This window comes from Kitasatospora sp. NPDC056531 (genome assembly GCF_042794375.1).
In the GTDB taxonomy this organism is placed as follows: domain Bacteria; phylum Actinomycetota; class Actinomycetes; order Streptomycetales; family Streptomycetaceae; genus Kitasatospora.
The window spans coordinates 359,909-414,086 of the sequence record NZ_JBHTTU010000001.1 but is presented as its reverse complement, the minus strand read 5'-3'; the positions used below and the strand labels follow the sequence as shown (position 1 = coordinate 414,086).

The following is a 54,178-nucleotide window of genomic DNA, read 5'->3' as shown; positions in this document are numbered from 1 at the left end:
AACGACCCTTTACCCGACAACCGGACCCCTGGTGCCTTTTGCGCCCGAGAAAAGGGCCCCCTCCCGGGTCTTTTCGTCGCCTCCTCCCCCCCTCCTGGCCCGCGGGGGCCCGCCGCGCCCCGGCGGGGCGGCAGCTCACCCAACGAGCTCTGCCCTTCTCTTCTTCGTTTGGAGTAGCAAGCCATGTCGCAACAGGACAAGCGGGTCGCCCTCGTCACCGGCGCCACCAGCGGGATCGGCCTCGCCGTCGCCCGCCTTCTGGCCACCCAGAACCACAAGGTGTTCATCGGTGCCCGTAACGCCGACAACGTCGCCGAGACCGTCAAGCAGCTCCAGGACGAGGGCCTGGAGGTCGACGGCACCACCCTGGACGTGCGCTCCTCGGACGACGCCCGTGCCTTCGTCCAGGCCGCTGTCGACCGCTTCGGCACCGTGGACGTGCTGGTCAACAACGCCGGCCGCTCGGGCGGCGGTGTGACCGCGGACATCGACGACGAGCTGTGGCACGACGTCATCGACACCAACCTCAACTCGGTCTTCCGGCTGACCCGCGAGGTGCTCACCACCGGCGGTCTGCGCGGCAAGGACCGCGGCCGCATCATCAACATCGCCTCCACCGCGGGCAAGCAGGGCGTCGTCCTCGGCGCCCCGTACTCGGCCTCCAAGCACGGCGTGGTCGGCTTCACCAAGGCCCTCGGCAACGAGCTGGCCCCGACCGGCATCACCGTCAACGCCGTGTGCCCCGGCTACGTCGAGACGCCGATGGCCCAGCGCGTGCGCCAGGGCTACGCCGCCGCCTACAACGCCTCCGAGGACGCCATCCTCGAGAAGTTCCAGTCCAAGATCCCGCTGGGCCGCTACTCGACGCCCGAGGAGGTCGCGGGCCTCGTCGGCTACCTGGCCTCGGACACGGCCGCCTCCATCACCTCGCAGGCCCTCAACGTCTGCGGCGGCCTCGGCAACTTCTGATCCGTCAGGCCCTCACCAACTCGCCCTCAGACAAAAGGAGTCACCAGCATGTCGCAGCCCGGCCTGCGCGAGGTGGAGCACGAGATCACGATCTCGGCCCCGGCCGCCGCCGTGTACCGGCTGATAGCCGAGGTGCAGAACTGGCCGCGGATCTTCCCGCCGACGATCTACGTCGACCACGTGGAGAAGTCCGAGACCGAGGAGCGCATCCGGATCTGGGCCACCGCCAACGGCGAGGCCAAGAACTGGACGTCGCGCCGCACCCTCGACCCCGAGCAACTGCGGATCACCTTCCGCCAGGAGGTCTCCGCGCCGCCGGTCGCCTCCATGGGTGGCACCTGGATCATCGAGCCGGTCTCCGAGAGCCTCTCGCGCGTGCGGCTGCTGCACGACTACCGGGCCATCGACGACGACCCCGCGTCCCTGAAGTGGATCGACGAGGCCGTCGACCGCAACTCGCGCTCGGAGCTCGCCGCCCTGAAGACCAACGTCGAGGCCGCGCACGCCGCCGAGGACCTGACGTTCTCCTTCGAGGACACCGTCCAGATCAACGGCTCGGCCAAGGACGTCTTCGACTTCGTCAACGAGGCCCAGCTGTGGCCCGAGCGCCTCGCGCACGTGGCCACCGTCCGCTTCGAGGAGCCCTCCCCGGGCCTGCAGGAGCTGGAGATGGACACCCGTGCCAAGGACGGCTCGGTGCACACCACCAAGTCGTACCGGGTGGCCTTCCCGCACCAGAAGATCGCGTACAAGCAGGTGACGCTGCCGGCGCTGATGACGCTGCACACCGGCTACTGGACGTTCTCCGAGAACGCCGACGGGGTCGCCGCCTCCTCGCAGCACACCGTCACCCTCAACACCGCCAACATCGCGAAGATCCTCGGCGAGGATGCGACGGTCGAGGACGCGAGGAACTACGTCCACACCGCGCTGAGCACCAACAGCCGCGCCACGCTCGGCTACGCCAAGGACCACGCCGAGAACCTCGCGAAGAACAAGGCGGCCTGACCATGGCCGGGGATCACACCGAGACCCAGGTGGTCGTGGTCGGCGCGGGCCCGGTCGGGCTGTTCCTCGCCGGTGAGCTCCGGCTCGCGGGCGCGGACGTGGTGGTCCTCGAACGGCTCACCGCGCCGACCACCGAGTCACGGGCGTCCACCCTGCACGCCCGCACCATGGAGCTCCTCGACAGCCGTGGCCTGCTCGCGCCGCTCGGTGAGACACCCGGCGACGTGCTGGGCCACTTCGGGGGTATCCCGCTCGATCTCACGCTTCCCGGCCCTTACCCGGGCCAGTGGAAGGTCCCGCAGACCCGCATCGAGGAACTCCTCGGCCAGTGGGCGAAGGACCTCGGCGCGGACATCAGGCGCGGTCACGAGGTGACCGGGCTGACCGTGACCGAGGACTACGCCGAGGCCGAAGTACGTACGACCGAAGGAACGACGGAGTTCTTCCGGGCCAAGTGCGTCGTCGGCTGTGACGGCGAGGACAGCGTCGTGCGCCGCCTGGGAGGCTTCGACTTCCCCGGCGCGGACGCGAGCCGCGAACTGCTGCGCGCCGATGTGGCGGGCATCGACATCCCCAACCGCCGCTTCCAGAGGCTTGAGGGGGGACTGGCCATCGCCGCCCGGCGTCCCGACGGAGTGACCCGGGTGATGGTGCACGAGTTCGGTGCCGCACCGCGCGGAGCGGAGCCGGAGTTCACGGATGTCGCCGACGCTTGGAAGCGCGTCACCGGGGAGGACATCAGCGGCGGCACCCCGCTGTGGGTGAACTCCTTCGGTGACGCCTCCCGGCAGGCGAAGAGCTACCGCGACTACCGGCTCTTCCTCGCCGGTGACGCGGCGCACCAGCAGATGCCGATCGGCGGGCAGGCCCTCAACCTGGGCCTGCAGGACGCCGCCAACCTCGGCTGGAAGCTGGCCGCGCAGGTGGCCGGGCGAGGCCCCGAGGGGCTCCTGGACAGCTACGACACGGAGCGGCGCGCGGTCGGCCAGGGGGTCCTGAGCAACATCAGGGCGCAGGCCCTGCTGCTGCTCGGCGCCGGCGAAGTCGACGCCACCCGCGAGGTGTTCGCCGAGCTGATCGACGAGAGCGAGAACGTACGGACCTACCTGGCCGGAATGATCTCCGGCCTCGACATCCGTTACGACGTGGGGCCGGGCGACCATCCGCTGCTCGGACGGCGCCTGCCGCACTGGCAACTGACCACCGACGAGGGCGAGTTCACCACTGCCGAGACGCTGCGCGGCGGGCAGGGCGTGCTGCTGCTCCTGCCCGGCGACGAAGCGCGCCGCACGGAGCTGGCCGACGCCGCCGCACCGTGGGCACCGTTGGTGCGCACGGTGCACGCGACCTCGCTGCCCGGCGCCGCCGCGCCGGGCAGCGGTGCCCTCCTGGTGCGCCCCGACGGCTACGTCGTCTGGGCCGACACCGCCGACACCCAGGACGCCGACCTGCCGCAAGCGCTGACCCGTTGGTTCGGGGAGCCTGCGGCCACGACCAGGACGACGACGCCGGCCACCGCGCCGGCCACGAAGTGGAGTACAGACATGGGCAGGCTCACGGGCAAGACGGCACTCGTCACGGGCTCCAGCCGCGGTATGGGCCGCGCGACGGCGATCCGCCTGGCGCGGGAGGGCGCACTCGTCGCCATCCACTACACCGCGAACAAGGAGGCGGCGGAAGAGGTCGTCGAGACCATTGAGAAGGACGGCGGACGCGCCTTCACCGTGCGCGCGAAGCTCGGCGTCCCGGGCGACGTGCACGAGCTCTTCCTCGCCCTGGAGAGCGGGCTGCGCGAGCGCACCGGCGCCACCGACCTGGACATCCTCGTCAACAACGCCGGTGTGATGGGCGGGGTCAAGCCCGAGGAGACCACCCCGGAGAAGTTCGACGAGCTCTTCGCGGTCAACGCCAAGGCCCCGTTCTTCCTCATCCAGCGGGCGCTGAAGAACATGCCTGACGGCGGCCGCATCATCAACATCACCTCCGGGCTCACCCGGTTCGCGAACCCGGACGAGGTCGCGTACGCGATGACCAAGGGCGCCGTCGACCAGCTGGCGCTGCACTTCGCGAAGTACCTCGGCCCGCGCAACATCACCATCAACTCGGTGGCACCGGGCATCACCCGCAACAGCAACCCCGTCTTCGACATCCCCGAGGCGGTGGAGGCGATGGCGCAGCTGTCCACCTTCAACCGAGTCGGCGAGCCCGAGGACGTCGCCGACGTCGTGGCCTTCCTCGCCACCGACGATGCCCGCTGGATCACCGGCTCGTTCGTCGACGCCACCGGCGGCACCCTGCTCGGCTGAGGCCGGGCCCTTGGACCGGTACGGCAGCGCCCGTACCGCCCCCGGGGCCGGCCGCGGTACCTCCCCCGTCCGCGGCCGGCCCGCCCCAAGGCCCCACGCTGTGGCACCCCATCACCCCTGCGGAACGGGATCATGACGCTTTCGACACCCACGCGCCCCGACCGGGCCGACGCACGCTGGACCATCGCCCTGTGGGGTCTGCTGTTCGTGCTCGCCGGCAACATGCTCATCGACGCCCTGGAGGTGTCCGTCGCGCTGGTCGCGCTGCCTTCCGTCGGCGACGACCTGGGCCTTGCGACGGTCGAACTGCAGTGGCTGGTCTCCGGATTCGCGTGCGGCTTCGGCGGGCTGCTGCTGTTCGGCGGCCGCCTCGTCGCGATCCGAGGCCGACGCCCGGTCTACCTCGCCGCGCTGCTGGTGTTCGCCGCCGCCTCGCTCGCGGGGGCGCTGTCGGACAACGCGGCACTGCTGGTGGCCACCCGCTTCGTCAAGGGCTTCTGCGCGGCGCTGACCGCGCCGACCGGACTCGCCATCATCGCGGCCACCTTCGCCGAAGGACCGGCCCGCAGGCGGGCGTTGTCGGTGTACTCGCTCTTCGGTGCCTGCGGGTTCTCGGCCGGGCTGCTGCTGTCCGGGGCGCTCACCGAGCTCAGCTGGCGCTGGACCTTCGCGTTCCCGGCGCCGGTCGCACTGGCGCTGTTCGCCGCCGCGCTCCGGCTGATCCCGCGCGACGTGCCCGACGACCGGGCCCCGCGCCGCTACGACGCGGCAGGCGCGGCCACCCTCACCGGCGCGACGCTGCTGCTGCTGGCCGCCCTCACCACGGGGGCGCAGCGCGGCTGGGGCGCCCCGCTCACCGTCGGCGCGTTCGTGCTCGCGGCGCTGCTCGCGGCCGTCTTCGTACGGATCGAACTCACCTCCCCCGAGCCGCTGTTGCGGCTCGACCTGCTGCGCCACGGGCCGCTGCTGCGCTCCGCGCTCGGCGCCGGTGCGCTCAACGGGTCGTATCTGGGCCTGCTCCTGGTCGCCACCCTCCAGCTGCAGCAGCGCGCGGGGTACAGCCCCTGGCTCACCGGCCTGGCGTTCCTGCCGGCCGCCGCACCGCTCGCCCTGACCGCGCTGTACTCCGGCCGGCTCGTCGCCCGCTTCGGCCCGCCCCGCCTGATCGCGGCGGGCGCCGCCGCGGCGCCGCTCGGCTACGCGCTCTACCCGCTCGGCGGATCCGAACTGTCCTACACAAGACAGGTGTTGCCCACGATGCTGCTTCTCGGAGCCGCGTTCGTGCTGGCCTTCACCGCCTTCCACGTACAGGCCACCAGTTGTGTGGCCTCCGCCGACCAGGCGGCGGCCGGCGGCCTCTACCAGACCTTCGTGCAGCTGGGGGCGGCCGTCATGACCGCCCTGTGCGGCGCGCTGTACCCCTCGGGGCAGCGGCCGGTCCTGTACCTGATCACGGCCGTGGGACTGCTCGGCCTGGTCGTCGCACTCCGTGGCCTCGTGCCCGGGCGGGCGGCGCACACCGCCGCCCGGTAACTCCCTGAAGAAGAAAAGAAAGGTGAAGAACATGTCGAACGATCCCCTGCGGCTCGCCGTCATCATCAGCAGTGTCCGTGAGGGCCGGTTCGGACCGGTCATCGGGGAGTGGTTCGCGGCCCAGGCGAAGGAGCGCGACGACCTGGACGTCGACGTCATCGACCTGATCGATCACGAGCTGCCGTACGCGCACTCGTTCAGCCCCTCCGATGACGCCGCCGAGATCCTCGCCAAGATCTCGCCCCGCCTGGAGGCGGCCGACGCGTACGTCGTGGTGACGCCGGAGTACAACCACAGCTTCCCGGCCTCGCTCAAGCACGTCATCGACTGGCACTACACCCAGTGGCGCGCCAAGCCGGTCGGCTTCGTCTCCTACGGCGGTCTGGCCGGCGGTCTGCGCGCCGTCGAGCAGCTGCGCCCGATCTTCGCCGAGCTGCACGCGGTGACCGTCCGCGACGCCGTCAGCTTCCACACCCCCTGGGCGAACTTCGGCGAGGACGGCAAGCCCAAGGACGAGGCCGGCCCGGCCGGCGCCGCCAAGGTGCTCCTCGACCAGCTCAAGTGGTGGGGCACGGTGCTGCGCGAGGGCCGCGCCAAGACCCCGTACCAGGCCTGACTCCCGGCTCCGGGGGGAGCGCGGTGCGCCGCGCTCCCCCCGGAGGAGCAGGGCATCCATCGGAGAGGGACATGACTGTGAACCGCGCGGCGCGCTCCGCCCGTACGTGCAGGGCCGTCACCGAGGCGGCGACGGTGCCGGCGCCGGACCGAGCCCGACTCGCCGCCGTCGACCACGCCGAGCGCACCCGCGTCCTCGACGCCTACGTACGCCGGGAGCTCGGCCGCGTCCTCGGCATCGCCCCGCACCGGGTGGACACCACCGGCCGGCCGATGCGCAGCCTGGGCGTCGGCTCCATCGCCGGGCTCGAACTCCAGCGCCGGATGGAGCACGCCCTCCAGGTGGAGCTCAACCTGCAGATGCTGCTGCTCGCCAACAGCGCGGCCGAACTGGTGGAGTGCCTGGCCGGACAGCTGGGCCCGCACACAGCGGCGGCCCGCCCTCACCGCACGACGGTCACGGCATGACCGATGCCCGGGTCACGATTCGCACCCTCGCGGACGAGCGGCCGCCGCACCGGGCCGACGAGGGGTTCACCCTCGGCGACGGCGAGCTCGACCTCTGGCTGATGCGCAGCCCGAGCCCCGAGACCGCGCACCTGCTCGACCGGTCCGTACTCGACGCCGCCGAGCACCGCCAAGCCGACTCCTTCATCCGTCCCGCCGACGGGCTGCTCTACGCGACGGTCCACGTCGCGCTGCGCAGGCTGCTCGGCCGCTATCTGCACACCGCGCCCCAGGACGTGCGCTTCACCCGCGAGTCGTGCCCCGGCTGCGGTGGAAGCCACGGCCGCCCCGCCCTGGACATGTCCCCGCTGCCCCTGCACTTCTCGCTGTCGCACAGCAGCGCGGTCGCCCTGATCGGGGTCGCCACCACACCGCTCGGCGTCGACGTGGAGCGGCTGCCCAGAGCGGAGACGATCGACGTGTGCACCGGGGCCCTGCACCCCCAGGAGCAGGCCGAACTGGCGGACCACGACGCAGAGTCCGAGCGGGCGGAGGCCTTCGGGCGGATCTGGGCCCGCAAGGAGGCCTACCTCAAGGGCATCGGCACCGGCCTGAGCCGGTCGCCGGCCAAGGACTACCTCGGGGGCCGGTTCGCCCGCCACCCGGCCGGCTGGACCGTGTTCGACGTGCCCTGCACCACCACCCACGCGGCCGCCGCCGCCGTGCGCGGCGCCGCCCCGCTGAGAGCCGGGGTCCGCTGGTTGGACGAGGGGTGGTTGCGCGCCGGCCCGCAAGGGGGCGTGCACACCACTCCGGACGAGCGCCGGGTCGTGACGAGCCTCGCCTGCTGAACGACGGCAACCCAACGTGCCATGACCCAAGGTGAGTTGGCACATGTCGCCGTCTGACCGACTGTTGACCAAGGAGAGTGGGAAGCACATGTCCGCGAGCGACCAGACGATACGTGCACGCGTCGAGGAGCTGACGGAACTCAAGGAGGCGGTGCGCGCCGGAGACGCCGCCGCCACCGAACGCCAGCACGCCAAGGGCAAGCTCACCGCGCACGAGCGCATCCAACTCCTGCTGGACAAGGGTTCGTTCAACGAGGTCGAGTCGCTGCGCCGGCACCGTGCCACCGGCTTCGGCCTGGAGCACAAGAAGCCGCACAGCGACGGCGTCGTCACCGGCTGGGGCACCGTGCACGGCCGCACCGTCTTCGTGTACGCCCATGACTTCCGGATCTTCGGCGGCGCGCTCGGCGAGGCGCACGCCCAGAAGATCCACAAGATCATGGACCTGGCGGAGGCGGCCGGCGCCCCGCTCGTCTCCCTCAACGACGGGGCGGGCGCCCGCATCCAGGAGGGTGTCACCGCGCTCGCCGGGTACGGCGGCATCTTCCTGCGCAACACCCGCGCCTCCGGCGTCATCCCGCAGATCTCGGTGATGCTCGGTCCGTGCGCGGGCGGCGCCGCGTACTCGCCGGCGCTCACCGACTTCGTCTTCATGGTCCGCGAGACCTCGCAGATGTTCATCACGGGCCCGGACGTCGTCAAGGCGGTCACCGGTGAGGAGATCACACAGAACGGCCTGGGCGGCGCCGACGTGCACGCCGGCACCTCGGGAGTGGCGCACTTCGCGTACGACGACGAGGAGCACTGCATCGAGGACGTGCGCTACCTGCTGTCACTGCTGCCCGCCAACAACCGCGAGCTCTCCCCCGTGGAGCACTCCGGCGACCCCGCCGACCGGCTCAACGAGTCGCTGCTCGACCTGGTCCCGGCCGAGCCCGGCCGGGCCTACGACATGCGCAAGGTCATCGAGGAAGTCGTCGACCACGGCGAGTACTTCGAGGTGCACCCGGCCTGGGCGCCCAACATCGTCTGCGCCTTCAGCCGCCTCGACGGCCACGTCGTCGGCATCGTCGCCAACCAGCCCGCCGCCATGGCCGGCGTCCTGGACATCGAGGCCTCCGAGAAGGGGGCGCGGTTCGTCCAGTTCTGCGACGCCTTCAACATCCCGCTCATCACGCTCGTCGACGTGCCGGGCTTCCTGCCCGGCGTCGACCAGGAGCACAACGGTGTCATCCGGCGTGGTGCCAAGCTCCTGTACGCGTACTGCAACGCCACCGTGCCGCGGATCTCGCTGGTGGTGCGCAAGGCCTACGGCGGCGCCTACATCGTCATGGACTCCCGCTCCATCGGCGCCGACCTCGCGCTCGCCTGGCCCACCAACGAGATCGCCGTGATGGGCGCCGAGGGCGCTGCCAACGTGGTCTTCCGCCGCGAGATCAATGCGGCCGACGACCCCGAGGCTGTGCGCAACGAGCGCATCCAGGAGTACAAGGACGAGCTCATGCACCCGTACTACGCGGCCGAGCGCGGCCTGATCGACGACGTGATCGATCCGCGCGAGACCCGCTCGGTGCTGATCCGCTCGCTGGAGATGCTGCGCGCCAAGCACACCGAACTGCCGTCGCGCAAGCACGGCAACCCGCCGCAGTGACCATCCCGACACCACCTACCGAGAGAAGGCGCGACGTGAACGCTCACTCCTCAGCCCCCGTGCCCGCCACGGATGTGCTTCGCATCGAGAAGGGAGCACCCACGGAAGAGGAACTGGCCGCTGTCGCCGTGGCCCTGCTCGCCGCGACGACCCGGCCGACGGACGACACCGAGACCCCCTCGCGGGCGCGCGCTCGGTGGCGGCGGATGGATCGCGCCTTCGGCCACCACACGCCCCGCAGCTGGCGCAGCGAGGCATGGCGCGTCAGCCGCAAGGCAGGGGAGGGTGCATGATGGCGAACCGGCTCAGGTCGGCGAAGGGCGGGCGAAGCCTGGTCAGGGCCAGTACGCGATCACCGAAGTGGTGTGAGGAAACAGCCATGACCGTGACCATTGACGACCTTCGGGCCGAGCTCACCGCGCTGCGCGGCCGGGTCGCGGAACTCACCGACCGGGCGGAGATCAGCGCACTGATCGACCGCTACGTCACCTTGCTCGACACCCAGGACGAGAACGGCTACGACGAGACCTGGCCGCCCACCGTCTTCACCGACGATGTGCTGCTGCACTTCCCCATCGGGACCCATGAGGGCATCGACGGGGTGGCGCGGTTCCACTACGAGGCCAAGGCCAGGTTCGACCGCACCCTGCACCTGAGCGCGAATCACGCGATCCGCCTCGACGGTGACCGCGGCACCGTGCGGTTCCACGTGGTGGCCACGCACGTGCACCGCCGCGAAGCCGGTGAACAGGGCGCCCCCGCGGCACTGTTCGACATCGGAGGCCACTACGGCGGTGTGGTGGTGCGCACCTCGCAGGGCTGGCGCTTCAAGGAGTGGAGTTTCAACCTCACGTGGGCCGACGGCCCCGGCCCCGACGGTACCCCGGTGCTGTGAGCCGCACGGCCCGCCGGCTGCGGCGCGCGCAGCACGGGAGGCGGTACGGGCAGCCCTCTCGTACCGCCTCCTGGGCGCACCGGTCAGCGCTTGCTGAAGAACGCCAGCAGCTCGGGCGGGAAGGCGCCCGCCGCCCCTGCCTGCGCGACGAAGGCATCGACGAGCTCGGTCAGCCGGGCCACGGACGCGGCGCCCAAGTGCTCGTACGGCGCGCGGTCGAGCCGGTCGGTCTCCGCCTCGAGATGCGACCGCAGCTGCTCGCCCTGTGCGGTCAACACTCCGCGCTCGTCCATCAGACCGCGCTCGCGCAGTCGGTCCTCGGCACCGCTCCAGTCGGCCTCGGTCCAGCCGCGCTTGGTCATGACGACCTCCTTGGGCATGCCGTCACTGCTCGCACAGTGGGAGACCAGGGCGTCGATCCCGTTGAGCTCGGCGTGCTGCAGCGCTGCTATGTGGGCGTCGCCGCGGTGTTCGCGCAGCAGGGTGGCGGCGTACCACAGGGCCAAGTGCGGCTTCTGCGGCACCGGTTGGTCGGCGTGGGCCGAGAACATCGGGCGCCCGGCACGCTGGCCGGCCTCGGTGGCGCGCAGCGCGAGCCGCGCGGCCTCGGCCATCTCGGGTGAGGCCAGCGTCGCCTCGCCCAGGTAACGGTGCAGCAGGGCGTCCACCGCGGCCAGTCGCACCTCCACGGCGGTGGCGGGCGGCACCAGGCTCCACACGTGCGGCACGTGCTCGGCCATCAACGGGTGCGCGAAGCCGTAGAAGGCGGCGGTGACCGTGCCGGTCGCCACCGGGCCGAGCGCGCCGGCACGACCCGCGAGGTAGACGGCCATGGAGTCGTCGACCCCGTACTCCGCCAGGCCCTTGGCGAGGTCCGGGGTGAAGTAAACGGTCGAGTGCAGTGAGTTGAGGGCTTCCTGGCAGCGGCGCCCGGCGAGCGGGGGCAGGGGAATCGGGGTCATGGCCCAGACGGTAACGGCGCACGGACCATGGCGAAAGGCTCATATGACAGAAATTCTCAAATATATGTCAGAACATGGATAAATAATGCTGAAATCACGCATTGGAGCGGAGAGTTGACGGACGATACGTGCACGAATCCGGGCAAGGAAGAGGAACAGTCATGACAGACGCGACCAGTGCCGCACCCGCGCGGCACGCCGGCGGCCGCCCACTGCTGGTGACACTGCTGCTTGCCAGCATGCTCACCACCATGGCCGGGGCGATCGTGGCACCGGCGCTGCCGGCGATGGAGAAGCACTTCGCCGGCGCCGCGCACGTCGGGCTGTTGGTGAGGATGGTGCTCACCGTACCCGGCCTGGCCATCGCCTTCGGCGCGCCGGTCGTGGGCGTGCTGATCGACCGGACCGGCCGCAAGCCGATCCTGGTCGCCTCCGTCGCCCTGTTCGCCGTGGCCGGCAGCTCCGGGCTGTACCTGGGCAACCTGTACGCCGTCCTCGTGGGCCGACTGCTGCTCGGCGTCGCGGTCGCCGGCATCATGACCGCGACCACGACCCTGGTGGCGGACCACTACCCCGGGCAACAGCGCTCGCGCATCCTCGGGCTGCAGGCCGGCTTCATGGGGTTCGGCGGTGTGGCGTTCCTGTCCCTGGGCGGTGTCCTGGCCGATCTCAGCTGGCGCGGCCCCTTCGCCATCTACCTCGTGGCCCTGCCGCTGACGATCCTGACCCTGTGGCTGATCCGTGAGCCGCACGCCACGGACGGCGCCGCCGCGGAAGCCGAGGCGGCCGACACCGCGGGCGGCTTCCCGAAGCTGGCGTTCGGCATCTACGCCCTGGTCTTCGCCTCGCAGCTCGTCTTCTACACCATTCCTTCCCAACTCCCCTTCTACCTGGACGATTTGGCTAACGTCGGGGCTGGCGGCAGCGGCCTGGCCATTGCGCTGATGAGCCTGTCCACCGCACTGGTCGGGCTGTCGTTCGGGCGCATCGGCAAGAACCGCAGCCATCGCACGATCGCCATCGCCACCTTCGTACTGCTGACGGTCGGGTACGCCGCGATCGGCGCCGCCACCGGTGTGCCGCTGGTGCTGGCCGGGCTGCTCGTGGCCGGCGCCGGCATCGGTCTGCTGATCCCCAACCTCAACACGTGGCTGGTGTCGCGCACTCCTGTCGCGATGCGTGGCCGGGTGCTGAGCGGGGTCACCTCGACCCTCTTCCTCGGGCAGTTCGTCTCGCCCCTGGTGAGCCAGCCGGTGAGCGGTGCCGTCGGCCTCGACGGCGTCTACCTGGCCGCATCGGGCCTCGCCGCCGTCCTGGCCCTGCTGATCCTGTTCACGGTGCGCGGCGGGGCGGCGCTCCCGGCGCCGCGACAGGAGCCCGTACGCGACCCGGCCGAGGTCCCCGCGGACGTCTGAGCGGATGGCCCGGGCCGTCACCGCGAGAGCTCGCGTCCCGCACTTCCCGCGCACCCCGACCCCTGAGAAAGGTCCCCCATGGTTTCCCCCGAGAGCCGGATCCGTCGCGTCGAGATCGTCCTCGACATCATCTGCGCGCACTCCTACATCGGCTACACGCGCTTCACCAAGGCCGCCCGCCGCTTCCGTGCCGAGGGCGGTCGCCTCGAGGTCACCTTCCTCCCCTTCCAGCTCGACCCGGACTCCACCGATGCGGGGGAGCCGCTGCTTCCCGTGCTCGAGCGCAAGTTCGGCCCCGACGCACTGGCGAGCACCGAGCGGGTGGCGAAGACGGCAGCAGCCGACGGCATCGACCTGCGCTTCGCCGATGTCGTGCACACCCGGACCTTCGGCGCCCACCGCCAGATCCTGCACGCGGCCCGGTCCGGGCGCGCGGAGGAGATGACGGAACGGCTGTTCCGCGCCTACTTCACCGACGGCGTCAGTGTGGCCGACCCGGAGGTCCTCGCTCGCCTCGGGCGGGAGGTGGGACTCGCCGCGCCGATGGCCGATGGCGAGGGAGAGGGAGAGGTGCGCACCCTGCTCGACCGCGTGCACCACCGCATGGGGGTGCGCTCGATCCCCCAGTTCCTCTTCGACGACGGCACCGTGCTGGGCGGGGCGCAGCCGGAGAGCGCCTACGACGTCGCCCTGCGCGCCGTCGCGCCACGCGAGCAGTGAGCGTCCGAGCCGAGCCAGGCCCCGGACGCCGCAGGGCCGCCCCGGCCGCCCTACCGCTGCACCAACTGGTGCGCCGCCGCGTCGTCTGGGGCATCAGTGCCACCACGGGCCTGCTGCGCCAGGCCCGTTGACCGCCGATCGCATCTCGTTCCACACCGTCCCAGGAGATCTGCTCCCATGACTGAGTCGCATGGTTCCAGTGCTTCACAGGTCCGCAGGATCGCCCTCGACGCGGCCGGCGTACCGATGTCGGCGCTGCTCGCCGAGGCACCCGGGTCGCCGCGAGCTGTGATCGTCGCCATTCACGGCGGTGGCATGAGCGCCGGCTACTTCGACAGCAGAGCCCGCCCCGGGCTCTCCCTCATGACGCTGGGAGCGGAGCTCGGCTACACCGTGCTGGCGGTCGATCGACCCGGATACGGCTCGTCCGCGGAGCATCTGCCCGACGGGCAGGGCGTCCTGGAACAGGCCGACACCCTGCACGCCGCCCTCGCCGACTTCGCCCGGGACCGGGACATCGGCGGAGGTTTCTTCTTCCTCGCGCATTCCAACGGCGGCAAACTCGCCCTGGCCGCGGGTGCGCGCACGGGAGAACACCCACTGATAGGGCTCGACATATCCGGCCTCGGCAGCCGACTGGCGGTCGGCCCGCACCAACTGCCCGGCTCCAACGGCCACGGTGAATGGCGCAGGCACTGGGGTGCGCTGCGCCTGTACCCGCCGGACGCCTTCAGGCTCGGTCGCTCCCTCGTCTCGCCGGTCCCGGCGCGGGAGGCGCAGGAGGGGCCGCTGTGGCCCGAGCTCTACCCCGGGTTCGCCGCGCTGGTCCAGGTACCCGTCCGGTTCACGTTCGCCGAGCAGGAACAGTGGTGGCACTTCGACGAGGAGGCCATCGCCGCCCTGCGCAGACCGCTCGCCGCACCACGGGTGGCCGTCGACCACCAGCCGGACGCCGGGCACAACATCAGCCTCGGCTGGGCGGCCCGCACCTACCATCTGCGGGCGCTGGCCTTCCTGGAGGAGTGCCTGCTGGCACACGACGCGGCGCCGCCCAGGCCGGTACGACGCAAGGTTGTCACCCGACTCGCCGCATCCGTCGACGCCTTCGACGAGGGCCCCGACCGGCAGGGCGGTCGCGCGGCCGGTCGCGCGGCACCCCGCCTCGCCTGACAGCGAGGATCGACCACGGCATCGCCCGGAGGTCTGACTCTTCGGCTGGCTGACGTCCATAGGAGTCTCCGCACACCACCCGGCTCCCCTGTTCCGCTGACCCCGAAGGAATCCCGCGTGACTTCCGACCTGATCGAGAGCGAAGACCTGACCACCTTCGAGTTCTTCGGCACCCAGCCCGCCGCCGCGGGCCCCGTCCCCACGCGCCCCGCCCTGCTCGCCGGTGAGGACCGGGACGCCCCGGACCACCACATCTTCCGCGGCACCGACTGACCGGCACCGGCCCCACCGCGGGAGGCGTCGCACGCGGACGCGTGCTCACGTGGTGCTTCCAGTGCCGGGGCTGCGACGTGAACTGCCGGGCCCTACCCGGCAAAGGCCGTTGCGTGGTCCCTGGCCCAGGCGGCGTAGGAGGTGGCCGGACGGGCCGTCAGGCGCTCCACCGTGGAGTCCACCCCCGCCTTGGCTCCCGCCAACTGGCGCTCGACACCGGCCAACAGCGCCTCGGCGATCGGCTCCGGGTACCGCCGTGACCACTGGGCCCACGCCTGCTCGGGACCGAGTTCCTCGAACCTGACAGGGCGCCGAAGGACCCGACCGAGCCGCTCTGCCTGCTCCACCGCGCTGATGGCCTCGGGACCGGTCAGCGCATAGGCCTTGCCCTCGTGACCGGGTTCGGTGAGGGCCTTCACCGCCACCCGCGCGATGTCGCGGGGGTCCACGCATGCGTTGCGCGTGGTGCCGTACAAAGCACGTACGACACCCTCGGTCCGGATGGTCGAGGCCCAGCCCAGGGTGTTGGACATGAAGGATCTCGGCCTGAGGAAGGTCCAGTCGAGCCCGGACGTACGGATGGTCTCCTCCGCCCCACGCTGCCAGCGGGTGATGAGATCGTCGGCGAGCGGATCCGTGACGGCCGCGGCGGAGAGCTTGACCAGGTGACGGACACCGGCGGTGCGAGCCGCCGTCACGAAGCGGGTGTCGTCCTGGCCGCCGATGTCGCTGGTGACCACGAACGCGGAACGGACCCCCCGCAATCCACGGCTCAAAGAGTTCTTGTCCCGGTAGTCGCCTGCGACGACTTCGTCGGTGCGGGTCACGGACGTGACGCGGCCGGGGTCCCGGGCGAGGATGCGCAACGGCAGACGGCCGGACAGCAGGCGGACGACCTCGCGTCCTATCGTTCCGGTGGCACCCGTGACGAGGATCATCGTCGCCTCCCCTCAGCCGATGTCGGCGCGAGCGTCGCGGAGCGTGGCCTGGAAGACCGAGCGGTCGCTCTGGTGCGCGGTCACTCTCACGGCCCGCTTCCCCGTCGCAGCGTCCGTGAACTCATGGGCCTGGATCGAGCAGGCCTCGTTCAACTCCACGTAGCTGAAGAAGGACGCGTCGGCGGCCCAGGGGATGAACGTACCCGGCTGAGAGACCGCGGTGGCCGCTTGCCGTGCCGCTTCCAGCAGGAGCATCCCCGGCGCGTGGTCCTTGGGACTCTGGAACAAGGTCTTGTGCCCGGTGTCGATCCGCAGCTGCCACGTCTGTTCCTGCGGCGTGGCCGACAGCAGGACGTCCTCGCTGCGGGCCCTGCCCACGAGAGCGGCCGCAACGGCCGGGGTCGTGGGCCGCACGGACGCGAGACCGGTACGGCCGCCCCGCAACCGCCGGTAGACGCCCGGGCTGACGACCTGGAAGTCGATGCCGCCGCCGGCCACGGTGATCCCCGCAAGCTGGATCTCGATCTCGGCCTCGAACAGTCGCGTGTCCCGCGACCTGTAGCCGGGTATGGAGATCCGGACCTCCAGGTCCACCGGCCCCGCCCCGATGGCGAGGCGGTCGGGGAGGCAGTGGAAGCGGATGTTCTGCAGGATGAATGCGTGCCCGACCGGGACGCCGTAGCCTGCGTGCACCACCAAGTGGACCGACTGGCGCAGGGTTTCGGCGACCAGTAGCGGATCGACGCGACGCCCGGCCGTCAGCTGGAAGAAGCGATGATGCGCAGGCCACTGCCCCGTGAGCACGAAGGTGTCCGAGGCGGTCTTCCGCCAGCCATGGAGGAAGGCGTCCTGGGCGCAGGTGCGGTGGAGCATCTCCAGCGTCGCAATGCCGGATTCATCCTGTATGTGCAGTGCGTCGGGTGCGGTCAGTGTCGCTTCAACCATGGTTCCCCCCTTGGGATCATGTGTGGATCCGCTGTGGATGGGCGGATTCAGCTGCAGTGAGTAAAGTGATGTAAAATACAGACTGGACGGTTTCGCTGTACGGCAGGTGGTGCCAGTGCGCGGTCGGCCGTCAGCAACCGCTTCAGGGTACAGAGGAGGCCGCATGGCCATTCAGGACAGGGCAATCCGAACAAGAAGGACAATCGTCGCCGCGGCGGCGAAGGTCTTCGAGGAGAACGGGTACCAGGCCGCGACGATCATGCAGATCCTCAAAGAGGCCGGCGTGACGAAGGGTGCTCTGTACTTCCATTTCAAATCCAAGGAAGACCTGGCGCGAGGGGTGCTCGCGGAACAGGGGCAGACAGCCGAACTGCCCGCCCGGCAGATCAAGGCGCAGCAGCTGGTCGATCTGGTGATGCTGCACGCCCACCGGCTGCAAACGGACCCGTTGGTGCGTGCCTCGGTCCGTTTGACCCTCAATTCACTCGAGCAGGATCTCGACCGCTCCGGGCCTTTCCAGGAGTTCGGCGAAATCTGCCGGAGCATCCTCACCGCCGCGAAGGAACAGGGCGAGCTGCTGCCTCACGTCGATGTGGCGGAAGCCTCCGATGTGGTCGTCGGCTCCTTCGGCGGTATGCAGGCCATGTCCGAGGCGCTTACCGGTTACCAGGACCTCAATCTGCGCGCCCAGTCCCTGGTGCGTTATCTGCTGCCGAGCATCGTGGTGCCCTCCGTCTTGGCTGCGCTGGTCTACGACGCAGACCGAGGCAGTCGCGTCCACGAAGAGATGACGGCTCCGCAGAGCGAGCCGTGAGACGCGTCCTAGCGCAAAAGGTGTCCGAACAGGCCGCGCCACCTTCGTTCCGGGTGGTGCGGCTTTCTGCTGCCGCCGCAATTACCCCGAGCCCCCAATTCGGTAAACGAATACGCTCATCGCCGTTGCCCCCTGAATTGCACGATGAACGTAGCACATAATCGCGCGATCCTGCACAGCAGGCCGCGCTGAGTGTTTGCCGCGAGATCGCCCGGCGCCCATTGCGTGATCCGCCCGGGCAGCAGGGCGCGACAACGCCCTGGGGCCGATAAAGACGCAGTGCACAGCGACCTTGGCATAACGGCTCCGGAAATGAGAAGCAAACTCTGGCCAGTGGTGGATCGCGCGTGGGTGAACGGACGGGCGCACTATGTATTCCCTCGGTCGAGGCCTTCATATTCGCGCGCTTTACTGGTTGCCGTATCGCCCTGATCGAATAACTGTCACTGCACCCCGTGCGATACGGCGAACAAATCGGATGTCACACCCCAGAACGTCGCGCGCAAGCCCTGGAGGGGCCGGCTGACGTCGTCGATCAAGAGCAGCAAGCAATAAGATACAGGTAGGTCGGTTTTTAATCAAGGTTGTCCGGGTGGCTGCCGGGCGCGGTGCCTGCGCTCTGGATGTTGCCGAAATGCCGGTCAACGGCGACATGTCGCTCATGGGAGGTCAACGGAGGACCGGGCGCCTTGAGCGGTCGCGGGTTCGAATCCCGCAGGCGGCTCAGTAGGGGGAAGGCCCGGTCAGATGCTCTGACCGGGCCTTCTGTCATCTATGGCGTGCAGCGGGCAGCTGACCGCTGTTCAGGAGACGGGGGCGCGAGTGGCGCCCCCGGCGGGACGGGACGGTCACATGGTGTAGCCCTGGACGTCGGCGACGAGGTTGGTCGAGCCGGCGTGGTTGTAGAGGACGATGCTGCCGTCCCACGGGTTCACGGGGACCAGGGCGAGGTTGGGCACGGTGGCCCCGGCGGTCATGTTGAGGTTCGAGAAGGACGGGGTGGGGTCGGCGCCGGTGAGGTTGCCGGCCGCGATCCAGCTGTCGGCGGTCGGGTCGGTGGCGGTGAGGTTGATCAGGACCGCGGTGGCGCCCCGGGGGATGCCCGCGACGCCCGCGACCTTGACCGCATAGGCCGAGCTGGGGCCGATCTTGCCGTTGATGCCACCGGTGCCGTCGCGCGTGTCCAGGACGCGGGTGGGGGCGGTGGTCACGAGCGAGGCGCCGCCGGTGGTGCGGTAGCCGCCCTGGATGTCGACGATCAGGTGGACGTTGCCGGTGTGGTTGTAGAGCGTGACGGTGCCGTCGGCGTTGATCGGGGCGGTGACCTGGTTGGCGACGGTCTGGCCCGCGGTGAAGTTGAGGTTCGAGGTGGTGGGCGGGTTTCCGTTCGGGGCGGCGGTGATGTAGCTGTTCGCCGTGCCGTCGGTGGCCGTCAGGTTCAGCACGGCGTACTGGGCGTCGGCGGGGAGCAGGTTGGTGCCGCGGACCTGGACCCGGATGCTCTGGCCGGGGCCGACCTCGCCGATGCCGTAGGAGCTGTCGCGGGTGTCGAGCGCACGCACGGGGGTGGCCTGATGGTCCAGGCGCAGCGCGGTGCCCTGGGGCGCGGTGGAGTAGAAGCCCTGGACGTCGGCGATCAGGTCGACGTCGCCCACGTGGTTGTAGAGCGAGACGGTGCCGTCGGCGGCGACGGGGACGACGACGGCGTTGCCGACGTCCAGGCCGGGGGCGGCGTTGAGGTTGGAGGCGGTCGGCACCTGACCGCCCGGGAACGCGGTGATGTGGGTGGCGGCCGTCGCGCCGGTGGCGGTGAGGTTGAGCAGGACCGCGGTGACCTTGCCGTCGGTGGGCACGCCGCCGTGGCCGGTGACCTGGAGCTTCAGCACGCCGCCGGGGCCGACCTGCTGGGCCGGGGCGCCGATCCCGGAGCGGGTGTCCAGGATGCGCGCGGGAGCGAGCGGCGAGAAGTCGCTGCCCACCGTGACGGTCCTGCTGGTGCTGCCGGTGCCGCCCGAGGTGTTGGTGACGGTGTCGGTCACCGTGTAGGTGCCCGGGGCGGCGTAGTCGTGCGGGTTGCCCGTTGCGCCGAGCACGGTGTCGACCACGGTGCCGTCGCCGAAGTCGATGGTGTTCTTCGCGACCGGCCAGGCGCTCACCACCCCGGTCGAGGTGGCGGTCACGTGCAGGGGGGTGTCGGGCTGACCGGCCTGCAGCGCGGTCTGCGCGACGGTGAGATCAGGGACGATGCCGCCCTGATACTCCTGGGCGCCACGGTCGTAGTAGCCAACGCCGGTGCCCGTGTTGGCCACCAGCGGGTCGTCGACCCGCGGGTTGCCGTCGATGTCGGTGGGCAGCTCGCCGGGCGCGTTGGCGTCGGCGGAGTCGATCGCGGGGGAGCCCTCCTTGTTCAGCTTCGCGATGTCGCTCGACAGGTCGTGCGCGCCCTGGCCGGAGCCCTGCCGGAAGGAGGGGACATCGGCGTACTGCTGCCCGGCCCAGGTATAGGGGTGCTGGGTACCCGTGGTGATCAGGTTGTAGTCCGCGGTGGTGCCGGTCGCGGAAGCGGCGGAGACCACCAGGTCCGCATGCGCCGCGGTACCCGCCGGGCACGGACCCCACGGGCCGACAGCACTGCTGTCGCTCTCCGCCAGAATGTTGTTCTCGACCGTCGCACCAGAAGAGTTGCCCGCCAGCTCGATGCCCGGCCCGCAGTCGTTGTAGGTGGTGTTGCTCGTGATCACGGTGCCCGGCGCGTCGGTCACCAGGACGCCATGGCCGACCGTGCCGCCGACGAAATTCGTCGTGATCACGACGCCGGAGCTGCCGCCGTCGACCACGAGCCCCTCGCCGTGCGGGTAGTTGATGTGGCTTCGGCTGACGGTGACCGCGCTGCTCCCACCGGTGATGTGCAGCGCGGGGGTGGTGGCGTTGCCGAGCGCGCCGGTGGAGCTCAGCGTCAGGTCGTCGAGCGTGACGCGGCTCGAACCCGTCACCACCACGCCTTCCTGGGAGCTCTGGCCGCCCATGTGGTCGAGCACGACGTCGTGGACGTGATCGAGGTTGAAGACATGGTCCGAAGCCAGGAGATTGGGCAGCCAGGTGGCGTCGTCGGGGTGTGCCGGGCCGGTGAAGGTGATCGGCGCGCCGGGCGTCCCCGAGTGGGTCAGGTGGACGCTCTCCCGGTAGATGTTGCTGGTGACGTGCACGGTCTGACCGGCCTGCACGATGTCGGCGGCGGCCGAGATGGTGCAGAACGGTACCGCCTGGCTGCCCGCGGCGGGTGCGGTGTCCGAGCAGCCGGCATTGGATCTGTTGTTGACGTACAGGTCCGTGACCGCCGCCTGTGCCGTACCGGCCAGCGGCAGGACGCCGGCGACGGACAGGGCGAGAGCGGCGATCGCGGCGAGGCGCTTGGTGCGCAAGAAGTCCCCCAGTGAAGAGTCGAGCGAGCGGTCCGGCCACGTGGGCCCGGTGCCCGGGGAAGGCGGCGTCCGTCGGCCTGCCCGAGATCGAGCGGCTGCGTCAGTCCCGAGCGCTGCCGGGCGGCGGGCAGGCCGCCGGCCGCGGTGCTTCTCGTACGACGGCACAGTACGAACGACCCGCACGTGAGGGGACTGACCGGTGGTCAGCGGGCAGCCCGATCCGTAGGTGTGCAGCGGGAATTCTGGCAGACCGGCGCACCGCGCGCACAGAGTACCGGGGGAGATGATCTTCGCGTCGAGTAGGGGGGGATCACTGGAGGGGCGCGCCGAGCGGGGCCCGGGTGGGGCGGGTCGAGGGGGGTTCGAGGGGGGTGTGGGCAGGCTGGGGGGATGGCACGTGGGGTGTGGTGGCGGAGAGTCGGGGGCTTCTGGGAGCGGCTGGGGGCGGGGCTGGTCGCGCTCGGGCAGGCGCATGTGGCGGGGGCGGTGGCCGCGGCTGAGGCCGGCGGCTTGGTGGGGCCGGCGCCGGGGCATCCGGAGCGGGTGGTGGGGGACGTCGGGATGACGGCGGTGGAGCGGGGGTTGTGGAGCCAGTTGGTCGATCTGCCGGGCCACCGGTCGCGGTAGGCGCGTGCGGCGCTGACGGCCAGCCGACCCCGGGCTGACCGTCTCCGGGGCGCTGCTACCGGTGCAGGACCGTCCCGCCTTCGATGACCCAGAGGCTGGCCGGGACCGGGGCGCACTTGGTCACCTTGGCCGGTGCGTTCGGGTCCCGGTAGTCGGAGGCTGCCCAGCCGACCCGGCGTTCGCCGTGTTCGTCGGCCGGGTAGTAGGTCAGTCCGGCCTCGGGGTGCCAGCCGGGCCGTGAGGTGGTCGGCCGGCCGCCGACCGGGGTGACGGTGACGAGTTCGATGGGCCCGGTGGCGGTGACCGCACCGTTGCCGTCGACCGCCAGGCAGTCGATGTCGAACTCGACCCGGACGGTGCCGTCCTTGAAGACGTGCTGGGCCACGGCGTGCCCCCGGGCGCGGCCGTCGACCGTACGGGCGTCGACGCGGGCGGTGAGCCGCTCGCCCGGGTTGGGGCCCGGGCCGTGCTCGTTGAGCAGGGTCCAGCTGTGCAGGGCGAGGTGCCCGGCCGGTACGGGCGCGGCCGCGGCGGTGCCCGCCGTTGCGGTGGCGAGGGCCGTGACGGCGGTGGCGAGCGCGACGGCGGCGGTGGTCCTGCGCATGGTCGATCCTCTACGGGAAGAAGGGAGTCGGGCTGCTGCCCGGCTGCCTCCAAGCTCCCAGCCGACCCCCGGCCGCGGCCTCCGCCGTACGAACGGACCGGCTCCCCCCGGCGGGGGAACCGGCCCTCCTCCGGGGGTCTCAGCGGGTGGCGTGCCGCACCGCGTCCAGGGCGAGCGCGGCCGCCGCCAGTGCGGCCGCGACACCCGCGACCGCCGCCGGGGCCGGGGCCCGCTCCCCGGAGACGCCGAGGAAGTCCAGCCCGGCGACGTGGTTGACCATCCCGTACCAGAGCAGCGGGTAGACGGTCTGGAACAGTCGGGGGCCACGGGTGAGGCTGCCGAACAGCAGCGCCAGCGCCGGGACCAGCAGCGCCCCCGTCAGCGCCCCCGCCGCGGCCCGGGAGTGCCCGGCGCCGAGCAGGCGCACGGCCGGCACGGCCGTCACCGCCAGTGCGGGGAGGATCCCGGCGAGCAGCCCGGCCAGCCCCCGGCGCAGCGGGGACGGGCAGGCGCCGAGCAGCTCGCCGACGCTGCCGCCGCCCGCCCGGTGGCCCAGCCGGGACCAGAGCGGCACCGGCCAGAGCATCGCGAACGGCAGCACCGGGTGGCTCGGCCCGTCCGGGGCGACGCCCGCCGCGGCCACGGCCAGCACGCCCGCCCCGGCCCACCACCACAGCCGTCGGCCGTGCTCCAGGATCCGCAGCTCCCCGAGCACGGCGGCGAGGCCGCTGCGGCCCTCCCGGGCCGGAGTCAGCCGGGCCGGGTCGAGGGCGAGGCCGGCCGGGGCGGTCCCGGCGCCGGCCGCGGGTGCCTGCGCGTCCGAGTCCGAGGCGGGGTGGGCGCTTCGCCCGGCCCCGGCCCCGTCGAAGCGGTCGAACCAGAGCGCCCCGAGCAGTGCGATCCCCACCGCCGCGCCGACCAGCAGCACCCCCGTGGCTGCCGGTCCGCCGGCCTCGCCCGGCCCGAGGCCGGGCCAGTCGAAGCTGCCGGTCACCCGGTTGTCCGCGGTCAGGCCGACCCCGAACTCCACCCTGTCCACCGGCCGCCCGCCCGCCGCGAGCACCCCCCGGATCGACGCGGTGATCCGCCGCATGCCCAGCAGGTCCGGCCCGCCGCCGGCCTGCGCGCCCAGCACCAGGACCAGCCAGACCGCGAACCAGACCATCGCCCCCAGGGCGCCGCGCAGCCCGCGCACGGTGTCGAAGAGCACCGCGCACCCGGCCACCGCCGCCAGCAGGGGCAGCGTGATCAGGACGTACGGCAGCAGCAGCCGCACCACGTCCACCCGGTCCGAGTCCCCCTTGACCAGCTGCACCCCGACCGCCGTCCCGGCCAGTGCGAGCAGCATCGAGCCGAACAGCAGCAGGTTGCTGCCGAACTTGCCCGCCAGATAGCCGATCCGGCTCAGCGGGGTGGCGGCGAGCAGCTGGCCGACGCCGCTCTCCTCGTCCCGGACGACCGTGCCCCGGGCGATCCCGAAGCCCGCCAGCGACAGCCAGACCGCCCCGCCGAGCGCCGTCACCGTCCCCACGTAGCCGCTGGTGTAGCGGCCTTGCAGGTCGGTCACCTGGAACACCTCCCAGCGGGAGTCGCCCACCGGCGCGGCCAGCAGCCCCAGCGCGAGCGTGCCGAGCAGCACCACCAGGTAGCCCGGCCGCCGTCGGCGCTCCCGGAAGTCGGCCAGCGCGAGCGCCCCGATCCTGGTCAGCACGCCGGCACCCGCTCGGGCCCGGCGGTGAGCAGCAGGTACGCGTCCTCCAGTCGGGGCGGTACGGGCTGCGCCCCAGGTGCCGGCGGGTGCCCGGACAGCACCCGGGCCCGGACCCCCTGCGGGGTGCGGGTGGTGCCGCCGAGCAGGAACCGCGAGCGCAGCGGCGGGAGTTGATCGGCCGTCACGGTCAGTTCCCAGACCGAGCCCTCGGCGTCGCGCAACAGCTCCTCCGGGCTGCCGTGGTGCAGCAGCCGGCCGTCGCCCATCACGGCGATCCGGTCGGCGGTGGCGGCCACGTCCGGGACGATGTGGGTGGACAGCACGACGATCCGCTCGGCGCCGAGCCCGCTCAGGAGGCTGCCGAAGCGCAGCCGCTCCTCCGGGTCCAGCCCGACCGTGGGCTCGTCCACGATCAGCAGCGCCGGGTCGTTGAGCAGCGCCTGGGCGATGCCGACCCGCTGGCGCATCCCGCCGGACATCGCGCCCAGCCGCTGCCCGGCCGCCCCGGACAGGTTCACCAGCTGGAGCAGCTCCTCGATCCGGGCCCTGGCCGAGCGCCGACGCAGCCCCTTGGCGGCGGCCAGGTAGCCGAGGAACTCGCGGGCGGTGAGCTGCGGGTAGACGCCGAAGTCCTGCGGCAGGTAGCCGACGGTGCGGCGCAGCGGCCCGGGCCGGCGGGCGATGTCGACGCCCTCCCACAGCACCCGGCCCGAGGTGGGCCGGGTGACCGTGGCCAGGATGCGCATCAGGCTCGACTTGCCGGCGCCGTTGGCCCCCAGCAGGCCGAGCACCCCGGGCCGGAGCGTCAGTGAGAAGGAGTCCACCGCGCGCCGGCCGCCGCGGTACTCCTTGGTCAGGTCGAGGATCTGCAGTTCGGTCACCCCCGGAATGCTTCCGGTCGGGGCGGCTGCCGACATCTGCCATATGGCAGAGATCCGCGGTGTGCGAAGACGCGGCGGGGCGTGCGGAAAACGGCGGCGGGGCGGGCCGTCGGGCCCACCCCGCCACCGTTGTCGCCGTCGTACGGACCTACTCCTCGTCGCCGCCGAGGTCGCCGCCGAGGTCGCTGCCGTCCGGGGTGCCGCTGATCGCGTACCCCTGGCGGCGCGCCTCGTAGCAGGCCACCGTCGCGGCCGCCGAGACGTTCAGCGAGCCGACCCGGCCCAGCTGCGGCACGAACACCACCTGGTCGCAGAGCGCCAGCGCCTCGGGCGTGATCCCGCGGTCCTCGTGCCCGAGCACGAAGGCCACCGCCGGGGTCAGCTCGGCGGCGAACATCGGCACCGCCTCGTCCGCCAGCTCCAGCCCGACCACCTTGAAGCCGTCCGCCTTCGCGGCCGCCACCGCCTCGGCGACGGTCGGGAAGTGCTCGACCTTCAGGTACTTGTCGGTGCCCATCGCGGCCTTCTGCGCACCGGAGGAGCGCACCGACGGGGTGTCCCCGGTCAGGTACAGCTTCTCGGCGCCCATCGCCGCCCCGGTCCGGACCACCGAGCCGACGTTGAACGGCGACTGCAGGTTCTCCAGGATCATCGCGAGCCGGAACTCGTTGCTGCGCCGCCACGAGCGGTGCAGACGCTTCAGTTCGGTCCCGCGCAACTGCTTCACGACGTGGTACCCCGTCCACTCTCGGAGCCCTCGCCCGCATCCGGGCGGGGCCGCGCTTCCAGAATCCGGAACCCGTTGACCGACGTGACCCGGGAGGTCGGGTAGCCCTGCTCGTTGAGCCACTTCTGCAGCGAGTCCGAGCCCAGGTGCTTCTGCACCACGAGGAACGCCGAGCCGTCCGGGGTCAGCCGGCCGAGCCAGTGCGTCAGCAGCCCGCGCAGCGCGGCCTTGCCGATCCGGATCGGCGGGTTGGAGTAGATGGTGGCGAAGCGGACGTCCTCCGGGACGTCGTCCGGCAGCGCGGCCTGGACGTTGCCCAGCCGCAGTGCCTCGGCGTTCAGCCGCACCAGTTCGAGCGCCCGCTCGTTGACGTCCACCGCCCACACCGGCAGCCGTCGGCGCCGGGTCGCCCAGGTCAGCGCGATCGGGCCGTAGCCGCAGCCGACGTCCAGGATCGGGCCGCGCACCCGCGGCTGCGGGGCGTGCTCCAGCAGGATCCGGGTGCCCGGGTCGAGTCGGCTGCGGGAGAACACCCCGGCGTCGGTGGTCAGTTCCAGGGTGACGTCCGGGAGGGAGACCGTGATCGGCCGGCGCTCGCTGGCGACCTCGGGTGCACCGGTGAAGTAGTGCGAGCCGGACATGAACTTCCCGTCGTTCGTTGCGGCCGTCGTTCGCGGGGCCGTCGTTCGTAAGGGCCTCGGGGCCACCGGGTGGGTGCGGGTAAGCCCTGGGTACGGCACCGATCGTACCCCCGGCGGCCTGCGGCGCGTTCCGCCCGGACGAGGGGCCTGTCCTCGGACCCCCGCCTGCGGGGCGACGCCGGTGCGGTCGGCCGCTACAGCGTGCCGGGGGTCTTGCGGGTGGCCACGTTGATCCGGTTCCAGGCGTTGATGGTGAAGCAGACCGAGATCAGCTGCGCCAGCTCCGCCTCCCCGAAGTGCTCGGCGGCCCGGGCGTACACCGGGTCCGAGACCCCGCCGTCGATCCGCGCGACCTCCTCGGCCAGTGCCAGCGCGGCCCGCTCGCGCTCGCTGTACACCCCGGCCGGGGCCTCGTGCCAGACCGGCAGCAGGTAGATCCGCTCGTCGGTCTCGCCGGCCTTGCGGGCGTCCTTGGCGTGCATGTCCAGGCAGTACGCGCAGCCGTTCAGCTGCGAGGTGCGCATCTGCACCAGCTCGACCAGCGCCGGGTCCAGGCCCTCGCGGGCGGCGGCGTCCAGGGCGATCATCGCGCGGAACACCTTCGGGGCGGTGCGGGCGTAGTCGAGGCGGGCGGGGGCGGCGGTGGTGTCGTTCGTCGTCATGACTACGACCCTAGGAGCGGAATGCACCCGTTCCTTGGGGCATTGGGACACCTGTTTCGTGGGTCAATTCCGCTCCGGGCAACACGCCGGAACGGCCCCGGCGCATCGCGTCCGGGCGCCCGGCGGCGGATACTGCCAGTACCGCCACCCGTGAAGCCTCCGAACAGCGAGGACGGACGCCATGCCGCAGAATCACGAGGACTACCTGATCGACGAGGCCGTCGAAACCGTCGAACCCGACGACGAGGCACCCACCGGCGGTGAGTACGACGAGGTCGCCGAACGCCGGGCCCTCGGTGCGGACCCGGCCACCGACGTCGCGGACGCCGCCGAACAGAGCCGGGTGGTCCAGCTCGACGAGGACGACTACCGGGAGTAGGACCCGCCGCCCTACAGCGCCTTGCGGCGCTGCAGCCAGGTCATCGCCGCCCAACCCGGCAGCACCGGCAGGATCAGCGTCAGCAGCCGGAACAGCGCCACCGCCGCCAGCGCCCCGCCCTTCTCCATCGACGCGGTCTGCTGCAGCCCCAGCGTCAGCGCCGTGTCCACCGCGCCGGCCCCGCCCGGGGTGGGCGCGGCATTGCCCGCCGCATTGCCCACCAGGAACACCACCGCCACCGACGCGAAGGACGGCACCCGGCCGATCGCCCGCACGCAGCAGTACAGACAGGCGATCAGGCAGATCGACACCAGCAGCTGCCCGGCCACCCCCACCGCCAGCCGCCCCGGATTGCGCAGCAGATCCAGCAGCCGCGGCAGCACCTCGGCCGTCAACGGCCGCAGCCGCGCCGCCAGCCAGCGCCGGGCCGACGGGATCGCCCACACCAGCGCCAGCAGCACCGCCGCCACCGCCAGCCCGCCCACCACCGCGGGCAGCGCGTCCAGCTCCGAACCGCCGGGCTGCAGGTCCAGCAGGTAGACGAAGGCCCCCAGCTGCAACAGGTGCAGCACCAGCCCGATCAACTGCCCCACCCCGACGCTGGACAGCGCCTGCGCGGTCGGGATGTTTGCCTGCTGCAACAACCGGGTGTTCAAGGCGATCCCGCCGACGCCCCCGGGCGACACCAGCTTCACGAACGCCCCGGCCAACTGCGCCAGCACCGCGTTGCGGAAGTCCAGCCTCTCCGGCACGAACCCGACGAACCCCATCGCCGCCGCCACGTGGCTCGACGCCGCCGCCACCAGCGCCAACACCAGCCACCACGGATCGGCGTCGGCCAACGCCGCGACCGGATTGTCCTCCGCCGCGAAGAACTGCGGGATCAGCAGCCACCCGGCCACCACCCCGCCCACCACGGCGAGCAGGGTCCGCGGCCGCAACCGCTCCAACCGCACCGGCCGCCCGACCACCTCCGGCCGGCCCCGCACCACCTCCGCCCGGATCTCCTCCAACAACCCCCCGGACGCGACCTCGGTGCCGCGGGAGTCCTGGGGCTGCCCGTCGGCGGCCGTGGCGGGCCCGTTCCCGGACGCGGTCACCAGCGCCGGAGCCGACCTGTCGGCTCCGGCGCCCGGCTGCGCCCGGTGCGTGCTCTCGGCCGGCGCTGCGGCTCGGGGTGCGGGTACGGGGGCGTGTTCGCCGCCGCCGTGACCCCGCTGCGGCTCGGAGCCCGCCGCGCCGGCTTCGGCGCCCGGCCGGCTCGCGGGTCGCCGGCCGGCACGCCCCTCGGCCTCGCCGCCCAGCCGTCCCGACTCCGCGGCCGCGCCCCTGCTCAGCCCTTCCTCCGACTCCACGGCGGCCGGGGGCGTGCTCGGCCCGTTGTCCTGTGCGGCGGCGGCCTTCGGCTTCGCGTGGTGTTTGAGAGCCTGGCGGGTGGTGCGGGCGAGGGCGATGGGTTGGAGGAGGGGGAGGGCGGCGGCGACCGGGTCGGGGCCGAGGACGGTGGTGGCGGTGCGGACGGAGCGGGCGGCGCCGGCGCGCAGGGCGAGGGTGGTGAGGAGCTGGGCGATGTCGCAGCGGAGCACGAGTTCGCTGGCCGCGATGTCGCCGTCGGCGAAGTCGACCAGGTGGACGGCGCCGGTCTCGTCGATCAGCACGGAGGTGGGGACCAGGGCGCGGTGGGCGATCTCGCGGCGCTGGAGGAGGGCGAGTTGGCGCCAGGTGTCGGCGAGGAGGCCGTCGGTGATCTCCTCGTCGGCGAGCTGGTCCAGGGTGCGGCCGGCCAGGTGCTCGTACGCGATGAGGGCGGTGTCGTGGCCGAGGCCGGCCGTGGCGGCGATGCGGCGGGTGCGGACGCCGGCGGCGAGGGCCGCGTAGGTGACCAGGGCCTCGTGTTCCAGCCCGGTGCGCGGGGAGCGCAGTGCGCGGGGGTGCGGGGCGGTGCGCAGCCGCAGTCGGCGCCAGGCGCGCCGGACGGCGGCGGCGGTGACGGCCTGCCGGTCGAGCAGCTGGACGTCGAGTTCGGGCCACCCTTCGGCCTGCCGGACCCGGTAGCGGTCCGGACCGACGGGGAGGGCCTCGACCGGCCGCTGCCCGCTGTCCCGCAGGGCCCGCAGCACCTCGCCGGGCCGTGGCCGGGGGTCCGGGGTGCCGACGGCGTACAGGGTGCCGTGGGCGCCGGTCCAGCCGATGAGCAGGCCGAGCAGCAGCGCGGTGGGGGTGGCGTAGCCACCGGCCAGTCCGGCGAGGCCGGAGAGGGCGAGGACGGCCCAGGGCAGGCGCCGTTCGCGGCTGCCGGAGGCGGTCATGAAGGCGAGGACGGGCGCGAGGTAGCCGTAGACGGGTTCGGTGTGCGCGAGTACGTCGGCGGGCAGCCGCTGGGTGAGCGCGGCGACCAGTGAGGTCGGGGCGAGGTCGTCGGCCCACAGGTCGAGGGCGAGGGTGGCGCCGTACGCGAGGACGGCGGCGAGCAGCCCGTCGGAGACCTGTTGGAGGGCGCGCCGCCGGTCCGGGCCGAGCAGCCGGCGGACGGCGAGTCCGACCGGCAGCAGCAGGACGACGGCGGTGGTGAGCCCGCCGGCGAGGCCGGCCAGGGGGCGCGGCACCAGTGCGGCGGCTTCGGCGACGTCGGCGGCGAAGCCCCCGGTGGTGGCGCGGGCGTAGTCGGCGAGCAGCAGGGTGACCGCGATCGCGAGCAGGCCGGTGAGCAGCCGGATCAGGGCGACGGGCTGCCGGATCCGGCCGGTGTCGGTGAGCGGCCGCATCCGGGGCGGCCGGGCCCCGGGCCGGCTGTCTCCGGGCTTCCCGGCCCCGGGCTCCCGCGTGCCGGGCTGCCGGGGTATGCCCCCGCCGGTATCCGTCCGCCCGGAGGAGGAGGCACCGCCGCCCCCGCCGGTGTCGCCGTTCGTTCTCCCCGTCACGATCGCCACGGATGGCATGCTCCCATGCCACCCGTGACCCCGGAGCGGGGATCCCGCGCGGGCGCCGCACCTGCCGGGGCGGCGGCACCCGCTGGTCGGCGGACTCGGCTTCGGCCACGAGACCCTGGACGTCGACGGCGCACCGGACCAGGTCCGCGGACGGCCGCCGACGCGACACCCGGTACGACCCCTGGCACAACCCCCGGGGCCCGGGGCGCGTCCTGAGGCGGCCCGGCCCGGGCCGTCATAGCCTTCGACCATGAGTGCCTGCGAAGACCTCGCCATGGCCCCCCGGGACATCGAGCCCCGCCCGCCCGCCGACGGCTGCGCCGACTGCCTGGCCCAGGGCCGCCGGGACTGGGTGCACCTGCGGGTCTGCCTGGACTGCGGCCACATCGGCTGCTGCGACTTCTCGCCGCAGCGGCACGCCACCGCGCACTTCCACGACACCTCCCACCCGGTGATCCGCTCCTACGAGCCGGGGGAGGACTGGCGTTGGTGCTTCGTCCACGAGGTCATGGGCTGACCGGGGCGGGGGCCGTCCCGGTGGCGCCGGCCCACAACCCGGATAAAATCCGGACATAACGCCCGTGCGGCCCTCCGGTCGGCATCCGTCCGGCCGTGGCCGCCGAAGGGAGGCCGACGATGACCAAGCGAACCCCGGGCAGCACCGCCAAGCTCCGCCAGGGCACCCAGGACCTGCTGGAACGCCGGGGCATGGCGAGCACGCCCAGCAGCCTCGGACCGAAGCCGCGCACGGCGGCCATGTCCTCCTACGGCGCCGGGTACCTCTCCGGCGACGCCTTCCGCCACGGCGGGCGCGACGCGGCGGCATCGGCGATGCACGCCGCACCGTCGATGCACGCGGAGCTCAAGGGGCACCGGCACCGCGGCGCGGAGAAGCACTCCGCCCACTGACCGGCGGCGCCCGGCGCCGCCCGACGGCCCCTCGGGGGCGGATGCCGAGATCCGGGCGTCCGCCCCTGACACGTGGCCAGGGGCCTTGTCCGGGGCGTCTCGGGGGCGCCTCCGGGGCGCCTCCGGGCGGTTCCCCGATGTCGCGAGCGGCCGCTCTCCCGAAGACTCGGTCCCGTCCGAGCCGCCGCCCCCTCCGGGCGCACCGCCGTTGGAGAGTCCCCGCATGAACGCCCCCATCCCCAGCCGTCGTTGGACCACCCTCGTGGCGGCCGGCGCGCTGCTCGCCGCCGTCACGGTCGGCGCGGCGTCCCCCGCCCTGGCCGCCGACGCCCCGCCGGCCGCCACCGCCGCCGCCACCGCCACCGCGACGTCCCGACCCGGCCCGCTCGACCGGGACGCCCTCGACGCCGCCGTCCACGCCCTCCCCGGCGACATCACCGGCGCCCTGGTGCGCACCGCCGGTCCGGACGCCCGCTGGCACGGCACCTCCGGGGACGACGTCCCGGCCGACGCGAGGTTCCGGATCGGCAGCATCACCAAGGTGTTCACCGCGACGGTGATGCTCCAGCTCGTCGCCGAGGGCAAGGTCGACCTGAACGGCACCGCCCAGCAGTACCTGCCCGGTCTGCTCCCGGCCGACTACCCGCCGGTCACCGTCGGGCAGTTGCTCGACCACACCAGCGGTCTGCCCGGGGGCGGCGGCATGACCTCCGGTGACGGCAGCACGGGGTGGTTCGCCGCGCACAAGGCGGACGGGTTCACCCCCGAGCAGGTGGTGGCCGACATGCTCACCCAGCCGATGAGCTTCCCGCCCGGCACCGCCCAGCAGTACAACGGCAACAACTACTTCATCGCCGGCATGGTGATCGAGAAGGTCACCGGCGACAGCTACGCGGATCAGGTGCGGCAGCGGATCACCCGCCCGCTCGGCCTGCACGCCACCTACGTCCCGGACGCCGACGACCTCGACATCCGCGGCCCGCACGCCACCGGCTACCTGGACGTCAAGGCCGCCGACGGCGGCACCGACCGGGTGGACGTCACCGAGCAGAGCCCGTACCCGTGGGCCGAGGGCGGCATGGTCTCCTCCGCCGCCGACCTGGAGCACTTCCTCGGCGCCCTCTTCCGCGGCCGGCTGCTGCCGCCCGCCCAGCAGGCCGAGCTGTTCGACGTCCCGGACCTGCCGAACCACAACAACAAGAACTGCGACATCGGCCCGACCGCCGGGCACGCCTGCTTCAGCAAGGGCGGCCTGCTGCGCGCCGTCCTGCCCAACGGCACCGAGGTCTGGGGCAAGACCGGCTCCCGCCCGGGCTACACCAGCGCGGTCTTCGCCACCCGCGACCTCTCCCGCACCGTGGTGGTCAGCCTCAATCCGACCGGCATCGACGGTCAGGAGGCCCCCACCCAGTGGAAGCTGCTGACCACCGGCTTCGGTTCCGGTCAGGCGTACGGCAAGCAGTGACCCGGCTGTCGGTGTCGTGCGCTAGGTTCCTGTCGGCGCATCAGAACACGGTGGGGCGACGGGGGCAACCATGGCCGAGGTGATCACGGAGGGGCCGGTCGAGCTCCAGTTGGAGCGGTACCGCACGGAGTTGACGGGCTACTGCTACCGCATGCTCGGCTCGGTCTTCGAGGCCGAGGACGCGGTGCAGGAGACCATGATCCGGGCCTGGCGCGGGCACAAGGGCTTCGAGGGCCGGGCCGCGCTGCGCTCCTGGCTGTACCGAATAGCCACCAACGTCTGCCTGGACGCGCTGAACGGCCGGGGCGCCCGGGCCCGTCCGATGGACCTGGCCGGGCCGGTGACGGTGGCCACCGCGAGCGGCACCCAGCTGCCCGAGGTGACCTGGATCGGCCCCGCGCCGGACGGCCGGGTGCTCCCCGAGACGGGGGACCCGGCCGAGGTGGCGGCCCAGCGCGAGTCGGTGAAGCTGGCCTTCGTCGCCGTGCTGCAGCGCCTCGCGCCCCGGCAGCGGGCGGTGCTGATCCTGCGCGAGGTGTTCGGCTGGAAGGCCGCCGAGGTGGCCGAACTGCTCGGTGTCACGGTCGCCTCGGTCAACAGCGCGCTGCAGCGGGCCCGCGCGGTGCTCGCCACGGACGCCTCGGCCGTCCGCCCGGCCCCGGCACTGGACGCGGACCACCGCGCGCTGCTGGACCGCTACGTCCGCGCCTTCGAGGCGTACGACATGGACGGCCTGGCCGCGCTGCTGCACGAGGACGTCACGCTCAACATGCCGCCGTTCGCGATGTGGCTGCAGGGGCAGGACGAGATCCGGGCCTGGATGCTGGGCCCGGGGCACGGCTGCCGGGGCTCCCGGCTGCTGCCGGTGACGGCCAACGGCGGCCCGGCCTTCGCCCAGTACCGGCCGAGCCCGGCGGGCGGGCACGAGCCATGGGCGCTGGTCGTCCTGGAGGTGTCAGGGGGCCGGATCACCGGCTTCACCAACTTCCTGGACACCGACGTGCTCTTCCCGCTCTTCGGCCTCCCGCCCCGGCTGGACGCCGAGTAGCCCCGCCGGCTCCGCGAGTGCCGTCAGTGCCGCCGACTCCGCCGGTTCCGCGAGGTCCAGCGGATCCGCCGCTCCCGGTAGCAGTGCCGAGAGCCCGCTGAACGCGAGCAGCTCCCGCAGCCGGCCGCCCGCGTTCAGCAGCACCAGGCCGACCCCGTGCCGGGCGGCGGCCAGCCGCAGCCGGGCGAGGGCGTCGACGACGGCCAGGTCGGGGGCGGTCAGCGCGCCCAGGTCACAGGTCAGTACGGCTTCGTCCGGTGTGGTTCTCATACCGGTTGGACCCTCGGGAGGGCACGGACTCATCGGTCCGGGGCGGATCCGCGTCGGACCGCCCGATGGCAGAGTGGGCGGCGACCGCACCCACCCTGCCCGAGGAGGAGCACAGTGACGGCCGAGCCCTTGAGGTCCCGCGAGGAATGGTTGGCCTCGCTGCCCCGGATCTACGCGGCAGCGGGCTGCCTGCTGCGCGACGAGTCCGGCCGGATCCTGATCGTGAAGGCGGGGTACCGCGAGCACTGGCAGTTCCCGGGCGGAACGATCGACCTGGGCGAGGGCCCGGTCGAGTGCGCCGTGCGGGAGTTGGAGGAGGAGACCGGCATCGTGGGGGAGGCCGGCGAGCTGCTGGCCATCTCCTGGACCCACCCTTCGGGTGAACTGGACCACCCGGCCGAGCACTTCATGTTCGACTTCGGCACCGTCCCGGACGGCACCCCCGTGACCGTCCCGGCCGGCGAGCTGGACACCTTCCGCTGGGCCCCCGTCGAGGAGGCCCTGGAACTGCTCGGCCCGGCCCGTTCGGCCCGACTGCGGGCGGCGCTGGAGGCGGCCGTCGACGGCCGGGTCCGGATCGTCACCACCCACATCTCCGGGTTCTAGCGCGCGGTCGACCGCAAGCGCCCGGAAGTGCCCGGAAGCGCCTTGCCCCGGAGGGGAGTTCCCTCCGGGGCTGCTTGCGTCGGTTGGGGTCAGCCGAGGTCGGCGCGGTACCAGTCCCAGCTGCCGTTGACCTTGTCGTTGTTGTCCCAGGCGTCGACGGGGGTGTTGAAGGTCGAGCCGTTGCTGGCGAACTTGTACATCGTCAGCATGTTCTTCCCGGAGGTGTCCTGGCCGGCGTTGTACATCACGGCGAGGTCGGACTTGCCCGTTCCGCTGAACTTGCCCGCGACCAGCTTCGCCTTGTCCCAGGTCCAGCTGCCGTTGACCTTGTCGTTGTTGTCCCACACGTTGACCGGCGTGTTCAGGGTGGAGCCGTTGCCGGCGAACTTGTAGAGCGTGACCAGGCCCTTCCCGGAGGAGTCCTGTCCGCTGTTGTACATCACGACGATGTCGGACTTGCCGGTGCCGCTGAAGTCACCGGCGACGGCCTTCACCGAGTTCCAGTTCCAGCTGCCGTTGACCTTGTCGTTGTTGTCCCAGATGTCCACGGGGGCGTTGAAGGTCGAGCCGTTGCTGGCGAACTTGTAGATCGTCAGCATGTTCTTGCCCGAGCTGTCCTGTCCGCTGTTGTACAGGACGCCGATGTCGTCCTTGCCGGTGCCGCTGAACTTGCCGACGACCGGCTTGATCGAGTTCCAGTTCCAGCTGCCGTTGACCTTGTCGTTGTTGTCCCACACGTTCACCGGGTTCAGGACGCCGCCCGAGCCGTTGTTGGCGAACTTGTAGATCGTCAGCATGTTCTTGCCCGAGCTGTCCTGCCCGTTGTTGTACAGGACGGCGATGTCGGCCTTGCCGGTGCCGCTGAAGTCACCGACGACCGGCTTCAGGTTGTTCCAGTTCCAGCTGCCGTTGATGTTGTCGTCGTTGTCCCACATCTTCACCGGGTTCTGGAAGCCACCGGATCCGTTGTTGGCGAACTTGTAGAGCGTGGTGAGGTACTTGCCCGTGCTGCTCTGTCCGCTGTTGTACATCACGACGATGTCGGACTTGCCCGTCCCGCTGAAGTCGCCCACCAGGATCTTGGCGTTGTCCCAGGTCCAGCTGCCGTTGACCTTGTCGTTGTTGTCCCACACGTCGACCGGCGTGTTGAACGTCGCGCCGTTGCTCAGGAAGGTGTACAGCGTCACCAGGTTCTTGCCGGAGGCATCCTGTCCGCTGTTGTACAGGACGGCGATGTCGTCCTTGCCGTCACCGTTGAAGTCACCGGTCGTCGTGGTCGCCGTACCCCGGTTCGCAACGAAGAAGGTGATCGGTGCGGAGGCGGTGCCCGCGGCACCGGCGGCGTTCTTCGCGCTCACCGTCAGGGTGTGCGGGCCGTCGCCCAGCTTCCTGGTGTCGAACGACGCCGAGTAGCCGGGGCCGGAGCCCGTGGCGGAGGCGACCGGGTTGCCGTCGATGGAGAAGTCGGCTTCGGTCGGCGTGCCGGCGCTCTCCGAGACCGACGCGGTCAGGTTGATCTGGCCGCTGACGATGGTGCCGGTGGAGAGGCCGGTCACCGAGGCGACGGCGGGGGACGCGTCGTCGGCGATGTTGTTGTAGCGCAGCGCGGTGTAGTAGCTGGTGGGCCAGCCTTCGACGGTGGAGTTGTTGATGTTGGCGGAGGTCGGCCCGTGGGTCGGGTTGTGGGAGTTGCTCTCCGCGTAGTAGGTGAAGTCGCCGGTCGACTTGTCGGTCCAGTTGGCGAACAGGAAGGTGTGCTCGTCGGTGTAGTCGAGCGCGTCACCGGGCTGCAGGTCGGAGAAGCCGATCTTGGTGGAGACGTTCGGCAGGGTCTGGGTGACCAGGCTGTCGGTCAGGTGCCAGGCCATGGAGACGAACCCGGAACAGTCCTCGCGGTAGGTGCCGTTGGCGTCGCTCTTGTAGCCCGACTGGTTGTAGGGGACGCCCTCGTCGACCCAGCTCTGTGCGCGGGCCAGCACCTCGCCGCGGGAGATCGTGCCTCCGGCGCTCGAAGCGGCGTGGGCGGCGGGCATGGCGATGAAGAGCGAGGAGGCGGCACAACCGGCCACGACGACGGCGGTCGAGCGGAGGGCGGCACGGGTGATACGAGGCATGGCGACGTGGTCCTGACGGGTGGAAGGAAGGTCTTCGGCGTGCTGCGAGCTACTTCGTGGCGCTCGCGGAGTTCATCTGGTCGGCGAGAGCGGTGAGTGCCGACTGGTCGTCCTTGGTGGCGTACGTGGCGCCGCTCTCGGCCGGCTCCGGGAACTGCAGGACGGTCAGCAGGTTTCCGCGCTGGACGAGGTAGATGTGGCTGGTCTGGGGCCCGGCTGCGGACATACCGCCGACGGCGGTCCACTGGCGGGCGTAGGCGGTGCCGTCGGTGGTGGTGGCGGTCCGGCTGACCTGGGCGTCGGCGCTCACGTGGGCCTTGGTCTGCAGAGCGCGGGAGGCGTCCTGGCAGCTGTCCATCGTGGCCAGCAGCGACTGGTAGGTGCGCTGGGCGGTGGCCGGGTCGGCGAAGCTGAACGAGTCCTGGATCGCGGGGGTCTTGAACGCACTGACGTAGCCCTGCTGCTGCCAGGTCAGGGCGCCGTGGACGGACGCGCACTCGTTGAGGCCGATGTCGTGGGTGACGGGCTGCGTGTGCGGGGGTGCCATTGGCTTCCAGGAGGCCGCGGCGTTGTCCGGCAGCTTGGCCGGCGCCAGCGGCGGCGGCGGGGTCGTGGCGCTCGGCGCGGTCGAGGGAGCCGCGGAGTCGGCCGATGCCGACGGCGCGGCGGTTGCGGGAGCAGGCGCGGGAGCAGGCGCGGTGGCAGGGGCGACAGCCGGGGCAGCGGCGGAGGCGGCAGGACCACCGGGGGCAGCGGCGGACGGGGAGCCGGAGGGTGCGGCGGAGGGGGAGCCGGAGGGAGCGGCGGAAGCGGCCACCGACTGATCGGGCGCGGCGTCCGCGAAGCCGCTCACGGCCAGAACCGCAGCGACCAGAGCCGGGGCGCCGGCGAAGAGGGCGATGCGCCGGATGCTGTGCTGAGACATCGGGAATTTCTCCGTGAGCGACTGGGAAAAGACCGGATTCATGGGGTGGTGGAATTCAGCTGTAGATCCCTGGAATTCCGTAGAGGGAAAGTGCCGTGGCGTGCCGCGCTCTGCGCAGCAGGTCCTCGGACTGCGCCTTCGCCTGTTCCTGACCGCCGATCCCGCGGCTGAGGAAGAGCGTCAGATCGATTCCGCCCGCCTCGGCCCGGGCCCGGACGTGCTCCAGTCGGTCGGCCGGTGTGGCGTGCGCCCAGAGGACGTCGTGCACCAACTGGGCGTCCGCGTCCGTGGGCTCGTCGGCGGTGAAGGCCGGTTCCAGGCGGGTAAGGGCGACGTACATCCGCTCAGTCCCACCCGATGCCCGAGGCCTGGGTGGCCTGGGTGGTGGTGGCGCCCGCCGGGGCGACGTCCCAGCCGATGCCGCTCAGGGCGCTCGCGGCCGGTGCGGCGGAAATCATGAGCGCGCCGACCGCGGCAAAACCGGTGACAATTCGAGCGACCCTGGACATGGCAGTACCCCCGTACGAAATCGAATGATTGGCTGCGCGGATTTTCCCGCGGCTTCCGTCGGTTCCGGTCTTTTCTCGTCCGGCGTTCCCGACGAGGGATACTCTGCCGGACCGGAGGGCCGCTGGGGAGGGGTTTCGGCTGGCACCAAGCGTCCTGGCACCTTGGTGCCAGGACGGCCGCACCGGCAACCGCCTTGCGAGCTTCTTGGGTTGATTCGCCCCTTGAATCCGTTTTCTTGCACGGCCTGTATACGACTGAAATGATCATGGGCGCACGGGTGCGAACACCGTGTCGACCAGGGGGATCTTGATGCAGGACGTACTGGGCCTTCTAGGGCTCGAAGCCACCGCCGCCGCCGTCTACGAGACCATGCTCGCCAGCTCCGCCCACGGGGTGGCCGAGCTGAGCGCACGGCTCTCCGTGCCGGAGTCGCAGGTCCGCGACGCGCTCGACCAATTGGCCGACAGTGCGCTGCTGCGGCCTTCCCGCGACGCGCCGGGCACCTTCCGGGTGGTCAGCCCGGAGCTGGCCCTGGAGGCCGCCCTGCGCCGACAGGAGCGGGAGTTGCTCCGCCGCCAGCAGGAGCTGGTCGCACAGCGGGCCGCCGCCGCCCGCGCGGTCTCCGAATACGCCGACCAGCGCCCGCTCGTCGAGCACGAGGGCAGTGTGCGCCTGGTCGGACTGGACGCCATCCAGGCCCAGTTGGAGGCGCTGGCGCGGGAGCTCAGCACCGAGTGCCTGAGCGTGATGCCGGGCGGCGCCCAGTCGCAGGCCAGCCTGGACGCCTCCCGCCCGCTGGACGAGGACGCGATGAGGCGGGGGATCTCGCTGCTGACCCTCTACCAGAACAGCGTCCGCAACGACGCGGCCACCTTCGGCTACGCGCGCTGGATGACCGGGCTGGGCGGGCAGGTGCGGACCGCCCCCGTGCTCCCGCCCCGGCTGCTGGTCTTCGACCGGAAGGTCGCCGTCGTCCCCATCGACCCCGCGAACACCCGGCGGGGCGCGCTGTGCACCCGCGAGCCGGCCATCGTCGCCAATCTCGTCGCCCTGTTCGAGCAGGCCTGGGAAACCGCCGTCCCGCTCGGCGCCGACACCACCTCCGGCTCCGAGGCCGAGTCCGGGCTCAGCCCGGTCGAGAAGGAACTGCTCAAACTGCTCGCGTCCGGGCTCACCGACGAGACCGCGGCCAAGCGCCTGGGCGTCTCGCTGCGCACCGTCCGGCGGCAGATGGCCGCGCTGATGGAGCGCCTCGACGCCAGCAGCCGCTTCGAGGCCGGCCTGAAGGCGGCCCGGCTGGGCTGGCTCTGACCACCCCCCCCGAGGGCCGGTCGCCGGCGCCGACCGACTCGACCGCCGCCCGGCCCGTTCGGCCCGACTTCGGCCCGACTGCGGGCGGCGCTGGAGGCGGCCGTCGACGATCGGGTCCGGATCGTCACCACCCGCATCTGCGGGCTCCAGGCCAGGCCTTGGCGCGCGGTTGACCGGAAGCGCACGGAAGTGCCCTGCCCCGGACGGGAGTTCCGTTCGGGGCGGGGCGCCGGTTCCTCACTGCTGCTGCTCGGCCTCCGCGTCGCGGGCGGCGATGATGGCGGCGATGGCCTCCGAGGTGAAGGTCTCCGCCTCGGACTTGTCCACCTTCAGCCCGGCGAGCACGCCCTGCCCGTTCTCCCACTCCAGCAGCGCGAGCAGGATGTGCTCGGTGCCGACGTAGTTGTGCCCGAGCTTGAGCGCCTCGCGGAAGGTCAGCTCCACCACCTTCTTGCCCTGGGCGCCGTACGGGATCAGCGCCGGCACCGCCTGCTCGACCGGGGTCGGCAGGACGGCGGTGGCCGCCGCCCGGACGGCCTCCGGGGTGACGCCCTGGGCTGCGAGTGCCTTGAGCCCGATGCCCTCGGGCTGGTCGAGCAGGCCGAGCAGGATGTGCTCGGCGGTGATCTCGGCGTTGCCCGCCTGCCGGGCCTCCTCCTGCGAGGCCACCATGACCTTGCGGGCCCGGGCCGTGAACCGGGAGAAGCCCTGGCTGGGGTCGAGGTCGTTCGGGGTGCCCGGGCCCTTGGGGACGAAGCGCTTCTGGGCGGCCTGCTTGCTGACGCCCATGCTGCGGCCGATGTCGGTCCAGGAGGCGCCGGAACGGCGGGCCTGGTCCACGAAGTGGCCGATCAGGTGGTCGGCGAGGTCGCCGAGGTGGTCGGCGGCGATGACCGCGTCGGAGAGCTGGTCGAGCGCGTCGACGTGGACCTTCTTGATCGCGGCGATCAGGTCGTCGAGGCGCAGCGGAGTGGTGTTGGGAACAACGGGATTCTCCATGCGTCAACCATAGGTTGTCGATCCATGATCGTCAACCATCGGTTGACGTTATCCGTGGGTAGTGTCCGCCCGGCCCGGGCCGCGCTCCGGGCCGGGTCCCGTGAGGTCCTCAGGCGGCGGGCAGCAGCCGGTCCCGGACGGCGGCGATCTGGGTCGGCGTGGCCCCCGCCGCGAGCAGGTAGCCCACCGGGTCGAGCCCGTCGAGCGCGGACTCCAGGACGGCCTCGGCGGTGGTCCCGGCCTCGGCCAGCACCGCGTCGATCCGCTGGTACGGGTCCGGCAGGCCGAGCATCCCGTAGAGCGGGCGGACGTTGGGGCCGCTCAGCAGGTAGTCCTCGGCGATCGTGGCCTGGTCGACGCCGGCCAGGGCGAGCAGCAGCAGGGCGGCCAGGCCGGTGCGGTCACGGCCGGCGCCGCAGTGCACCACCAGGCCGCCGGGGCGGGCGCCCGCGATCGCGGAGATCAGCGCGACGGCCGCGTGCGGGCAGTGGTCCAGGTAGGGGCGCAGGGCCAGCGGGGTGCCGTCCAGTCGGCCGTAGGTGTCCCACCAGGCGGAGCCGGCCAGTTCGTCCAGCGGGACGCGGATCAGCTCGACGCCCTCGGGGAGCGGGAGGAGCGGCTGGTACTCCTCGGTGTCACGCAGGTCGACCACGGTGCGGACACCGTGGTCGAGGAGGGCGTCCCAGCCCTCGCGGGTGAGGCGGTCCAGGTTGTCGGCCCGGGCTATCGCCCCGCGGGCGGTCAGCCGACCGGAGGCGGTGGGCAGTCCGCCCAGGTCGCGGACGTTCAGGCAGCCGTCCCAGACGAGGGTGCGGTCCTCGGTGGTGGTCAGCGCGTTCGTCCGCATGGTGGGCTCCCCGGTTCGTCGTTTCGGGGGGTCCCGTTACCCCCTCGTTATAAGGACTCCCGGGGGATTCCGATGGTTCCTGACTGCTCGAATCGTCGGAACCGGCAGTTCAGGCGGTTGTCGATGCCCGGTCGGTCCGGCGGCTCAGGCGGCGGTCGGGTGCTCGGCCTCGGCGCTGACCAGCTTCTCGATCGGCTCGACCGCGATCTGGCCGAGCATCGAACCGCCCACGATCGCGCCGATCAGGAACACGGTGGACAGCCAGGCCATGGTCGAGACCGGCAGGGTGAAGGCGCCGACCACCCGGGCCACGCACTCGGCCAGCAGCGCGGTGCCCCAGATCCCGGCGAAGACCCGCTCGTGGCGGCGGAAGGCCCGCGAGGCGGCCGCCCGGCCCTCGACCAGCCGCTGCCAGGCGCCGGCGCGCTCCCGGTTCCCCTTGGTGACGAACGGCATCAGCATCGGGGTCATCACCGGCCGGCCGACCAGCGCCGAGACCAGGATCGCCAGCGCCACGGTGCCGCTCAGCCCGCCGTCCTTGGCGATCATCATGCGGGCGTCGCCGGTGACGAAGGTGAGCGCCAGGCCCGCCAGGTTGACCACCAGCATCAGAGTGGCCCACAGGTTGAGCTTGCGCTCGCTCAGCAGCCCGAGGACGGTCCGGCCGGCCGGGAAGGCGCTGCTCCAGGCCAGCGCGGCGAACTCGCTCAGACCGCAGACCGAATGCAGCACGTAGTAGCCGGCCAGCGGGGCGACCACGTCGAGGGCGAGCGGGCGGAGCCCGGAGACCAGCGGGTTCGGCGCCTCGGCGTGCGCGGCGCCCCGGGCCGGAGAGGCGGCGGGGGCGGTGGTGTCGGCGGCGCTGACGGTCTGGCTGCTCATGGTGGGTTCCTCCCCGACTGGTGGCCGCGGGCTCCGGCCCGCGTCGTGCCTCCAGTTTTTCCGGCCGACCCCCCGGCGGAGCAGTGCCGTCCGTTGCCGGATCCGCATGACAGTTGTCACGGTGCGCTCCATGACACGCCCTCCGACCTGCACGTTCCCGAGGGGGGACGGACGGCTCGCGGCCCAGCGCGCCCGGCGGCGGACGGCGGCGACGGCGTCGTCCAGGGCGACCGGCACCCGGCGGGTGCCGTCCGGCGGGCTGAAGGTCCGGCGCCGCCCCGTTCGCCCGGATGGCGCATGATGTGGCGGGTGCAGAGTGCAGAACGCCCCGGAGCGGGCACCGGCAGCCCCCTCGGCCGGTCCGGACCAGTCCCTCCCGCCGGCCCGCCGCGGGGCCAGGCCCCCGCTCCCCCCGACCTGACCGAGGCGGTCCGCGCCGCACAGGACGGGGACGAGGAGGCGTTCCGGCTGCTGTTCCGGACCGTCCAGCCGGGCCTGCTGCGCTACCTGCGGGTGCTGGTCGGCGGACGGCCCGAGGACATGCAGGACGCAGAGGACATCGCCTCCGAGGCGTGGCTGCAGATCGCCCGCGACCTGCGCGGCTTCTCCGGCGACGGGGACGGCTTCCGCGGCTGGGCCGCCACCATCGCCCGCAACCGCGCCATGGACCACCTGCGCGCCCGGCGCCGCCGCCCGGTCGCCGACCTGCCCTTCGAGTACCTGGTCGAGCTCGCGGCCGGGGACGACACCGCGGGCGCCGCGCTGACCACCGTCGGCACCGCCGACGCGCTGGCGCTGATCTCCCGGCTGCCCCGCGACCAGGCCGAGGCGGTACTGCTGAGAGTGGTCATGGAGCTGGACGCCGAGAGCGCCGCCCGGGTGCTCGGCAAACGGGCCGGCAGCGTCCGGATGGCCGCCCACCGGGGGCTGCGGCGGCTGGCCAAGCTGCTGGAGCAGCCGCTCGCGTCCGGGGCCGGCATCCCGGCCGCCCGCCGGGCCGAACCGGGGGCCGGAAACCAGCCGTCGGGCCCGGTGAAGGAGTCCGCGGGTGAGTCCGCGAAGGAACCCGCGAAGAGACTCGCGAAAAAAAGTTCTCCGCAGGGTGTGACAGAACGCCGGGCCGCGACGCTGAAGGACATGAGATGAGCACCAACCGATCCCGTCGGATCGACCGTGATGCCGCCGAGCAACTGCTCGGCGGTGCCGTGGGCGGCCCGTCGGCCGGGCAGGACGCCTCGCTCACCGGACCGGACGGTCCCGGGCACGTCGCCCGGGTGCTGGCCGCGGCCGCCGCCCCGGCGACGGCGGCGGAACTGGCCGGGGAGGAGGCCGCACTGGCCGCGTTCCGGGAGGCGAGTCTCACGCCCGACCCCGTAGTGACCCCCGTCCGGAGACGATCGATGGCAACCGCCGCGCTGGCCAGGGCCTTCAGCACGAAGGCCGCTGCCGCCGTGCTCGGAGCCACCGCGCTGTGCGGGGTCGCGGTCGCCGCCGGCACCGGCAACCTGCCGTCCCCCCTGGTCGGCGGCCCGTCCGAGCCGGAGCACACGGTGGCCGTCCCGAGCGGCTCGACCGGCACCTCGTCGGGCGCGTCCGCCTCCGGCACGGGCTCCGCCTCCTCGACCCCGTCCGGGTCCGGCAGGCCGTCCGGCGGCGCCTCCGGCGGGCCGCAGGCGGCCGTCCCCTCCGGCACCGCCGCGCCCGGCACCCCCACGACCGACGGACACGGCGCCCGACCCGTCCTGCCGCCCGAGCTGGTCCCGCTCTGCCAGGCCTTCGCGGACCGCACGGGCAAGGGCGAGCGCCCGCACCAGCTGGCCGCCGACCCGTTCTTCGCCTCGCTGATCGCGGCGGCCGGCGGGGCGGACAGCGTGACGGACTACTGCGACGGGGCCCTCGGCCGACCGGGCGGCGACCACCAGGGCGCCACCGGACAGCCGAGCGCCCCCGGCCGTACCGACTCCGGTACGGGCAACGGCTCCGGGGCCGACGGCGGCAGGAACGGCGCGGACCCCGGCAAGGGCAACGCCAACGGCGGCGGCACCAACGGCCAGGACAGCGGCGGTAGCGGCGCCAAACCCGGCAAGGGCGGCGTGACCGTCCCGACCCCACCGGCCGCACCCACCCCGCCGGACATCCGTCCGAGCAGAACCGTCCCCTCCGAGAACGACCAGTCGGTCCGGAGATGACCCCCAGAACTCCGGGTGGGCGGCGAGCGACTCCCCCCGGGCTCGTCGCCCACCCGGACTGAACCACCCGCACCACCCGCAGGACGCACAACCACCCGAAGACCCCGGGTGGCCGGTCGGCTCCCCCGTGCCCGCCGTCCACCCGGCCCCGGCCCCGGCCGGCCCGGCAGGCGCTCACCCCGGATGCGCCCCGGCCCGGCGGGCCCGGAACGTGCGGCCCGCCCGCCCGCAGTCCGGGCGGGCCGCACCCCCGCGCCGGCGGTCGGGGGACCGCTGCCCGGTCCCCCGGCCGCCACCCCCGGCGCGAAGCCCCTCAGGGGCCCTCAGCGGCCCCTGCCCACCCGCACCGGCTCTCCCGAGAGCCACCCCCACAACATCCACCCGCCCCACCCGGAACCCAGCCCCCGCCCCCGGCCATCCCCAACGACGAGGCGGCTATCGTGCACAGGTGCACGACGCGGCCCGGGACCCCGGGCGCCGCACGTGAGGGGAGCTGCAGGTGATCGGACGGGCGCTGAACGGGCGTTACGAACTCGTCGAGATACTCGGCGTCGGCGGCATGGCCACCGTTTGGCGCGGCGTCGACCGCGTGCTGGGCCGCCAGGTGGCCGTCAAGGTCCTCAACGGCGGCCTGGCGGACGACCCCCGCTTCGCCGAGCGCTTCAGCCGGGAGGCGCAGCACGCCGCGATGCTGGTGCACCCGAGGATCGTCATGGTCTTCGACTCCGGCGTGGACCAGGGCACCCCGTTCATCGTCATGGAACTGGTCCAGGGCCGTTCGCTGGCCGCCGTCCTGGCCCAGCAGCCGCAGCTGCCGGTGGAGCGGGCGGTGGGGATCGCTGCGGCGGTCTGCGAGGCGCTGGCGGTGGCGCACGCGGCCGAGCTGGTGCACCGGGACATCAAGCCCGGGAACATCATGATCACCGACGACGGCGGCGTGAAGGTCGTGGACTTCGGCATCGCCAGAGCGGGCTCCTCCAACAACCTGACCCAGACCGCGAGCGTGCTCGGTACGGCCGCCTACCTCTCGCCCGAGCAGGCCACCGCCTCCGCCCTGGACGGCCGTACCGACCTGTACGCGGTCGGCTGCGTGCTGACCGAGATGCTCACCGGCGAGACCCCGTTCACCGCAGAGACCCCGGTGGCGATCGCCTTCAAGCACGTCAGCGAGCAGCCCCTGCCCCCGTCCGTACGGCGCCCCGGTCTGCCGCCGGCCCTGGACACGGCCGTGCTGCGCCTGCTCGCCAAGAACCCGGCGGAGCGACCCGCCGACGCCGCCGCGGCGCGTGCCGAGCTGCTGGGCACCGTCCCGGGCCTGGCCGTCGGCGACCCGACGGCGGAGCTGCTCGCGACCGCCGCTCCCACCCAGATGCTGCCGCCGGTCGCCCCGGTGCACCCGGACCAGCAGCACACCACCCTGCTCCCGCCCCAGCCGCACCGACCCCCGGCCGCCGCCACCTCGGTGATGGCGCCGATCCCGGTCGCGCCGCCCGCCGCCCCTTCCGCGCCCGCCCGGAACCGCCGCAACAAGCCCCTGGTCCTCGGGGCCCTCGGCATAGCCGGCCTGGCCGGGATCACCGCCCTGGCCCTCACCGCCTTCGACGAGCCTGCCGGCAACGCCGCCGCCAAGCCTGCGGCCACCGCCCGCGCCACCACCCCGGCGGGGGCGCCCACGCCCACCCCGACCACCGGATCGGCCGCCCCCACCACCCCGGCCGGGCTCCCGGCCCCCACCCAGGCCGTACCGCGCAACCAGCCCGCCGCGCTGCAGCTCCAGTCGTTCCGTCAGGCCGTCGCCCAGGCCCCGATCACCAAGGAGCGCGACAAGCAGACGGAGCTGTTGCAGATCCTCGACGACACCGCCGCCCGCCTCAACGAGGGCAACCCGGACGACGCCGCCCAGGAGCTCAAGGCCGCCCAGAAGACGATCAAGGACCTGGGCAAGAAGCACGCCGTCGACGCCCCCACCTACGCCAACTGGAACGCCCGCCTCTCGGCCCTCTTCGCCACCCTCCACGCCACCGCCGCAGACCCGCAGGACGACTGACGCTGCGCCTGGGCGGCCCCGGGCTGACGATCGGTTCCCCCGTCCCGGGTGTCGCCGACCTGCCGCGCGCGGTCGCCTTCCGGACAAGCGTCGAGCCCCTGGTGGGGGTCCACCAGGGGCTCGACGGGAGCTTGTGCGACTCAGGCGGTCGTCTCGGGGCGCTTCGCCTCGGTGGCCTTGGTCACGTTGGTCGGCGTGACGGCCGGACGGTCGGCGGGCTGCTGCGGGGCGGCCGTGCTCTGGGCGGTGCCGGCCTCCGCCGAGGGGTCCTCCTCGCGCATCGCCTTGGTCTCCGCCTTCAGGATGCGCATCGACTTACCGAGGCCGCGCGCCATCTCCGGCAGCTTCTTCGACCCGAACAGCAGGATGACGACCGCCAGCACCACGAAGATGTGCCAGGGCTCAAGACCGTTCCGCAGCATCCCTGGCCACCGGTCCCTTCTTGTCTAGAGTCACGGGGGGCGCTAGCGCCCATGCTCGCCAGTATGCCTGGACCTGACGGCGAACGGATACACCGGACGGGAAACGCTGGCCAAAAACCGGGTGCCGTTCAGGCGGATCATCAGTGCGGGCGGTCGCGTTCCCGGGTGGTCGGTGTGCTGCCTCACACCCGTACCGGCGCCGGTACGTCAGTAGACGAACGGCACCAGCCGCTTGGAGACCGTACGGTACTGCGCGTACGCCGGGCCGAAGGCCGACAGTAGCAGCCGTTCCTCGGCGGCGATCCGCCAGCCGTAGGCGCCGAGCAGCAGCGTGACGACCACCAGGGCCGCCGCCCAGCCCGCCGTACCGAGCGCGTAGCCGCCCCATACCAGCAGGCTGCCGGCGTAGCCGGGGTGGCGGATCGACCGGTACGGGCCGCTGCGGACTAGGTGCTGGGTGTCCACGGTGCGCAGGGTGCGGGTGTAGTAGCGGCCCAGGGTGTGCATGCCCCAGGCCCTCAGCGCCAGCCCGGCGGCGACCAGGGCGACCCCGAACCAGTCGGCCCAGGTGGGCAGTTCGCCGATCGAGGCGCGGCTGAACAGCACCACGACCAGGGCCGACGCGAGGTAGCAGCCGATCAGCAGCCGGGTCGAGCCGCGGTCGCGGTCGTCCGCGCGCCAGCTACCGGCGGCGGTGTCCTCGCGGCGGCGCAGCAACAGCTCGTAGCCGGTCCAGCAGGCGAGGCCGAGCAGGGAGAGCAGGGACGGCAGGGACATGACGGCTCCTGACGGTCGTGGTCACCCCTTCACGGTCCTCCGGCCGGCCCGCCGCGACACGCACCCGGGGGTGGAAGCTCCGGCGTCCACCCCCGGGTGGACGGTCATCGGCCGGTCACTGCGGGCGCCGCGCCAGCAGGTAGCCGCGCCGGGTGGGCGCCTCCTCGGGCAGGCCCTCCCGCTCCAGCCGCGCCTCGACGGCGAACCCGGCCTCGGCGAGACGGGCGGCGACGACGTCGGTCCCCCGGAAGTGGAAGTCCACGTCGACCTCGTGACCCCACCACTCCTCCATCCGCCGCACCTCGTCGCCCAGGTGGAAGGAGACCAGCAGCACCCCGCCGGGCCGCAGCACCCGCCGCACCTCGACGAAGGCCGGCAGCAGCTCCTCCGGCTCCAGGTGGATCACCGAGTACAGCGCCACCGCGGCCGCGAACTCCCCGTCGGCGGCGGGCAGCGCCAGCAGGTCGCCGGTGCGGAACTCCGCCTTCGGCTGCTCCCGCCGGGCCAGCTCGACCATCCGCGGCGACAGGTCGACGCCCACCACTCCGGCCCCCTGCTCGGCCAGCCACCCCGCCACGTGCCCCGGCCCGCACCCCAGGTCGGCGACCACCCCGCCGGCCGCCTCCTCCACGACCACCCCGAGCAGCGCCCGGTCCACCACCTTGTACGCCAACTCGCCTCCGATCCGCCCCAGGTACTCCTCCGCCACCGCGTCGTAACTCCCGCGCACCCGCCCGTGACCAGTCACCATGACCCCACCCTGACACGCCCGCCCGCCCCGGCGCCGGGGCTTTCCCCACCCCGTCCCGAGGCGACCCCCCGAACCCACCCGCCCCTCGACCCGCGGACGGCGGAGAGCCCCCGCCCGGGGTGGGCGGGGGCTCTCGATGACTCGCGTGGATCGGGGCCGTCGGGTGGGTCAGGCGGCAACCGCCTCGGGGGCGGGGGCCGGGGCGGCGGCCGGGAGGTGGCGGAGGAGGCGGTAGGCCAGGAGGGCGGCGCCGAGCGCGAAGAGGAGGCCGACGACGGCGGCGACGTGCAGGCCGTCGGTGAAGGCGTTGCGGGCGGTCTCCAGCAGGTCCGCGCCGAGCTGTCCGGGCAGGTGGGCCGCGACGGCGACCGCGCCGCCGAGGGTGTCCTGGGCCGTGTCGGCGGCCTGGCCGCCGACGCCCGCCGGGAGGGCGCCGTCCAGCTGGTGGCGGTAGACCGCGGCGCCCGCCGCGCCGAGCAGGGCGATGCCGAGCGAGCTGCCGAGTTCGACGGCGGTCTCGGAGGTGGCGGAGGCGGCGCCGGCCTGCTCGACGGGGGCGGCGGAGACGACCATCTCGGCGGTCATCGTCATGGTCCCGACAGTGCCTGCGGCCAGCACGCCCGCCGCGGTGAGGATGAGCGCCAGCGGCGAGTGCGCGCCGACCTGGGTCATCATCGCGAAGCCGGCCGCGCCGACCAGGAAGCCGCCGCCCATCAGCGCCGCCGGGCGGACCCTGCCGGCCAGGGCGGAGCTGATCCCGATCGCCGCGCCGACGCCGACGCTCGGCACCAGCGACCAGAGCGAGGCGGTGAACGGGCTCATGCCCTTGACCAGCTGCAGGTACTGCGAGGTGAAGAGGGCGAAGCCCATCATCGCGAACATCGCGAGGGTGTTGACGCTGATCGCCCCGCTGAAGGTGCGGATCCGGAACAGGCTCAGGTCGATCAGCGGGCTGGCGGCGGTGCGCTGGCGCTGGACGAACGCGGCGGCGACCAGCAGCCCGGCGACGAAGGCGAGCGCGGGCGGCAGGCTCCAGCCGTCCACGGCGAGGGTCTTGATCCCGTAGACCAGCGGCAGGATCGCGGCGAGGGAGAGCGCGGCGCCGGGCAGGTCGAAGCGGCCGGTGCGGGCGGCGGTGCGGTACTCGGGGAGCAGGACGGGTGCGGTCAGCAGGACCAGGACCATGACCGGGACGGCGAGCAGGAAGGCCGAGCCCCACCAGAAGTGGTCGAGCAGCAGGCCGCCCGCGACCGGGCCGAGGGTGGCTCCGGCGGTGAGCATGCCGCCCCAGGCGCCGAGGGCGATCTGCCGCTGCTTGGGGTCGTGGAACATGTTGCGGATCAGCGCGAGGGTCGAGGGCATCACGGTGGCCCCGGCTGCGCCGAGCACGGCGCGGGCGGCGATCAGCTGTTCGGCGCTGCCGGACCAGGCGGCCAGCAGTGAGGCGCCGGTGAAGCCGGCCGCGCCGATCATCAGCAGTCGGCGGCGGCCGATCCGGTCGCCCAGCGCGCCCATTGTGATGAGCAGCCCGGCCAGCAGGAACGAGTACATGTCCATGATCCACAGCTGTTGGGTGCCGCTGGGCGCCAGCGTGGTGGAGATGTACGGGACGGCGAAGAACAGCACGCCCATGTCCATGGACAGGACGAGCGTGGGGAGCAGGAGGACGGCCAGGCCGATCCATTCGCGGCGGCCTGCGCGGCCGGTGGTTGCGGTCATGGGGAAGACAGTACGGACGTGTCAGACGCTTGTCTAGTACGTATGTGTAAATCAATCGTCCTAGACTTCCGTGCAAGACATCTGTGCAGTCCTTCCGTAGGATCGAGGGCATGGGAAACCGCGAAGACCTGATGGCCGGCGCCAAGCGCTGCCTGTACGAGAAGGGTTACGGGCGCACCACGGCCCGCGACATCGCGACCGCCTCGGGCGTCAGCCTGGCTGCGATCGGCTACCACTTCGGCTCCAAGGACGCCCTGCTCAACGCCGCGATGATCGAGGCGATCGGCGAGATGGGGCAGTCCCTGGGCGAGGCGGTCGCCGGCGCGAACCAGGTGTCCGACGACCCGGAGGTGCGCTTCGCCGCCGTCTGGGAGGCGCTCAAGGACGTCTTCGTCGAGCACCGGGGGCTCTGGGCGGCCCAGTTCGAGGCGCTCGCCCAGGCCGGTCACGAGCCCGAGCTCGCGCAGGCGCTCGGGGCGGCGCAGAAGGAGGGCCGGCTCGGGCTCGCCGCACTGTTCCAGGGCCTGCCCGAGGTGCCGGACACCGAGGAGGAGCTGGCGCGCGGCGCCTTCTACCAGACCCTGCTGGCCGGGTACGCCGCCCAGTGGCTGGCCGCGCCCGAACTGGTTCCCAGTGGCCAGGAGTTCCTGCGCGGACTGCGACTGGTCAGCGGCAGCGTGCTGGGGTCCGACGCGCGCCGGTAGGCGCTGGCTAGGCGGTGACGGCCGTCAGCAGTACCACCGAGTCGACGTGGGCGAGCAGCCCGTGCCGCTCCTGCGGGACGGGTGCCAGCTCGCCGACGGACAGTTCCGTCCGCCGCCCGGCGATGGTCAGCGAGACCCGACCGCGCAGCACCTGGACGCTTCCGGCGGTGGGCGGGGTGTGCTCGTCCAGCGCGGTGCCGGCGGTCAGCGCGATCACGGTCTGCCGCAGCACGCCGTCGTGCAGCACCAGGTGGGCGCTGCGGCCGTGCGGGCTCTCGGCCGCCAGGGCCGCGTGCTCCACGGCGAGCTGTTCGAGATCGGGCATCGCTCCTCCTCACCCCGTGCCCAGGGTCGCGGACGCGCTGTCGAACCGCACCCGGAGGGGCCCGGAGCGGGTCACCCGAGGTGCAGCCCCCGCCGACTGCCCCCATCGTGGAGGCATGGCGACCAACCAGAGAATCTTCAGCGGGGTCCAGGTCAGCCGATCGATGCTGGCCGGCGGCCTGGTGCTCACGGGCATCGGCTCGGTGCTCGGCGCGGCCGGGGCGGCGATGGTGTGCGCGGCGCTGCTCACCGCCGGCCGCAACTGGGTGCGCAGCCTGGAGACCCCGCCGACCGCACTCGCCCAGCGGGCCCTGCACGAGGCCAAGGTGGCCTCCGCGGCCGGCTGGGAGGCCTGGCGCGCGGAGCACGGCTCGCCCAACTGAGCCCGCTCGCCCGACTGGGCCCGCTCGCCCGACTGGGCCCGCTCACCCGGCTGAGCCCCGCTCGCTCAACCGGGCATGCCCGTCCGACCGGGCGCGTCCGCCCGTACGGGACGGGCGCGGCGGGCCGTCATGGGGGTACGGCCCGCCGCAGTTCGGAAATCCTCCGGCGCTCCTACGACGCGCCTACAGTCCCAGCGACTTGGCGACGATGCTGCGCATGACCTCGCTGGTGCCGCCGTAGATCCGGAACACCCGGTTGTCGGTGTAGAGCCGGGCGATCGGGTACTCCAGGATGTAGCCGTAACCGCCGTGCAGCTGGAGGCACTTGTCGATGACCACGGAGGCCGACTCGGTGCAGAACAGCTTCGCGGCGGCCGCGTCCGCGACGCTCAACTCGCCGTTCTGGTAGAGCTCCAGCGCGCGGTCCACCATCGACTGCTGCGCCATCACCTGGGACTCGCAGTCGGCCAGGGTGAACTTGGTGTTCTGGAACTCGGCCACCGCCTTGCCGAACACCTTGCGCTCCTTGACGTACTGCACCGCGAACCGCACCGCCGCCGCGGCCGACGCGTACGCGCTGACGGCGATCGCGAGGCGCTCCTGCACCAGGTTGTGGGTCAGGTAGGAGAAGGCCCTGCCCTCCTCGCCGAGCAGGTTCTCCACCGGCACCTTGACGTCGCTGAACGCCAGCTCGGCGGTGTCCGAGGTGCGCAGGCCGATCTTCTGCAGCTTGCGGCCGACGGTGTAGCCCGGCGACGTGGTGTCCACGCACAGGATGGACAGACCGGCCCGGCGGTTCTCCGGGTCGTACGGCGAGGTGCGGCAGACCACCAGGACCAGGTCGGCCAGCACGCCGCCGGTGATGAAGGTCTTGGCACCGTTCAGGACGTAGTGGGTGCCGTCCTCGGAGAGCCTCGCGGTGGTGGTGATGCCCGCGAGGTCGGAGCCGGCGCCCGGCTCGGTCATCGCGATCGCGGTCATGATGTCGCCGGAGACGAAGCCGGGCAGCCAGCGCCGCTTCTGCTCCTCGTTCGCGTACTCCAGCAGGTACGGCAGCACCAGCCCGGTGTGCACGCCGGAGGAGCCGAAGCTCACGCCCGCCCGGGCGGTCTCCTCGGCGACCACCGCCTGGTACTTGAAACCGCTCTCGCCCGCGCCGCCGTACTCCTCCGGCACCTCGATGCCGTAGATGCCGAGTTCGCCGAGCTGGCGGTAGAAGTCGCGCGGCGGGTGGCCGTCGGCCTCCCAGCTCTCGTAGACCGGGACGACCTCGTTGGCGATGAAGTCCCGGATGGTCTCCCGGAAGGCCTCGTGGTCCTCGTTGAACACGGTGCGGCGCACGGCGGCGCTCCCTTCGACGGTGCCGGCCGGAGTACCGGCCACGGCGGAACGGCCCAGGTGGTGGCCCCACAAGTTAATCCCGGGTAGCTTCGACTGTCCAGAGTCGTCCGATCCGGAATTCCGGGCGGACGGGGGCGGCAAGTGAATCCTTGCTAGCCTTTGGACGGCGTTCAAAGAAGCCCCCGGAGGAGGTGCGTCATGGTGGTCCGACGGCCGCCCGGTCGGCGCGCCCAGATCCTCGCGGTGGCCGCCGACCGTTTCCACCGCAGCGGCTACCACCAGGTCTCGATGACCGAGGTCGCCGCCGGGGTCGGCATCACCGCGCCCGCGCTCTACCGGCACTTCCGCGGCAAGCCCGAACTGCTGGACCGCGCCGTCCGGTTGGGCCTGGACGCGCTCGCCGACGGTCTGCGCGCGGCCGCCACCACCGCCGATCTCGGCGCCGTGCTGGCCGCCGTGGCGGTCGGCCACCGCCCGCTCGGCACCCTGGTGCAGCGCGACGCCCGACTGCTGCCGCCGGCCCGCCGGGCGGCCCTGCGGCGCGAACTCCGTGCCGACGCCGCCCTGATGGCCGCCGTGCTGCGCGCCGAGCGGCCCGAACTGGCCGAGGCGGACGCCGAGTTGCTCTGCTGGTCGGCGCTCTCGGCCTGCTCCGGGCTGTCCTACCAGTCGTCCGCACCGCAGCCCCGCCGGGCCGAGGCGCTGCTGCGCGGGATGGTCGCGGCCGTCCTCGCGGTGTCCCTGGACGGTACGGCCGCCGGCCCCGAGGCGGCCGCCCCGGCCACCCCCGAGGCCGCTTCCGGTCCGGCCCCCGCACCCGTACCCGCATTCGTGCCGGAGGCCAGGCCGCGGGCGCGCCGGGAGGAACTGCTCGCGGCGGCCGTCCGGCTGTTCCACCAGCGCGGCTTCGACAACGTCAGCACCGACCAACTCGGCGCCGCCGTCGGCATATCCGGCCCCAGCGTGTACCGGCACTTCGACAGCAAGGCGCAGCTGCTCGCCGCCTCCCTGGTGCGCAGCCGCGAGCGGCTCTGGCACGAGGTGGACGGCGCGATCGCGGCCGCCGCCGGGCCGGAGGCGGCGCTGGCGGCCGGGCTCGGCGCGTACGTCGACTTCGCGCTGCGCAACGGCGACTACCTGGGCGCGATGCTCAGCGAGACCGAGCGGCTGGCCCCGCCGGACCGCCGGGCCGCGGTGGACTTCCGGCGGGACTTCCTGCGCACCTGGGTCGAGCTGCTGCGGCAGGTGCGCCCCACGGTCGACGCGGTGGACGCCCGGATCCGGGTGCACGCGCTGTTCGCGCTGGTCAACGACGGGGTGCGGAACCGCCCGCACAGCACCCGGGCGGACCTCGGGGACTGCCTGCTGCGCCTCGGCCGGGCGGTGCTGGGGCTGTCCTGACCCGCGTGGGCCGACCCGACGCGGCCGGGGCCGACCCGGCGCACGGGTCGGGGGGGGGGGGGGGGGGGGGAGGGGGGGGGGGGGGGCCCCCCCCCCCCCGCCCCCCCTTTCCCCCCCCCCCCCCACCACACCGCTACG

At 72.6% G+C, this 54,178-nt stretch carries 54 protein-coding genes; 30 read left to right on the top strand and 24 right to left on the bottom strand.

Annotated features, from left to right (window positions below):
• The first annotated feature begins 183 nt into the window (after positions 1-183).
• The 10 genes from fabG to ACFQ87_RS02020 all read left to right on the top strand — a co-directional run bounded on the left by fabG (position 184) and on the right by ACFQ87_RS02020 (position 10,275).
• Positions 184-969, top strand: a complete 786-nt coding sequence (gene fabG / locus ACFQ87_RS02065) for a 3-oxoacyl-ACP reductase FabG (RefSeq protein ID WP_380608605.1) — start codon at positions 184-186, stop codon at positions 967-969.
• 48 nt (positions 970-1,017) lie between these two features.
• The gene (locus ACFQ87_RS02060; protein WP_380608604.1) at positions 1,018-1,977 is read left to right on the top strand and encodes an aromatase/cyclase; all 960 of its coding nucleotides are present in this window, start codon (positions 1,018-1,020) and stop codon (positions 1,975-1,977) included.
• A 2-nt stretch (positions 1,978-1,979) separates the two neighbouring features.
• Positions 1,980-4,283, top strand: a complete 2,304-nt coding sequence (locus ACFQ87_RS02055) for an SDR family oxidoreductase (protein ID WP_380608603.1) — start codon at positions 1,980-1,982, stop codon at positions 4,281-4,283.
• 132 nt (positions 4,284-4,415) lie between these two features.
• Positions 4,416-5,816 carry an MFS transporter gene (locus tag ACFQ87_RS02050; RefSeq protein ID WP_380608602.1) on the top strand — a complete coding sequence of 467 codons (1,401 nt, stop codon included), beginning with the start codon at positions 4,416-4,418 and terminating at the stop codon, positions 5,814-5,816.
• 31 nt (positions 5,817-5,847) lie between these two features.
• Positions 5,848-6,432: an NADPH-dependent FMN reductase gene (locus ACFQ87_RS02045; protein ID WP_380608601.1), complete on the top strand. Its 585-nt coding sequence runs from the start codon at positions 5,848-5,850 to the stop codon at positions 6,430-6,432.
• Positions 6,433-6,503: 71 nt separating this feature from the next.
• The gene (locus tag ACFQ87_RS02040; protein WP_380608600.1) at positions 6,504-6,899 is read left to right on the top strand and encodes an acyl carrier protein; all 396 of its coding nucleotides are present in this window, start codon (positions 6,504-6,506) and stop codon (positions 6,897-6,899) included.
• Entirely contained in the window at positions 6,896-7,729 is an 834-nt protein-coding gene (locus ACFQ87_RS02035) for a 4'-phosphopantetheinyl transferase family protein (protein WP_380608599.1), read from the top strand. Before ACFQ87_RS02040 ends, ACFQ87_RS02035 begins: the two co-directional genes overlap by 4 nt.
• Before the next feature lie 88 nt (positions 7,730-7,817).
• Positions 7,818-9,380 (top strand): acyl-CoA carboxylase subunit beta, encoded by a 1,563-nt coding sequence (locus ACFQ87_RS02030; RefSeq protein WP_380608598.1) that lies wholly within the window; start codon positions 7,818-7,820, stop codon positions 9,378-9,380.
• Positions 9,377-9,673 carry an acyl-CoA carboxylase epsilon subunit gene (locus ACFQ87_RS02025; RefSeq protein WP_380608596.1) on the top strand — a complete coding sequence of 99 codons (297 nt, stop codon included), beginning with the start codon at positions 9,377-9,379 and terminating at the stop codon, positions 9,671-9,673. The genes ACFQ87_RS02030 and ACFQ87_RS02025 overlap by 4 nt, the downstream gene beginning before the upstream one ends.
• An 86-nt stretch (positions 9,674-9,759) precedes the next feature.
• Positions 9,760-10,275, top strand: coding sequence for a nuclear transport factor 2 family protein (locus tag ACFQ87_RS02020; RefSeq protein WP_380608595.1), 516 nt, complete (start codon positions 9,760-9,762; stop codon positions 10,273-10,275).
• 83 nt (positions 10,276-10,358) lie between these two features.
• Here the strand turns inward: ACFQ87_RS02020 and ACFQ87_RS02015 are convergent, their stop codons facing one another.
• A complete protein-coding gene (locus ACFQ87_RS02015; RefSeq protein WP_380608594.1) occupies positions 10,359-11,237 on the bottom strand; it encodes a hypothetical protein in 879 nt (292 codons plus the stop codon).
• Positions 11,238-11,398: 161 nt separating this feature from the next.
• On the opposite strand from ACFQ87_RS02015, the gene ACFQ87_RS02010 reads away from it, so the two are divergent.
• The 5 genes from ACFQ87_RS02010 (at position 11,399) to ACFQ87_RS01990 (ending at position 14,815) form a co-directional block, all read left to right on the top strand.
• On the top strand, positions 11,399-12,652 hold the full coding sequence (locus ACFQ87_RS02010) for an MFS transporter (protein WP_380608593.1): 1,254 nt from the start codon (positions 11,399-11,401) through the stop codon (positions 12,650-12,652).
• A gap of 78 nt (positions 12,653-12,730) precedes the next feature.
• Positions 12,731-13,372, top strand: coding sequence for a DsbA family oxidoreductase (locus ACFQ87_RS02005; RefSeq protein ID WP_380608592.1), 642 nt, complete (start codon positions 12,731-12,733; stop codon positions 13,370-13,372).
• Positions 13,369-13,503, top strand: a complete 135-nt coding sequence (locus tag ACFQ87_RS02000) for a hypothetical protein (RefSeq protein WP_380608591.1) — start codon at positions 13,369-13,371, stop codon at positions 13,501-13,503. The genes ACFQ87_RS02005 and ACFQ87_RS02000 overlap by 4 nt, the downstream gene beginning before the upstream one ends.
• A 46-nt stretch (positions 13,504-13,549) precedes the next feature.
• Positions 13,550-14,542, top strand: a complete 993-nt coding sequence (locus tag ACFQ87_RS01995; RefSeq protein WP_380608590.1) for an alpha/beta hydrolase — start codon at positions 13,550-13,552, stop codon at positions 14,540-14,542.
• Between the two features lie 117 nt (positions 14,543-14,659).
• Positions 14,660-14,815 (top strand): hypothetical protein, encoded by a 156-nt coding sequence (locus ACFQ87_RS01990; RefSeq protein ID WP_380608589.1) that lies wholly within the window; start codon positions 14,660-14,662, stop codon positions 14,813-14,815.
• A 92-nt stretch (positions 14,816-14,907) separates the two neighbouring features.
• Here the strand turns inward: ACFQ87_RS01990 and ACFQ87_RS01985 are convergent, their stop codons facing one another.
• A complete protein-coding gene (locus ACFQ87_RS01985; RefSeq protein ID WP_380608588.1) occupies positions 14,908-15,753 on the bottom strand; it encodes an SDR family oxidoreductase in 846 nt (281 codons plus the stop codon).
• Positions 15,754-15,765: 12 nt separating this feature from the next.
• On the bottom strand, positions 15,766-16,698 hold the full coding sequence (locus tag ACFQ87_RS01980; protein WP_380608587.1) for a ScbA/BarX family gamma-butyrolactone biosynthesis protein: 933 nt from the start codon (positions 16,696-16,698) through the stop codon (positions 15,766-15,768).
• 163 nt (positions 16,699-16,861) lie between these two features.
• Between ACFQ87_RS01980 and ACFQ87_RS01975 the strand changes: the two genes are divergently transcribed.
• The gene (locus tag ACFQ87_RS01975; RefSeq protein ID WP_380608586.1) at positions 16,862-17,512 is read left to right on the top strand and encodes a ScbR family autoregulator-binding transcription factor; all 651 of its coding nucleotides are present in this window, start codon (positions 16,862-16,864) and stop codon (positions 17,510-17,512) included.
• An 848-nt stretch (positions 17,513-18,360) separates the two neighbouring features.
• Here ACFQ87_RS01975 and ACFQ87_RS01970 read toward each other — a convergent pair.
• Complete coding sequence (locus ACFQ87_RS01970; RefSeq protein WP_380608585.1) at positions 18,361-20,934, bottom strand: right-handed parallel beta-helix repeat-containing protein; 2,574 nt, start codon at positions 20,932-20,934, stop codon at positions 18,361-18,363.
• A 390-nt stretch (positions 20,935-21,324) separates the two neighbouring features.
• Here ACFQ87_RS01970 and ACFQ87_RS01965 point away from each other — a divergent pair, with 390 nt between their 5' ends.
• Positions 21,325-21,561 (top strand): DUF6059 family protein, encoded by a 237-nt coding sequence (locus tag ACFQ87_RS01965; RefSeq protein ID WP_380608584.1) that lies wholly within the window; start codon positions 21,325-21,327, stop codon positions 21,559-21,561.
• 55 nt (positions 21,562-21,616) lie between these two features.
• Here ACFQ87_RS01965 and ACFQ87_RS01960 read toward each other — a convergent pair whose 3' ends face one another.
• The 6 genes from ACFQ87_RS01960 to ACFQ87_RS01935 form a co-directional block, all read right to left on the bottom strand.
• Positions 21,617-22,165 carry a hypothetical protein gene (locus ACFQ87_RS01960; RefSeq protein WP_380608582.1) on the bottom strand — a complete coding sequence of 183 codons (549 nt, stop codon included), beginning with the start codon at positions 22,163-22,165 and terminating at the stop codon, positions 21,617-21,619.
• Between the two features lie 139 nt (positions 22,166-22,304).
• Positions 22,305-23,876 (bottom strand): ABC transporter permease, encoded by a 1,572-nt coding sequence (locus tag ACFQ87_RS01955; protein WP_380608580.1) that lies wholly within the window; start codon positions 23,874-23,876, stop codon positions 22,305-22,307.
• Positions 23,870-24,757 carry an ABC transporter ATP-binding protein gene (locus ACFQ87_RS01950; RefSeq protein ID WP_380608579.1) on the bottom strand — a complete coding sequence of 296 codons (888 nt, stop codon included), beginning with the start codon at positions 24,755-24,757 and terminating at the stop codon, positions 23,870-23,872. Before ACFQ87_RS01950 ends, ACFQ87_RS01955 begins: the two co-directional genes overlap by 7 nt.
• A 148-nt stretch (positions 24,758-24,905) precedes the next feature.
• Positions 24,906-25,484 carry a TrmH family RNA methyltransferase gene (locus ACFQ87_RS01945; RefSeq protein ID WP_380608578.1) on the bottom strand — a complete coding sequence of 193 codons (579 nt, stop codon included), beginning with the start codon at positions 25,482-25,484 and terminating at the stop codon, positions 24,906-24,908.
• On the bottom strand, positions 25,481-26,125 hold the full coding sequence (locus ACFQ87_RS01940; RefSeq protein WP_380608577.1) for a class I SAM-dependent methyltransferase: 645 nt from the start codon (positions 26,123-26,125) through the stop codon (positions 25,481-25,483). The genes ACFQ87_RS01945 and ACFQ87_RS01940 overlap by 4 nt, the downstream gene beginning before the upstream one ends.
• Before the next feature lie 194 nt (positions 26,126-26,319).
• Entirely contained in the window at positions 26,320-26,787 is a 468-nt protein-coding gene (locus ACFQ87_RS01935) for a carboxymuconolactone decarboxylase family protein (RefSeq protein ID WP_380608576.1), read from the bottom strand.
• A 181-nt stretch (positions 26,788-26,968) separates the two neighbouring features.
• On the opposite strand from ACFQ87_RS01935, the gene ACFQ87_RS01930 reads away from it, so the two are divergent.
• Positions 26,969-27,166, top strand: a complete 198-nt coding sequence (locus ACFQ87_RS01930; protein ID WP_380608575.1) for a hypothetical protein — start codon at positions 26,969-26,971, stop codon at positions 27,164-27,166.
• 11 nt (positions 27,167-27,177) lie between these two features.
• Here ACFQ87_RS01930 and ACFQ87_RS01925 read toward each other — a convergent pair whose 3' ends face one another.
• The gene (locus ACFQ87_RS01925; RefSeq protein ID WP_380608574.1) at positions 27,178-30,096 is read right to left on the bottom strand and encodes a lysylphosphatidylglycerol synthase domain-containing protein; all 2,919 of its coding nucleotides are present in this window, start codon (positions 30,094-30,096) and stop codon (positions 27,178-27,180) included.
• Positions 30,097-30,346: 250 nt separating this feature from the next.
• On the opposite strand from ACFQ87_RS01925, the gene ACFQ87_RS01920 reads away from it, so the two are divergent.
• From ACFQ87_RS01920 to ACFQ87_RS01905, 4 genes are all read left to right on the top strand, one after another.
• Entirely contained in the window at positions 30,347-30,613 is a 267-nt protein-coding gene (locus tag ACFQ87_RS01920; protein ID WP_380608573.1) for a UBP-type zinc finger domain-containing protein, read from the top strand.
• A gap of 119 nt (positions 30,614-30,732) precedes the next feature.
• A complete protein-coding gene (locus ACFQ87_RS01915; RefSeq protein ID WP_380608572.1) occupies positions 30,733-31,005 on the top strand; it encodes a hypothetical protein in 273 nt (90 codons plus the stop codon).
• A gap of 223 nt (positions 31,006-31,228) precedes the next feature.
• Entirely contained in the window at positions 31,229-32,470 is a 1,242-nt protein-coding gene (locus ACFQ87_RS01910; RefSeq protein WP_380608571.1) for a serine hydrolase domain-containing protein, read from the top strand.
• 70 nt (positions 32,471-32,540) lie between these two features.
• Positions 32,541-33,518: a sigma-70 family RNA polymerase sigma factor gene (locus ACFQ87_RS01905; protein ID WP_380608569.1), complete on the top strand. Its 978-nt coding sequence runs from the start codon at positions 32,541-32,543 to the stop codon at positions 33,516-33,518.
• On the opposite strand, the gene ACFQ87_RS01900 is transcribed toward ACFQ87_RS01905, so the two are convergent.
• Positions 33,426-33,788: an STAS domain-containing protein gene (locus tag ACFQ87_RS01900; protein WP_380608568.1), complete on the bottom strand. Its 363-nt coding sequence runs from the start codon at positions 33,786-33,788 to the stop codon at positions 33,426-33,428. The genes ACFQ87_RS01905 and ACFQ87_RS01900 overlap by 93 nt on opposite strands.
• A gap of 114 nt (positions 33,789-33,902) precedes the next feature.
• Between ACFQ87_RS01900 and ACFQ87_RS01895 the strand changes: the two genes are divergently transcribed.
• Entirely contained in the window at positions 33,903-34,394 is a 492-nt protein-coding gene (locus ACFQ87_RS01895) for an NUDIX domain-containing protein (protein ID WP_380608567.1), read from the top strand.
• An 89-nt stretch (positions 34,395-34,483) separates the two neighbouring features.
• Here ACFQ87_RS01895 and ACFQ87_RS01890 read toward each other — a convergent pair whose 3' ends face one another.
• From ACFQ87_RS01890 to ACFQ87_RS01880, 3 genes are read right to left on the bottom strand one after another with little or no spacing between them, the layout of a single operon-like run.
• Positions 34,484-36,508: an Ig-like domain-containing protein gene (locus tag ACFQ87_RS01890; RefSeq protein WP_380608566.1), complete on the bottom strand. Its 2,025-nt coding sequence runs from the start codon at positions 36,506-36,508 to the stop codon at positions 34,484-34,486.
• A 49-nt stretch (positions 36,509-36,557) separates the two neighbouring features.
• The gene (locus ACFQ87_RS01885; RefSeq protein ID WP_380608565.1) at positions 36,558-37,433 is read right to left on the bottom strand and encodes a hypothetical protein; all 876 of its coding nucleotides are present in this window, start codon (positions 37,431-37,433) and stop codon (positions 36,558-36,560) included.
• A 55-nt stretch (positions 37,434-37,488) separates the two neighbouring features.
• Entirely contained in the window at positions 37,489-37,773 is a 285-nt protein-coding gene (locus ACFQ87_RS01880) for a hypothetical protein (RefSeq protein WP_380608564.1), read from the bottom strand.
• A 479-nt stretch (positions 37,774-38,252) separates the two neighbouring features.
• On the opposite strand from ACFQ87_RS01880, the gene ACFQ87_RS01875 reads away from it, so the two are divergent.
• Positions 38,253-39,254 (top strand): helix-turn-helix domain-containing protein, encoded by a 1,002-nt coding sequence (locus tag ACFQ87_RS01875; RefSeq protein WP_380608563.1) that lies wholly within the window; start codon positions 38,253-38,255, stop codon positions 39,252-39,254.
• 237 nt (positions 39,255-39,491) lie between these two features.
• On the opposite strand, the gene ACFQ87_RS01870 is transcribed toward ACFQ87_RS01875, so the two are convergent.
• From ACFQ87_RS01870 to ACFQ87_RS01860, 3 genes are all read right to left on the bottom strand, one after another.
• Positions 39,492-40,253 carry a Clp protease N-terminal domain-containing protein gene (locus ACFQ87_RS01870; RefSeq protein WP_380608562.1) on the bottom strand — a complete coding sequence of 254 codons (762 nt, stop codon included), beginning with the start codon at positions 40,251-40,253 and terminating at the stop codon, positions 39,492-39,494.
• A gap of 109 nt (positions 40,254-40,362) precedes the next feature.
• Complete coding sequence (locus ACFQ87_RS01865; protein WP_380608561.1) at positions 40,363-41,100, bottom strand: tyrosine-protein phosphatase; 738 nt, start codon at positions 41,098-41,100, stop codon at positions 40,363-40,365.
• Positions 41,101-41,244: 144 nt separating this feature from the next.
• Positions 41,245-41,982, bottom strand: coding sequence for a VC0807 family protein (locus tag ACFQ87_RS01860; RefSeq protein WP_380608560.1), 738 nt, complete (start codon positions 41,980-41,982; stop codon positions 41,245-41,247).
• 300 nt (positions 41,983-42,282) lie between these two features.
• Between ACFQ87_RS01860 and ACFQ87_RS01855 the strand changes: the two genes are divergently transcribed.
• The 3 genes from ACFQ87_RS01855 to ACFQ87_RS01845 all read left to right on the top strand — a co-directional run bounded on the left by ACFQ87_RS01855 (position 42,283) and on the right by ACFQ87_RS01845 (position 46,218).
• A complete protein-coding gene (locus tag ACFQ87_RS01855) occupies positions 42,283-43,128 on the top strand; it encodes an RNA polymerase sigma factor (RefSeq protein ID WP_380608731.1) in 846 nt (281 codons plus the stop codon).
• Positions 43,125-44,171: a hypothetical protein gene (locus ACFQ87_RS01850; RefSeq protein ID WP_380608559.1), complete on the top strand. Its 1,047-nt coding sequence runs from the start codon at positions 43,125-43,127 to the stop codon at positions 44,169-44,171. The genes ACFQ87_RS01855 and ACFQ87_RS01850 overlap by 4 nt, the downstream gene beginning before the upstream one ends.
• A 499-nt stretch (positions 44,172-44,670) precedes the next feature.
• On the top strand, positions 44,671-46,218 hold the full coding sequence (locus ACFQ87_RS01845; RefSeq protein ID WP_380608558.1) for a protein kinase: 1,548 nt from the start codon (positions 44,671-44,673) through the stop codon (positions 46,216-46,218).
• A gap of 140 nt (positions 46,219-46,358) precedes the next feature.
• On the opposite strand, the gene tatA is transcribed toward ACFQ87_RS01845, so the two are convergent.
• The 4 genes from tatA to ACFQ87_RS01825 all read right to left on the bottom strand — a co-directional run bounded on the left by tatA (position 46,359) and on the right by ACFQ87_RS01825 (position 49,887).
• Entirely contained in the window at positions 46,359-46,640 is a 282-nt protein-coding gene (gene tatA / locus ACFQ87_RS01840; RefSeq protein WP_380608557.1) for a Sec-independent protein translocase subunit TatA, read from the bottom strand.
• A gap of 207 nt (positions 46,641-46,847) precedes the next feature.
• Positions 46,848-47,417, bottom strand: coding sequence for a methyltransferase family protein (locus ACFQ87_RS01835; protein WP_380608555.1), 570 nt, complete (start codon positions 47,415-47,417; stop codon positions 46,848-46,850).
• 115 nt (positions 47,418-47,532) lie between these two features.
• The gene (locus tag ACFQ87_RS01830) at positions 47,533-48,168 is read right to left on the bottom strand and encodes a class I SAM-dependent DNA methyltransferase (protein ID WP_380608554.1); all 636 of its coding nucleotides are present in this window, start codon (positions 48,166-48,168) and stop codon (positions 47,533-47,535) included.
• A 168-nt stretch (positions 48,169-48,336) separates the two neighbouring features.
• Positions 48,337-49,887 carry an MFS transporter gene (locus ACFQ87_RS01825; protein ID WP_380608553.1) on the bottom strand — a complete coding sequence of 517 codons (1,551 nt, stop codon included), beginning with the start codon at positions 49,885-49,887 and terminating at the stop codon, positions 48,337-48,339.
• A 110-nt stretch (positions 49,888-49,997) separates the two neighbouring features.
• Between ACFQ87_RS01825 and ACFQ87_RS01820 the strand changes: the two genes are divergently transcribed.
• Positions 49,998-50,591 carry a TetR/AcrR family transcriptional regulator gene (locus ACFQ87_RS01820; RefSeq protein ID WP_380608552.1) on the top strand — a complete coding sequence of 198 codons (594 nt, stop codon included), beginning with the start codon at positions 49,998-50,000 and terminating at the stop codon, positions 50,589-50,591.
• Between the two features lie 7 nt (positions 50,592-50,598).
• On the opposite strand, the gene ACFQ87_RS01815 is transcribed toward ACFQ87_RS01820, so the two are convergent.
• Positions 50,599-50,916, bottom strand: a complete 318-nt coding sequence (locus ACFQ87_RS01815; protein WP_380608551.1) for a cupin — start codon at positions 50,914-50,916, stop codon at positions 50,599-50,601.
• Between the two features lie 115 nt (positions 50,917-51,031).
• On the opposite strand from ACFQ87_RS01815, the gene ACFQ87_RS01810 reads away from it, so the two are divergent.
• The gene (locus tag ACFQ87_RS01810) at positions 51,032-51,298 is read left to right on the top strand and encodes a hypothetical protein (protein WP_380608550.1); all 267 of its coding nucleotides are present in this window, start codon (positions 51,032-51,034) and stop codon (positions 51,296-51,298) included.
• Positions 51,299-51,481: 183 nt separating this feature from the next.
• Here the strand turns inward: ACFQ87_RS01810 and ACFQ87_RS01805 are convergent, their stop codons facing one another.
• A complete protein-coding gene (locus ACFQ87_RS01805) occupies positions 51,482-52,639 on the bottom strand; it encodes an acyl-CoA dehydrogenase family protein (RefSeq protein ID WP_380608549.1) in 1,158 nt (385 codons plus the stop codon).
• A 198-nt stretch (positions 52,640-52,837) separates the two neighbouring features.
• Between ACFQ87_RS01805 and ACFQ87_RS01800 the strand changes: the two genes are divergently transcribed.
• Positions 52,838-54,040 carry a TetR/AcrR family transcriptional regulator gene (locus ACFQ87_RS01800; protein ID WP_380608548.1) on the top strand — a complete coding sequence of 401 codons (1,203 nt, stop codon included), beginning with the start codon at positions 52,838-52,840 and terminating at the stop codon, positions 54,038-54,040.
• Positions 54,041-54,178: the final 138 nt, after the last annotated feature.

What these genes read in the sequence shown, in the direction of transcription:
- fabG (WP_380608605.1), top strand. Translation starts at nt 184, where the DNA reads ATGTCGCAACAGGACAAGCGGGTCGCCCTCGTCACCGGCGCCACCAGC.
- ACFQ87_RS02060 (WP_380608604.1), top strand. Translation starts at nt 1,018, where the DNA reads ATGTCGCAGCCCGGCCTGCGCGAGGTGGAGCACGAGATCACGATCTCG.
- ACFQ87_RS02055 (WP_380608603.1), top strand. Translation starts at nt 1,980, where the DNA reads ATGGCCGGGGATCACACCGAGACCCAGGTGGTCGTGGTCGGCGCGGGC.
- ACFQ87_RS02050 (WP_380608602.1), top strand. Translation starts at nt 4,416, where the DNA reads ATGACGCTTTCGACACCCACGCGCCCCGACCGGGCCGACGCACGCTGG.
- ACFQ87_RS02045 (WP_380608601.1), top strand. Translation starts at nt 5,848, where the DNA reads ATGTCGAACGATCCCCTGCGGCTCGCCGTCATCATCAGCAGTGTCCGT.
- ACFQ87_RS02040 (WP_380608600.1), top strand. Translation starts at nt 6,504, where the DNA reads ATGACTGTGAACCGCGCGGCGCGCTCCGCCCGTACGTGCAGGGCCGTC.
- ACFQ87_RS02035 (WP_380608599.1), top strand. Translation starts at nt 6,896, where the DNA reads ATGACCGATGCCCGGGTCACGATTCGCACCCTCGCGGACGAGCGGCCG.
- ACFQ87_RS02030 (WP_380608598.1), top strand. Translation starts at nt 7,818, where the DNA reads ATGTCCGCGAGCGACCAGACGATACGTGCACGCGTCGAGGAGCTGACG.
- ACFQ87_RS02020 (WP_380608595.1), top strand. Translation starts at nt 9,760, where the DNA reads ATGACCGTGACCATTGACGACCTTCGGGCCGAGCTCACCGCGCTGCGC.
- ACFQ87_RS02015 (WP_380608594.1), bottom strand. Translation starts at nt 11,237, where the DNA reads ATGACCCCGATTCCCCTGCCCCCGCTCGCCGGGCGCCGCTGCCAGGAA.
- ACFQ87_RS02010 (WP_380608593.1), top strand. Translation starts at nt 11,399, where the DNA reads ATGACAGACGCGACCAGTGCCGCACCCGCGCGGCACGCCGGCGGCCGC.
- ACFQ87_RS02005 (WP_380608592.1), top strand. Translation starts at nt 12,731, where the DNA reads ATGGTTTCCCCCGAGAGCCGGATCCGTCGCGTCGAGATCGTCCTCGAC.
- ACFQ87_RS01995 (WP_380608590.1), top strand. Translation starts at nt 13,550, where the DNA reads ATGACTGAGTCGCATGGTTCCAGTGCTTCACAGGTCCGCAGGATCGCC.
- ACFQ87_RS01985 (WP_380608588.1), bottom strand. Translation starts at nt 15,753, where the DNA reads ATGATCCTCGTCACGGGTGCCACCGGAACGATAGGACGCGAGGTCGTC.
- ACFQ87_RS01980 (WP_380608587.1), bottom strand. Translation starts at nt 16,698, where the DNA reads ATGGTTGAAGCGACACTGACCGCACCCGACGCACTGCACATACAGGAT.
- ACFQ87_RS01975 (WP_380608586.1), top strand. Translation starts at nt 16,862, where the DNA reads ATGGCCATTCAGGACAGGGCAATCCGAACAAGAAGGACAATCGTCGCC.
- ACFQ87_RS01965 (WP_380608584.1), top strand. Translation starts at nt 21,325, where the DNA reads ATGGCACGTGGGGTGTGGTGGCGGAGAGTCGGGGGCTTCTGGGAGCGG.
- ACFQ87_RS01960 (WP_380608582.1), bottom strand. Translation starts at nt 22,165, where the DNA reads ATGCGCAGGACCACCGCCGCCGTCGCGCTCGCCACCGCCGTCACGGCC.
- ACFQ87_RS01940 (WP_380608577.1), bottom strand. Translation starts at nt 26,125, where the DNA reads ATGTCCGGCTCGCACTACTTCACCGGTGCACCCGAGGTCGCCAGCGAG.
- ACFQ87_RS01935 (WP_380608576.1), bottom strand. Translation starts at nt 26,787, where the DNA reads ATGACGACGAACGACACCACCGCCGCCCCCGCCCGCCTCGACTACGCC.
- ACFQ87_RS01930 (WP_380608575.1), top strand. Translation starts at nt 26,969, where the DNA reads ATGCCGCAGAATCACGAGGACTACCTGATCGACGAGGCCGTCGAAACC.
- ACFQ87_RS01920 (WP_380608573.1), top strand. Translation starts at nt 30,347, where the DNA reads ATGAGTGCCTGCGAAGACCTCGCCATGGCCCCCCGGGACATCGAGCCC.
- ACFQ87_RS01915 (WP_380608572.1), top strand. Translation starts at nt 30,733, where the DNA reads ATGACCAAGCGAACCCCGGGCAGCACCGCCAAGCTCCGCCAGGGCACC.
- ACFQ87_RS01910 (WP_380608571.1), top strand. Translation starts at nt 31,229, where the DNA reads ATGAACGCCCCCATCCCCAGCCGTCGTTGGACCACCCTCGTGGCGGCC.
- ACFQ87_RS01905 (WP_380608569.1), top strand. Translation starts at nt 32,541, where the DNA reads ATGGCCGAGGTGATCACGGAGGGGCCGGTCGAGCTCCAGTTGGAGCGG.
- ACFQ87_RS01900 (WP_380608568.1), bottom strand. Translation starts at nt 33,788, where the DNA reads ATGAGAACCACACCGGACGAAGCCGTACTGACCTGTGACCTGGGCGCG.
- ACFQ87_RS01890 (WP_380608566.1), bottom strand. Translation starts at nt 36,508, where the DNA reads ATGCCTCGTATCACCCGTGCCGCCCTCCGCTCGACCGCCGTCGTCGTG.
- ACFQ87_RS01885 (WP_380608565.1), bottom strand. Translation starts at nt 37,433, where the DNA reads ATGTCTCAGCACAGCATCCGGCGCATCGCCCTCTTCGCCGGCGCCCCG.
- ACFQ87_RS01880 (WP_380608564.1), bottom strand. Translation starts at nt 37,773, where the DNA reads ATGTACGTCGCCCTTACCCGCCTGGAACCGGCCTTCACCGCCGACGAG.
- ACFQ87_RS01875 (WP_380608563.1), top strand. Translation starts at nt 38,253, where the DNA reads ATGCAGGACGTACTGGGCCTTCTAGGGCTCGAAGCCACCGCCGCCGCC.
- ACFQ87_RS01870 (WP_380608562.1), bottom strand. Translation starts at nt 40,253, where the DNA reads ATGGAGAATCCCGTTGTTCCCAACACCACTCCGCTGCGCCTCGACGAC.
- ACFQ87_RS01865 (WP_380608561.1), bottom strand. Translation starts at nt 41,100, where the DNA reads ATGCGGACGAACGCGCTGACCACCACCGAGGACCGCACCCTCGTCTGG.
- ACFQ87_RS01860 (WP_380608560.1), bottom strand. Translation starts at nt 41,982, where the DNA reads ATGAGCAGCCAGACCGTCAGCGCCGCCGACACCACCGCCCCCGCCGCC.
- ACFQ87_RS01855 (WP_380608731.1), top strand. Translation starts at nt 42,283, where the DNA reads ATGTGGCGGGTGCAGAGTGCAGAACGCCCCGGAGCGGGCACCGGCAGC.
- ACFQ87_RS01850 (WP_380608559.1), top strand. Translation starts at nt 43,125, where the DNA reads ATGAGCACCAACCGATCCCGTCGGATCGACCGTGATGCCGCCGAGCAA.
- tatA (WP_380608557.1), bottom strand. Translation starts at nt 46,640, where the DNA reads ATGCTGCGGAACGGTCTTGAGCCCTGGCACATCTTCGTGGTGCTGGCG.
- ACFQ87_RS01835 (WP_380608555.1), bottom strand. Translation starts at nt 47,417, where the DNA reads ATGTCCCTGCCGTCCCTGCTCTCCCTGCTCGGCCTCGCCTGCTGGACC.
- ACFQ87_RS01830 (WP_380608554.1), bottom strand. Translation starts at nt 48,168, where the DNA reads ATGGTGACTGGTCACGGGCGGGTGCGCGGGAGTTACGACGCGGTGGCG.
- ACFQ87_RS01825 (WP_380608553.1), bottom strand. Translation starts at nt 49,887, where the DNA reads ATGACCGCAACCACCGGCCGCGCAGGCCGCCGCGAATGGATCGGCCTG.
- ACFQ87_RS01820 (WP_380608552.1), top strand. Translation starts at nt 49,998, where the DNA reads ATGGGAAACCGCGAAGACCTGATGGCCGGCGCCAAGCGCTGCCTGTAC.
- ACFQ87_RS01815 (WP_380608551.1), bottom strand. Translation starts at nt 50,916, where the DNA reads ATGCCCGATCTCGAACAGCTCGCCGTGGAGCACGCGGCCCTGGCGGCC.
- ACFQ87_RS01810 (WP_380608550.1), top strand. Translation starts at nt 51,032, where the DNA reads ATGGCGACCAACCAGAGAATCTTCAGCGGGGTCCAGGTCAGCCGATCG.
- ACFQ87_RS01800 (WP_380608548.1), top strand. Translation starts at nt 52,838, where the DNA reads ATGGTGGTCCGACGGCCGCCCGGTCGGCGCGCCCAGATCCTCGCGGTG.